We start from the raw sequence: 56387 nt of genomic DNA on the forward strand, positions 1-56387 counted from the left end.
CTCGAGCGCCCAGTCGACGGTCCGGAACGCCCAGTCGAGGCGCGGCTCAGGCCGCGAGCCGGGGTAGGCGCACCCAGAAGCGTGCGCCCTGGCCGGGTGTCGACTCGACGCCGACGCGGCCGCCGTGAGCACCGACGAGAGCTGCCACGATCGAGAGGCCCAGTCCGCTGCCGCCGCCTTCGCCGCGGTAGCGCGAAGAGTCGCCGCGGTAGAAGCGCTCGAAGACGTGCTCGAGTTCGCCGGCTTCGAGGCCCTGACCGGTGTCGGCGACGCTGATCACCACATCGTCGACGGGCGCGCCGTTACTGCGCGTGCCGGAGCGGTCGACGGCGACTCCGACGGTGATCGACGCGTCCTTGGGAGTGTGCACCACCGCGTTGTTCACCAGATTGCGGATCACCTGCATCAGGCGCGGCGAGTCGCCCATGACCATCGGCGGCTCGTCGGACTCGCCGATCTCGAGCCGGATACTCCGCTCGGGTGCCGCGACGCGGGCCGACTGCACAGCGTCGGCGGCGAGCGACAACACGTCAACCGGCTCGGAGTTCAGCGGCCGGTGTGCGTCGAGACGCGCGAGCACCAGCAGATCCTCGACGAGCAGCGCCATTCGGCCCGCCTCGTCGTCGATGCGTCGAAGTGCGTCTCCGGTGTCGTGGAGCGCGCCGCTGCGCGACAACTCGGCGAACCCCTTGATCGAGGTCAGCGGTGTGCGTAGTTCGTGGGAGGCGTCGGCGACGAAACGTCGCATCTTCTCCTCGGATGCGCGCGCCTGTTCTTCGGAGGCTCTGGCCTGCTGCTCGGATGCGGCGGTCTTGGCGAACGCGTGCTGAATCTGGCCGAGCATGGTGTTCAGCGACGACGACAGGCTGCCGACCTCGGTGTTCGGCGCGGCGGACGGTACACGCATGTTGAGGTTGCCCGCCGCGATCGCATGCGCGGTCTCCTCGACGCGACGCAACGGCCGCAGCGAGGAGCGGACGAGTAGATAGCTCAGCACCCCGATGACGAGGACGATCGCCGCACCGATCCCGAACTCGAGCCACTGCAGACGCGAGATGGTCTTGTTCACATCCGTCAGCGGGAGCGCGACGATCGACTGACCCTCCGGACTCGACCGCTTGATCACCCGCCACTGCGGTCCGTTGCCGTCCGCGGAGTTGACCGTCACCGGCCCGTAGTCGCCTTGGGGCAGCCCGGAGATCGCGGGCTGGTCGTCGAAGTCATTGCTGGAGATCACCGTCCCGTTCGACAGCGTGGTCTCCACGAAGTAGGCCGACGGCGGCCTGCGCGGCCCCGGCGGAGGACCGGGCAGGTCGCTGACGTGTGTGCGCGGCTTGGCCCAGGTGTCGACGGCCGAGACGAGGAGGGAGTCGGTGCGCGACATCAGATCGCTCTTCATCGCCGACGTCACGGCGATCCCGGACACCAGCAGGCCGATGGCCATCAGCAGAACGGTCAGCGCAACCAACGAGATGCGCAGCGGTACACCGCGTTTCGCACGGCTGACGACCGCGCCGGACAGTCCGCCCACAGATTCGGCGTTCCGCGGAGCAGAGCGTGCCGCTGCAGAGTGCGGATGCGTTGCCACCATCAGGTACGCGGCTCTCGCATCACATATCCGACGCCGCGCAGCGTATGGATGAGCGGCTTCTCGCCGAAGTCGAGTTTGCGACGCAGGTACGAGACATACGATTCGACGACGTTCACCTCGCCACCGAAGTCGTAGTTCCACACGTGGTCGAGAATACGAGGCTTCGACAGCACCGTGCCCGCGTTCACCATGAAGTAGCGGAGCAACGTGAACTCCGTCGGCGACAGCGACACCAGCTTGCCCGCCTTCCAGACCTCGTGCGTCTCGTCGTCGAGTTCGATGTCGGCGAAGGTGACCCGCGACGCCTCTTTCGCCTGCGCGTCGAATCCACTGCGGCGCAACAGTACCTGCAAACGTGCGACGACTTCTTCAAGGCTGAACGGCTTGGTGACGTAGTCGTCTCCACCGATCGTCAGGCCGTTGATCTTGTCCTCGACGCTGTCGCGCGCCGACAGGAACAGCGCGGGGGCGTCGACGCCGTCGGCACGCAACCGGCGCAGCAGGCCGAATCCGTCCATGCCGGGCATCATCACGTCGAGAATGAGCACGTCGGGTTTGTAGGTTCGGCACCTGTCGATGGCCTCGGGGCCACCGGCGGCGACCTCGACGTCGTACCCCTGGAATTTCAACGACACCGAGAGCAGCTCGCGGATGTTGGTCTCGTCATCGACGACGAGCACTCGCGGCCCGGTTCCGGTGCCTTTGCTGATCAACTGGTGTGTTCCCTGACCCATCTCGTTCACAGATACACCTTCTCCCAGGATTCTGCCATCGGTCTGGAGACCAGCTGGCAGCTCCCTGTGAGCGATGACCTGCGCGTTCAGGCGCATTCACCCCGTGCCCGGACGGCAAGCGGCCTGAGTCTTCTACGCCTCGCCGTAGAGGCGCACGATATCGGCCGAGCCGGCCCACCCCGAGTAGGTCGGACGTTGCGGCCAGCCGTCTGGCACGTCCTGCCACTCCTCCTGCCTGCCCCACGGCAGGATGTCGAGGAGCGAAAAGCTGTGACCGAGTTGCTCGGTGCCGCGACCGGCGGTGTGCCAGGTACGGAAGACCCGTTGCCCGTCGCGGAGGAAGACATTGATGGCGAAGCCTTCACCAGGTGCTGCGTCGACCTCGGTGCCGAAAGTCGTGCCCGCCGCCGAGTACCAGTCCATCTGGTTGCCGACCCGCCGCTTGTAGTCCAGCGCCTCGTCGATCGGCCCATTGGTGACGATCACGAAACGCGCATCGTAGTTGTCCAGGAAGTCCAGCCGGGTGAACTGCGAGGTGTACCCGGTGCAACCGCCGCATTGAAAGGTGGCGCCGTCGGTCCACATGTGGTTGTAGACGATCAACTGTGAGCGACCGTCGAAGATGTCGGAGAGCGCGATCGGCCCATCCGGACCGGTGAGCGTGTGATCGGTGACCTCGACCATCGGCATTCGACGACGCTGCGCCGCGATCGCATCGAGTTCGCGAGTTGCCGCCTTCTCACGGGCGCGCAGGTCGTCGAGCTCGCGACGCCAGGTATCGGCGTCGACGACGGGTGGGAGTGCTTCAGACATGGGTTCCCCAGTTCTCGAATTTCAGCCGAGTTCGGCCGAGCAGAAGTCCGGTCACAGAGACCGACCACCGCAGCCGGGAAAACTCATCGTCACGCCCCCACATGAACCCGTATGCCCACGGGGTACGTACACAACTGTGACGTCAGCGGGGCGCCGCGACAATTATTGTCGTGGCCTCGCGCTGACGACCGGATTGTGTACGTAGTTCGTCGCGCTCGGGCCTCCTCGCTGCATTCACACCCCGGCATTCACACCCCTGCGGACTCCATCGCCTCGATGCCGAGAAGGAGCGCCGACAACCCGAAGTCGCGAGCGGCATCGGCGTTTTCGGCCGCCCCGGTCGCTTGGCCCGCGGCCGTACCGATACGGGATGCCAGCGGATATCGTTCCTCGACACTGAGTTTCGCGAGCTGCGCGCCCTCCCGCTCCCACCACTGCTCGGGGGTCTCTTCTCGCCTCTCCGCGATCGCATGATGCAGCGAACGAGCCGACGCCCGAACGAAGTTCAGTACCAGTTGCAGCGCAGCATCTTTCGCCGCGTCGCTCAGCTCGAGCGATTCGACGGCGCCCAGTTCACGCTCGTACTTGCCGAGGGTTCCCGGTCCGAGAATCGCGCGTTCGGACTCGACATCGACCAGCCACGGGTGGCGGTCGAAGAGGTTCAGATTGTCGGCCGCGACCTGTCGTAGTCGCGACTGCCATGTTCCGGTCAACTCAGAATGCGTCATGTCGGCGCGACACTGGTCGACCATGAGCTCGACGAGCTGCTCGCGATTGTCGACGTAGGAGTACAGCGACATCACCGGTGCTCCCAGCTCCTGCGCGACGTCGCGAAGGGTGAATCGCGACCCGATCCGGTCGGCAACCACGATCGCCGAGTCCACGACAGCGTCCGCCGTGAACCGCGGCGGCCTCCCCTGCCGCGCAGGCAACGGGACCACCTTGCGCCAGAGCAGTTCGATGGTGCTCACCAGTGCCCATCACGGCCACCGCGATCTCCCTGAATGTGCCCGACCCACAGGCGTCGGCCGACTTCTTGTCCCGCCACGTCGGCTACACCGTCGCCATGCAGGCAGATGGCTTCATCTCACTCGCCGCCCCCGACGACGCACCCGCGGGCACACCGAACGTCGTCTTTCTCCAGACCGGTCTGAGGACCTTCAAGCCCGCCCATCGCGCAGGAAGCGCGGGAGATGGACTGCTCCTGGCATTCGTGGTCGACGACGTCGACGGCGTGTTCAGCACCGTCCGCGATGCGGGCGCGCAGGTGGTGACCGAACCCGAGACCGAACCCTGGGGCGAGCGCTACTTCCAGACCGAGGACCCGAACGGCATCATCGTGCAGTTCGTCGAGTGGGTGTAGTTCGAGAGCACCCACCCCGTCGTGGTCAGCGGCCCGCAGTTTTCATCGAGGCGCCCCACGCATGAACGGCGCCGGGTATGCGGGCCGCGGGTTCACGTGACCGAGCCATTCGGCCAGTGTGTCCGCCCGCGATGTCAAAGCTCGCGTCGCGGCGCGCGGAAGCCGCTCGAAGGGGTGGATCTGCACCGATCCGTCCGGCCGGCGCGACCAACCTCCGACGATCCGACCGTCCCACCACGCGGTTTGCCCGCCGTTGCCATTGGAATCGAAGACGTGCGCGCCGTGCTCACCGAGATAGAAGGCGCGCTGCTTGTGACCCATCGTCGTCGGGTCGAGCTCGGGGAGCAGCACCGCCTGCGGCTCGACTGCGCCAACTTGTTCGGTGTCGTCGGCGTGCACGTAGCCGACCGATCCGTCGTCGAGCTTGACCTCGACGACGTCGAGCTGCGTAAGCGCTTGACGCACAGCGGTTTTGGTACTGCCGAGCCACCAGACGAGGTCGGTTTCGGTGCCGGGACCGAAGGCCCGCAGCCACCGGTCGATCATTTTGACGTGGCCGGTCGCGACGGCGGGTGGATCGAGGGGTTCTTCGAGCCACTGCTCCATCCCGACCCACAGCGGTTTGGACCGATGCCAGGGAGCGTCATTGGGGCCGCGGACGATGTCGCCTGCCGCGCTCATCATGTTCAGCACTCGCGGTGCCATGGGAATCGTTCCGCCCCACGACTTTCCCGTACCGACAGTCACGCGACCCTCGAGTTCTGGTAGTGCGTCGCGCAGTTGGGCAGTGCTGCGCGGAACGCCGTCGGACTCCAACCGCGCCACCGCCGCCCGCGCCGAGTCAATCCAGCCGTCAGGGTCGGGAAAGTCGCTGCTGCGCCGCAGGTCTCGCAGCATGTTGGTACGCTCCGACGCCGCGACGCGCGGGCCGACAGCGCCGACGGCGTCGCGCAGGGTCTCTCTCGGCAACACGAACATGGTGCGGCGCATGGCAAGTTGTCGAACCAGGCTGCGGTCGTCGTAGAGCGCGGCGTCGAGGTCGGCGGGCACGAAGTCGGGCATCCGCGCCCACGTCGACAGGTAGACCGTCGACCAGGTGGTTGCGTGTAGCCCGACCATCGACTCGGCAACGTCGACGGGCGTCGCGGCCGCGGAGTCGTCGGCGAGTCGGTGCCTGCGCATCAGGCGCGCGCGACGCTCGGCGTCGGAGATGTGTGGCTGGAGCGCAGAGCTCATCGAGCCGCGATCACGCGGGAAGTGCAGCGACAGCGTCGATTTCGACGACCTGCTCGTCGTACGGCAGCACCGTGACGCCGACCATCATGGCCGGCGGAACCGACTCGCCGAGTTCTGCGACGACGGCCTCCCACGCGACGGCGAGGTCGGCTTGCAGATGCTCGGCGACATAGATCGTCAGCTTGGCGAGATCGGCAGGTGTCGCGCCGCGCTCGGCCAGCAGTGCCGACAGGTTCTGCAGGCACCGACGCGTCTGCCCGACAACGTCGTTGGCCGCGACGACGACCCCCTCTTCGTCGAGCGGCGAGATTCCCGCGGTGAACAGCAGCGGCCCCGCGCTCACCGTAGCGCTGTAGGGGAATCCGCCGTCGTGCAGAACCGACGAGCCGTTGAGCGTGATTCGGGTCATGCTCCGATCGTATGCCCCTCGCTGATCGAGCGCCCCTACCGCTGATCGAGCGCTCCCCACCGCTGATCGAGCTACCCCCGCTGATCGAGCCCCCACCGCTGATCGAGCTACCACCGCTGATCGAGCTTGTCGAGATCACCCCGCGCTGATCGAGCCCCCACCGCTGATCGAGCCTGTCGAGATCACTCCCGGCGAGACCTCAGCTCTTCAGCCGCGCGTCGAGCCAGTCGATCGTCTGCATCCCGAAGAGGTCGGTGCCCCAGCCGTACATGTTGGTCAAGAAGTGCAGCATGCTGCAGTCCGTCGGCTGGTAGTCGACGCGGGTGCCGCCTGCGCGGTAGGTCGCGGCGAGTTTGCGCGAATCCGCGGCGGGCACCAGCGACATCGGCGAGTCGTCCTTGGCGCAGGAGGCGATCAGCACCGGCGACTTCGGCGACTGCGTGCCGAGCATGTTGTCGCGGTAGACGTGCTGGAACTCAGGGATGTCGGCGGGGCTCTTGCCACCCTTGAACAGTGTGCGCAGCGGCACGAACGGCGTGCCGAAGTATGCGGGCGTCTGACACTGCGTGCGGAACACGTCGGCGAGCGCCTTGCCTGCGGGCGTCAGCTTGTCGTCGATCTTCATCTCCGGATACCGCGGCTCGAGTCCGAGCAGCGTCGCGAACGCGAAGCCCGAACCGACCGAGCCGTCGGACGTGCGGATGAAGTTTCGCTGGTTGACCACCATGCCCTCGAGCACGGTGCCCTTGATGTTCAACTCGGGCGCGTAGGCCGCGGCCTTCTCGGCACCGAACGCTGCACCGACTCCGCCGCCAGCGATCCCGAAGATCGCCTTGGGGGCGTTCTTCGACAGTCCCGCCGGTCGGTGGGCGAGTGCTGCGCGCATGCCGTCGAGCAGAGCGTTTCCGCCGAACTTGCCCGCGAAGACGCCGTGCGGCTTGGGATCACCGTCGTTACCGACGTCGCTGATCATCACCGCGTAACCCTTGCCGAACATCTGCGCGAGCGGTCCGAGCGCCGACCACGACGCACCGTCGAGCGGATCGGCTCCGGTCCACATCGACGACGGGTGGCAGTACGCACCGACGCTGTCGTTGGCGAACTGATAGCCGACGAGCGGCCGGGTGGCGTTGTCGCGGCCGTCGACCGGCACCATCAGGATTCCCGTGCTGATCTCGGGTTCGTCGTGCAGTCCGCGCGTGACATACATCAGCTTGTAGGCGTCGAGCTTGCCCGGACGGAATCCGGTGAACTGGACGTCGACCTTCTTGGCCTTGAGCACGGTGCCCGGTTTCTCGTCGCCACGCAGACGCGGCTCGGCGTAGAACGGGTCGCCGGAGGTGAGTGGCTTGATCACCTCGTCGGGACTTGCCAGCCTGCCGTTGGTGAACGTGCCGACGACGTAGCCGTTGAAGACTTCGCCGAGTCCCGGTGTGCGATTGGGTGGTGCGGCGTGGGCGGCGGGTGCCGACAGCACCGCTGCCGCGAGCGCAGCGACGGCGAGGACTACTCCGAGCGCTCCGCGTCGTCGGTTGTGGCGCACCGTCTTTGGTGTGTAACTCACTGATAGGTCACCTTCGTCGTCTCCAGGGCGGACTGCAGCATGGGCGCGATGTTCCACATCGGGCGGTGGCTTTCCAGTTGCTGATCGTAGGGCTTGCGCAGCGTCGCTTCGAGCTCCGGCCAGTGGTTGTTGACCTGATCCTTGTACTTGGGCAACAGCTGATCGGTGATGTAGGCCCAGCGCTCGGGGTACACCGACCAGTTCCAATCCGGTAGCGGCACAGTCAGTGTCGCGCGCCGTCCATCCGGAGCGGTGCCGTGGACCTCGATGGAACGGAACGAGCGGGGCGGGATGACCCCGGCCACCGACGGCGAGCCCGCAACCGTGCTCGCATAGGTCATCGCCTCGCCGACATCGCCCTTGTAGGCGCGGGTCGCGTCCCACTGGTCCTTGATGACCTCACCCTGCTCACGCCGCAGCAGACGCGCGTTGCCTGCCGCGATCGCGTCGGGCTGTTTGGAGGCGATCTGCGCCCAGGCGTTCATGATCTCACCGTTGAACAGTCCTGCGCGGTTCATCTCCTCGAGTGCGGGCAGCCCGCCGACCACATAGGCACGGTGCATGGGCATGAGATCGGAGAAGATGTTCTTCTGCATCACCAGGATGTCGCCCTGGATCTTGCGCAGATCGTCGGCCGAGATGGTGGCTCCGACGCGTGCCAGTGCGCGCAGACCGCGCGGAAGCTTGTCGACGAATACCGGCCCGAGGGTCGTATTGGTCTGTCCGACAATCGCATTGGCAATAGGCTGCAGGCGGGCGAAGTCGTAGATGTTGGTCGCGAGCTCGAAGTCGAGGAGTCCACCGCCGAAGTCGGCGCCGACGAGCCCGCCCATGCCTGCCCACTGCAGTTCGCGGTGCGACAGTTGCAGATTCTCGTAGAAGCGGTACGAACGAACCAGATTCTGTCGATTGGCGCTCACACCCGCTCGCGGGTTCCACGACGCGAGATCGATGCCCGCGGCCTTCGTGGTGTCGGCGAGCCAGTACTGGAAGAGCAGCGCGCGATACGACGACGGCGCGATCGAACGACCGCGCGCTTCGTCGAGTAGCGAGCGGAGCACCGTCGGATCGGTGGGCAACGCCGGATTCACGCCACCCGGTCCGTTCGACGCGTCACGATTGACCAGCGGCAGATTGAGGACACTGTCGAGACGATCACTCGCCGATGCCTGCGGCGTCCCCGCGACCACTCCGACGAACCCGAGCGTGACAACCACCGCTGCGAGCAGAGATGTCCCCAAGAATCTGCGCATTGTTCCCCTCCACGTCATCCACTTCTTACTTGCGGGTAAGAAGAGTCTGAGACGTAAGGTTAATGCCGTCTCATTCGAGAACGCAAATCGGGTACATTCCGATAACGATTACTCAGCGGAACCCGAGGACCTCGTCGCCCCAGGCTTCACGCAGTGGCCCGTCGAGATCGTCGACGACGCTGTCGTGAGCGTCGATGACAAGCGTTGCCCGACGGTCCGTGGTGAACGTCGGCCACGTGCTCGCAGTCGAGTCGAGACCGGAGTTCGGGTCGCCGTCGCGGATGAACGAACCCCACCGCGCCTGCATGTCCGCGGCGATTCGCTCGCCGATCCGTCGACCTCCGAGCCAGAACTGGAAGCCTGCCTTGCCGCTTGGAAAGTAGCCGAACAGGTATGGCACCTCGGTGGCATGCGACGCGCGAATCCCTATGACGCGCAACAGCCGTGTGGACCAATCGAATCGATAGAGATGGACGGGAGCGACTCCCGCGTGGCCCTCCGCCGCCCACACCGTCGGCATCCGAAACGCCATGTCGCGCGCGACGTCGAGGCCCATGGACTTGGCTTTGGTACCCGGATATGCGGCCGCGACGCGCTCGGCCGTGGGGATCGAGACCTCCGGGTACTCCGTCGCGATCGCGGTGAACATCTGCATGATCGCGGGCTCGGCGATGGGCATCAGTGGCGATTTCATGAACTTGAAGAGCGCGGCCTCGTCGCGATTGGTGCCGATGAGAAGTGGGATCGGCAGTGACTCACCGTCGCGGTACACGTCGATCGGATGTCGCGGCACGAGATCGCCATCGACCACCGGAGAGAAGGGGATGGTGCCCGGATGTGCGGCGGGCACCCCGGTGAACGCCTTCATCGTGGCGGCGACAACCTTGTCGGTGTCCAACGCCGCAAAACTGTCGATGTCGCCACAGGTGCCTCCGACCGCACCAGTCAGCCTCTCGGCGACGTACGCGGCTCGCGCTCTGTCGTAGACCGAGGTCACCGGAGAGCTCTGCGCGACGGCCCGGTGGAAGAGTCCTCGTGCGAGCGGCATCGTCAACAGCGTCGTCACGATGCCGCCACCCGCCGACTCGCCCGCGACCGTGACGTTGTCCGGATCGCCGCCGAACGCGTCGATGGTGTCGGCCACCCAGCGCAGCGCGGTGAGGACGTCGCTGAGTGCCGCGTTGGTTTCGTATCGTCCACCGGCGGCGCTGTCGGAGACCCCTCCTGCACCAGAACCGCCCGCACCGAGGTCGGCGAAGCCGAGCGCGCCGAGTCGGTAGTTCAGTGTCACGACCACGATGTTCTGCGTCGACGCGAGGTGGGCGCCGTCGTAGATGGGCTGTGTGCCTGCACCGAAAACGTATGCGCCACCGTGAATCCACACCATGACCGGCAGCCGCCGGCCATTTCCCGCCGCGCCCGACGGCGCCCAGACATTGAGGAACAGGCAGTCCTCACTCTTGATCGCGTCGGGTGACATCGGGACGCCTGGATTCACTTCCTGCGGCGCCACAGCCCCGAACGCGGTCGCGTCGACGATTCCCGACCCCGGCTCGAGTGGCCGCGCGCGACGCCACCGGAGATCGCCCGTCGGCGGTGTGGCGTACCGGATGCCACGTCAGACGTCGACGTTGCCGGACGTCTGACCCCGATAGACCGTCCGGTCCGCCACTGCATCGACTGCGCTGTTCACGCCGCAATGATAGGGGCGATCAGTGGTTCGGCCTGCTGGTTTGTGCCAAGGGATCATCCGACCCCACACTTACGCGGGACGTCGGATCAGGGGCCCCGATGTGGGGGATCAGGCGTCGCGAATTCAACCGGAACGGGTGGAGCCCCCTGTCGGGATTGAACCGACGACCGCTCGCTTACAAGGCGAGTGCTCTACCACTGAGCTAAGGAGGCATGCGTGCGTGAGTATATCGGGCGCGCTGTCCGCCGCCTCACCGGGACGAGGCAGGCGACGATCGACACGATCGAACCGGGCAGCATCATGGTGGCGCCGCGCCGCCCGATCGACCGGTTCGACGTCGGCGCGATCACCGAGGTGCTCGACCTCGCGACCAAGATCGGTGCCGTGCTGCTCGACTCGGGAACCGGAGCGATAGACACCTCCTCGCAGATCCGGTTCGTCGCAAGCATCTACGGCGTCGAGGATGTCGACGTCGACGTCACGTACAACACGATCGTCGTCGTCGCTCGACGCGGCGCAACCCTTCCCCCGATCACGACGATGCAGACGGTGCACTACCGATCGCTCGACTTCACACGCCTCGCGGCGGTCGACCGGTTGGTGCGTCGCATCAGGGACTCGGCGATCACGCCGTCGACGGCGCACCGGATCGTCGACCAGATCATCGCCGCCAAACACCCCTACCCCTACTGGGTCTCGACCTTCGCCTGGGGCCTGATGGCGTCGGGCATCTCGGTGCTCCTCGGCGGTGACGTCGTCGTTGCCGTCCTCGCCTGGCTCACCACCGTTGTCACCGTCTCCTTCAACCGCCGACTCAACAGGATCGGCACGCCGATCTTCTTCCAGCAGGTCGCGGGCGGATTCATCGCCGTCGTCCCTGCCGCGCTCGTGTACGAACTCGGCGAGAAGACCGGGTGGCAAAGCCTGTCGATCACGCCGTCGCAGGTCATCGCCGCGGGGATCGTCGTGCTGTTGAGTGGACTCTCGCTGGTCGGTTCGGTGCAGGACGCCATCACCGGTGCGCCGATCACCGGTGTCGCCCGCTTCTTCGAACTGCTGCTCATGACCGGAGGCATCATCGCGGGCGTCGGTATCGGATTGCGCTTGATGAGCTCTGTCGGCATCTATCTACCGACCATCACCACCTCGACGGAGTTCGCTCCGGTCGACGTCCCCATTCGCGTCGCGGCGGGCGCCGTCGCCGCTTTCGCGTTCGCGTTGGCGAGCTACGCCGAGCGTCGAGCCCTGCCGATCGCGTTCCTCGGTGGCCTGATCGGTGCGGGCGTCGCCTCCATCACGGTCTTCCTGCCGGTCGGCGACGTGATCGCCGGCGGTCTCGCCGCCACCTGCGTCGGCCTGGTCGGCGGCCTGCTCGCTCGACGCGCTCTCGTCCCGCCTCTGGTCGTCGCCATCGCGGGCATCACCCCGCTGCTACCCGGTCTGGCGGTCTACCGCGCGCTCTACGGCGTGCTCAACGACCAGACCCTGACCGGACTGACCTGGATGGCGGCAGCGCTCGGTGTCGGCTGCGCGCTGGCCGCGGGCGTCACGCTCGGCGAGTTCGTCGCGCGCACACTACGCCGCCCGCGGCTGCCGGTGGCACCCGACTGGGCGCGTCGTCGCCGCGAGGCACGCGCCGCACGACGACGCTGGTGAGGTATTGGGATCTGGTGAGGTCTTGTGAGTACTGGCCGTCGTCAGCGGGTAAGATCGGGTGTTGCGCATGACACAACCTCGCGCAACAGCAAGCCGAGAGGACGAAATGCCCCCCAAGACCACTGACATCGCCGACGAAGAGCTGGAGCCGGTGGCCGACGAGACCGCCAGTTCCGCACGACGCGTTGTGGCCGCGTATGCCACCGACGCCGACGAGTGCCGGATGTTGCTTGCCATGTTGGGGATCGCTCCGGGCGAGAACGCCTGAGTCGTGAACCCGGGATCCGAAGAGGTATCCGACTGTTCCGACACCGACGCATCCGCAACGTCCGGCGTGCACAACTCGGAGGCCACCTTCGGCGCACGCCCACCCCAGCCAGGCGGACTCCCTGATCTCCAATCCCGCCCGTCCGGCGCAGGCGGCGACCCCGGCGGTTCTGAATTCGTCGTCGTAGCCAACCGACTGCCCGTCGACAAGGTGGTCGACTCCGACGGCAACGTCACCTGGAAACGCAGTCCCGGCGGTCTGGTGACGGCACTCGAGCCGATCTTGCGCAAGCACAAGGGCGCGTGGGTTGGATGGTCAGGTGCTGCCGAATCGGACTCCGAGGAAGCCGAAGTCGACGGCATCAGCATCCGCTCGGTCCCCCTCTCGGCCGAGGAGATCGCCGAGTACTACGAGGGTTTCTCCAACGCCACACTCTGGCCGCTCTACCACGACGTGATCGTCAAACCCGAGTACCACCGCGAGTGGTGGAACGCCTACGTCGAGATCAACCGTCGATTCGCGGAAGCGACGTCGAAAGCCGCTGCGCACGGGGCGATCGTGTGGGTGCAGGACTACCAGCTCCAGCTCGTCCCGAAGATGCTGCGCATGCTGCGCCCCGATCTCCGCATCGGCTTCTTCTTGCACATCCCGTTCCCCCCGGTCGAACTGTTCATGCAGTTGCCGTGGCGCACCGAGATCATCGAGGGCCTCCTCGGGGCCGACCTCATCGGGTTCCACCTGCCCGGTGGCGCTCAGAACTTTCTGTACCTCGCCCGACGCCTCGCAGGCCAAGCCACGAGCAAGGGCACGGTGGGCGTGCGGTCGCGCTTCGGAGTGGTGCAGGTCGGGTTCCGGACCGTTCGCGTCGGCGCTTTCCCGATCTCGATCGACTCCGGCGAGCTCGACACCCAGTCGAAGTCCAAGGACATCCGATCCCGCGCCCGTGAGATCCGCAAGGAACTCGGCAATCCCAAGACCATCCTGCTCGGCGTCGACCGACTCGACTACACCAAGGGCATCGACGTGCGTCTACGCGCACTGTCGGAACTGCTCGACGAGGGTCGCATCGACCCACACGACATCGTCATGATCCAACTCGCGACCCCGAGCCGCGAACGCGTCGAGAGTTACGTCCGTATGCGAGCGGGGATCGAGCAGCTCGTCGGAAACATCAACGGACAGTACGGCGAAGTGGGCCATCCGGTGGTGGAGTATCTGAATCGATCGGTGCCCCGCAACGACCTGCTCGCCTACTACGTGGTGGCAGACGTCATGCTCGTGACGCCGTTGCGCGACGGGATGAACCTCGTCGCCAAGGAGTACGTCGCGTGCCGCAGCGACCTGGGCGGCGCGCTGGTCCTGAGTGAATTCACCGGTGCCGCAGCAGAATTGCGCACCGCTTATCAGGCCAACCCATACGACCTCGACGGCGTGAAAGACGCCATCGTCGCAGCGGTCGAGCAGACACAGGCCGAGGGCAAGCGTCGCATGCGGGCACTACGCAGGCAGGTACTCACCCACGACGTCGAGAAATGGGCGAAGAGCTTCCTCGACACCCTCACGTCGACGACGGAGACGACGTCGTCGGCCAACCGTGGAGTCCAACTCGTCTCCAGCGGCGGCTCCGACGACACCGATCGTGGGGACGAGAATTCGTGAGCGACACGGGAATTCCCGACGACCTGCGTGATGCGGTAGCACACACGGTCACCGTGTCCCGACTGCTGGTGTCGAGCGACTACGACGGCTGCATCGCGCCCATCGTGTCACGTCCACAGGACGCCAAACCCAACGAGGCGTCAATCTCGGCAATCCGCGCCGCGGGTGCACTACGTGACACCGAGGCCGCGGTCATCTCGGGCCGCTCGCTTCACGACCTTCGTGCGCTGTCGGGTCTCGACGACGACGCGGTGACCCTCGTCGGCAGCCACGGCACCGAGTTCACCACGGGGTTCGGCGAGCAGGTCACCGACGACGAGCGCGCCCTCCTCGATCGAATCGTCAAGGCGTTCAACGAGATCGCCGACACCCATCCAGGCACGACGGTCGAGGTGAAGCCGATCAGCGCCGCGCTGCACGTGCGCAATGCGGAACCCGACGTCGCCGACGATGCTCTTGCGCAGGCACGGTCGGGGCCCGCGTCATGGCCGGGGGTTCAGGTCACCGAGGGCAAGATGGTCATCGAACTCGCGGTCATCGAGACGAGCAAAGGTCACGCGCTCGACATACTCGAGACCCAGTTCGGTTCGGACGCAACGGTCTACATCGGCGACGACGTCACAGACGAGAAGGCGTTCGCGCACCTCACCGGCGAGAATGACATCAGCGTCAAGGTGGGCGACGGCACCACCGGCGCCCGCTACCGGATCGCCGACACCGACGACGTCGCAGCACTTCTCGAGCTCGTCGTCGAGTTGCGCAAGCAAGCCCTCTAGGCTCGGCTCACGCCGGCGCGGCGACCTGGTCGACCAGCGGGTCGTCGTGCGCGGAGCGTTTGTCGGTTTCGCGGATCACCTTGTGGACAAAGCCGAGCTTGCGGACAACCGGGTGCGGGATGACGAACGGGTACAGCGGACGCGCGCCCATCGCCTGATTGACGCGATTGAACATGGTGCCCAACCACTTCCAGTCGTAGAGAAGACGTTCGATGGGTTGGTCGGCGTAGGACTGCAGCGGGATGATGTCGCGGTCCATCGCGAAACGCACCTGGTCGTTGTCGAGCCGAACGCCCGATTCCCGTGCGGTGTCGATGGTTCCGGTGATGTGCAGGTAGTGGGCGAAGCATTCCGCGAAGTCTTCCCACGGGTGCATCGTCGCGTACTCGGAGATGTAGGAGTCGGCCCAGTCGGCAGGCGCGCCGAACTTGTAGTGACGATCGATGGCGTCGCTGTAGCTCGCACGTTCATCGCCAAAGAGTTCACGGCACTTCTCGAGGTATCGGTCGGCGCCGTCGCCGTTCTCGACGAGAATGCTCTCGTAGTAGTGGCCAACCTCGTGCCGGAAGTGTCCGAGCATCGTGCGGTACGCCTCACCCAGATCGACGCGCAGCCGCTCGCGATAGGCGTCCAGGGTCTCGGAGAGGTCGATGGTGACGACGCCGTTCGCGTGTCCGATCGTCACCGGCCTACCGAGCGTCTGGCTCGACAGCAAGTCGAAAGCCAGCCCGCCGTCGGTGCGCCAGAACGGTTCGACGGGCAGGCCGAGGTCGACGAGTTGATAGACCAGCATGCGCAGATCCGACAGCGCAGACGGCAGCTTCTCGCGACCGATCGGGTCGTCGGCGTCGGGGATCTTGCGCAGCAGCGAATCGGGGAAGCACCGACCGCGCATGCCCGCGTCCTCCTCGGAGAACTCGGCAGGGGTCATCCAGTTGCAACCGCTGTCCCAATTGATGCAGCGCACCCAGCGTTCGCCGTCGATGTCGACGCCGTCGTCCGAGGCGACGACCAGCGATCGACTCGGCAGGTGGATACCGACCGTCGTGCCACAGTTGGGGCATTGCTGTCCGAGAAAGCCCGACAGCGCATTACAGATGGGACATGTCAGTGCATGCATCGGTTCATCGTATGCTGATGCGCTCTTTGCCATCGTCAATGGGCAGCTCACCACGGACCGTCGCCATGACCTGGTAGTTGTCCAGCGAGATCGAGCCGTTGTGGTTGTCGAGGAAAGCGGTGTCGGCGGCGTCGCGACCGGTGGCAATGCGCACGAGGCTCTGTCGCGGTGACAGCTTTGTCGCATCGACAACGACCCACTGCCCCTCGATCAGCGCCTCGGCGACAGCATGGAAGTCCATCGGGTCGCATCCGGGCGCGTACACGGCGACCAATCGAGCGGGAATGTTCAACGCACGCAACAACGCGACGACGAGGTGCGCATAGTCGCGGCAGACGCCCGCACCCGCGAGCAGGGTGTCGACGGCGCCGTCGATCGGGTCGCTCGCGCCGGGGATGTAGTCGAGGCGGTCTTCGACGAATGCGGTCACGTGGTCGAGGAGTTCACCCGCGGGGAGCGAGGCGTCGAACTGTCCGGCGGCGAACCCGAAGAACTTGTCACACTCGGCATATCGGCTGGGACGCAGGTACATCGAGCGGTCCGTCGGAGCGACCGCCACCGGGTCTGCGGGCGCGGTCACGGCCGCGGTGTAGTTGACGGCGACGACACCCGACTCCACGTTCAGCCGGTGAATGCGCCCGCCGTGCGGATCAATGATCTCTTCCGGGGTGATCTCGTCGCCGTTGACCGCGACGACGAGCTTCTCGTCGAGTTCGAGACCGGGCATCCTCGCCACCGCGATCTGCATCTCGAGTTCGGTCGGTGCGGTCACGGAGATGGACATGGTCGCGGAGACGTCACGCGGCAGCGTCAGGGGGGAGCTCGACATATCGCTCACTCTAAGGGCGAATTGCCCGCCACGTGTAATCGAAGGTCACACCTGCGCTGCGGCCTTCCGGGCCGCTCTCCGCCTGCGGGCCGTTCGACGCCGGAATTGCCACGTGCTCAGGCCGGTGAGGAACAGCAACAGTGGCGCCATGCCGAGGACGAACCAGAACACCCGCCACCACGCGTTCACGGAAACGCCATAGTGCAACGTCGGCTGCGCCCAGTCGTCGATGATGGCGTTGGACACCTGTGCAGGTCGTAGTCGCGTGCGAAGCGCCCCTTGCCGATTCGCACCCGAAAGCGGCTGCGCAGACGGCGAAGCCCAGGCCACCAGATGATCACTCCGGAGATCGCGAGGAACACCAGGAGCAGCCCCGTGAGCGCCAGAATGACTGCACCCCAGGTCATTCCGGATACATACCAGTTCGCCTACGCGAGCGAGGCGACCGGATCTGCGTAGATCACGCTGAGCGCCACCACGATTGCCGCACCCTCGGGCACCGTGACCCCGAACAGGGACGGCGTGAGTTCCATCGGCCAGCCGGTTTGCGACGCGGCGTCGAAAGCCGCCTGCACCGGCGCGAGGCCGTGTGGATGCGCGGCGAAGGCGTCTCCTGCGACGACGACCGAATCCGGGTTGAGCGCATCACGGAACGTCGCGACAACCTCACCGAGGATGCGTGCGCGTTCGTCGACGATCGGCGATGCGTCCGGTGAGATCCCCAGTCGCTTGGCCGCACGCAACGTCGGCTCGCTGCCGATGACGTCGGACAGTGTCGCGCCACTCCCGGGACACAGCACCGGGGCGTCGACCCGCACATGCGCGATGCTGCCCGCGCCGCGTGCCGGGATGTGGACACGACCGTTGAGCGTCATGGCCATGCCGGTGGTTTCGCGCGCATAGAAGAACAGGCCCGACGCGGCGTCGATGATCGTCTGGCCGAGCAACAGTTCGGCCGCGGCCATGGCCTCGACGTGTTCGCAGACCGAGACCGGCACACCCAGTGCGTCTGCCAGCGCTGGTCCGAGTTGCGCGCGATGCCACCCGAGGATCGGATGGTCGACCGTGCCCGACGCCGCGTCGACCGAACCGCCGACCGCCGCGCCACCCCAGAGCAGGCGTCGCCCCGAGAATCGGTCGGCGAGTTCGCGGAGTTGCCCGCAGAGTTCGGCGAGCGCGGCGTCGGCGTCGCCGCGCGGGGTCAGCACCGCATGGCTGTAGAGAGGTCGCCCACCCAGATCCACGATGGTTAAAAGGGTGCGGCGTGCGCCGATGTGCATGCCGGCCGCGCACAGCGTGTCGCGGTCGAGGGTCAGCGGATTCTTGGGCCGTCCGATGCTGCCCGGGCTGACGAGGTCTGGCCTCTCGGTGACCAAACCCTGACCCGCGAGTGCCGTGACCTGGCGGTTGATGGTTGCCGGGGACAGCCCCGTGACGTCGGCAAGCCGATCGCGGGTGATGGGCGCGCCGACCCGGATCGCGTGCAGCACGGCTGCAGCAGGCGTCGAGCCGATCTGCAGTGTCGCCGGGACGACTCCACGCAACATGCGCTGAATGTAGCAGCGCGGTCGTGGTCGGACGTGGCAGCCCACGCAGCGACATCGGTCGAGGTACTCGGACTCGATAAAGTGAAGCCCATGACCACACCCTCCGACGCTCCGACCGGCCAGACCTCGCCCGACGCCGACACCACCGCAGCGCACATCGAGAACGCGAAGGTCGCCGTGGTGACCGGAGCGAGCTCAGGTATCGGCGAAGCCATCGCGCGCACCCTCGCAGCGCAGGGCTACCACGTGGTGGTCGGTGCGCGGCGCGTCGATCGCATCACCGAGCTCGCGGCCGAAATCGGCGGCACCGGAAGGCAACTCGACATCACAGACGACGAGTCGGTCGCCCGATTCGTCGACGGCCTCGACCGCGTCGACCTCCTCGTCAACAACGCGGGAGGCGCCAAGGGACTCGACCCGGTCGCGTCGGCGAACCTCGACGACTGGCGCTGGATGTGGGAGACCAACGTTCTCGGCACGCTGCGGGTCACCAAAGCCCTGCTGCCCGCACTGGAGGCGTCGGGCGACGGTCTGATCGTCACGATCACCTCTACAGCAGCGCTCGAGGTCTACGACAACGGCGCCGGCTACACCTCGGCGAAGCACGCCGAGGGCGTGCTGCACCGCACGCTGCGTTTCGAGTTGCTGGGCAAGCCGATCCGATTCACCGAGATCTGCCCGGGGATGGTCGAAACCGACTTCTCGCTGGTGCGTTTCGGCGGCGACAAGGAGCGCGCCGACGCCGTCTACTCGGGAGTGACCCCACTGACCGCCGACGACATCGCCGAGGTCGTCGGATTCGTCGCCTCTCGACCGCCGCACGTCGACCTCGACCAGATCGTCATCCGGCCGCGCGATCAGGCATCGGCGCGGCGCAACGTTCGCACCGGGTAGGGCGGGGACCGTTTGGTTGGGCCTTAGTTGGGCGCGCCTACGGACGTGGGGGCGCCCTTGGGTGTCGCGGGAGCCGACGCCGTGCGTGGCTCACCCTTGATGGCCGACATCGACTTCCACGTCGGCCAGTCGTAGGTCCAGTCGAAGATGTCGCCGTCGGCTTCCGACAGGTCGATCCGTGTGCCGGTCACCTCGACCGGATCGCCGAAGATCGCGGTGTTGAAATACTGCTGCGCGTTCTCGAGCGAAAGGTTGATACACCCGTTGGTGACGTTCGACGCCCCTTGCACGCCAACGGTTTCCGGGTTGGCGTGAATGAACTCGCCGTTGTTGGAGATGCGGACGGCCCAACGCTCGTGGACGTTGAAGTACCCCGCGGCCGGATTGCTCATGTAGAAGTCTTCGTGCTTTTCGCTGACCACGTGGATGCCCGAGCGCGTGACGTTGCGGTCGACGTCGCCCTGCCCGTAACTGCACGGCAGCGTCATGAGGGTCGCGCCGTCGCGCACGACGACGATCTGGTGACTCCCTGCGTCGGCCTTGACGACCTGCGACCGTCCGACCACGTAGTCGCTGGTGACGTCGGCCGCGCCGTAGGCACCGTCGCCGTGGTCGAGGCCGTACAGTTTGGCCGACATGTGGATCTTGGTGCCGGGAGCCATGTACTCCTTGGAACGCCAGTGCACGCGCGAGCCGTTGTCCTCGCCGAGCCAGGCCCACGCGCCCTCGGTGGGCGGCTCGGTCGTCAGTGTGAGTGCTTTCTCGACAGCTTCTTTGTTGTCGACGGTGCCGTCGAACTTCAGGATGAGCGGCGCGGCAATGCCCACTTCCTGACCGTCTGCGATGTTGACGACGACGTTGAGCTGCGTCTTCGGGTCCAGAGTGGTGAACTTGCCCTCAACCGGAGTGCTCATCCGGTCGTATCCGGTCGCACTGCCCTGCCACGTGTAGGTGGTGCCGTATCCGAGCGGCTCGGTGACGGTGAAGGTCGTGCGGTCGTCGGACATGGTGCCCGGAATGGCCTTGCCGGACGGGTTGAGGAGCTTGACGTCGGGGTTGAGGACCCCATCAATGGCCTTGACCTCGACCTTTGCGGTCGGGTTCGGCGCAGCCTCGTCGGTCAGCGACGGCGTGTACTCGACGCGGGCCGTCGGCTTCTTGGGACCGCTCGCCGCTTGGGTGTCGTTCGACTTGCCGCACGCCGCGAGCACAACTGCCGCAACGGTCGCCAAACCACCGGTGGCGAGCACCGTGCGGCGACTGGGCATTACATTCTCGGACATCGAATACACAATAGCGATCGCATATGAGGGAGCGCCGTCGAAGACCTGTGAGGAACCTTCGACTCACTTCCCTCCGGCACCTTTTTTCGTCGACCACGCCTGACGCACAGGCCCGAGGTGGGCACGCTCACCGTCGTGGTCGAAGATCGACAAGATCTCGACGGCACCGTCGCGTGCTCGGATCGCGTGCGGGATCATCGTTGCGAATTCGGCCGCCTGACCTGCGGGAACCAAGATCACACGGTCGCCGAGCCACAGCTCTACGGTCCCCGAGAGCACGGTGAACCACTCGCGCCCGGGATGCACCCCGAGGTTCTTGGGGTCGACGGGCGCTCCCGGGACGATCCTCATCTTGGCGACCGACACCCCGCCCGGCGTGTCCGAACCGGACAGCGGCCACACGGTCACGCCTTCACTGTCGTGCGGCTGCGGCCGGATCACCACGTCCTCGTCCGACGCAGGCTCGACGAGTTGGTCAACGGACGTGCCGAGTGCGCGCGCGATGGCCACGATCTGGTCAAGGGCGACGCGTCGACCCCCGGTCTCGATCCTGCTCAACGTGGACGGACTCATCTCGCAGCGCGACGCCAGCGAGTCGAGCGTCCAGCCTTTCGCGAGTCGGAGGCCGCGGATGCGCTGTCGGACCACCTCGTCGAGTTCTTGCTCCATACGCAAGATGATATGCCTCAAACGCACAGGCTGGCTAACCTCGAAGCCATGGGACACGATTCACACCCGCACCGGCACGGCCACGGACACCAGCACGAGCATGGACATCAACACGAGCACCAGGGCGAGGACATGGTCGAGATGCTCGAACTCGACGCCGCCGTCATGGGCACATACCTCGACACGGCAACCGACCGAATCCGCGCGGCACTCGGGCGTGAGCCGTCGGTGATCGTCGATATCGGCGCAGGCACGGGCGTCGGGGTTCGCGCCCTCGCACGCGCATTTCCGACCGCAGAGATCATCGGCGTCGACGCCTCTCCCGAGATGACCGCCCACATCGACGCGGCGGGCCACCCGACCGTGCGTACCGCGATCGCCGACCTCGACAACGGCTGGCCGGCTGCGCTCCCCGACGCCGACGTCCTCTGGGCGTCGTCGTCGTTGCATCACATCGCCGATCCCGACGCCTTCCTCCGCACCGCGGCTGCGCATCTGCGGCCGGGCGGAGTACTCGCCATCATCGAGATGACCTCTCCCCCACTGTTTCTGCCGAACGACGATCCGCTCGAAGAACGCATCGTCGCGGCGATGAGCAGCCACGAGATGAACCCGTTCGCGGATTGGACACAGGCGTTTTCACGGGCGGATCTCGACGTCGTCGAGGGCGTCGACCTCTCTGTGGAGATCTCCGAGATCACTCCGACGGTCCTCCGGTACGGCGCGTCGTGGCTGTCGCGGATACGAGTGGGCCTCGCCGACGATCTGACCGTCGACGACCTCGCCGCCATCGATGCACTGGTGGACGCCGAGTCGCCGTCGTCGCTCGCCCGGCGCACCGACCTGAACGTACGCAGCGGCCGCAGGATGTGGATCACCAAGCCGCACAGCACAACCGACACAACTCTCTGAGAACGGAGACACTTTCATGCCACAGACATCGACTGTCACGTATGACGCGCTCGTGATCGGCGGTGGCGCAGCAGGTTTGGCTGCCGCCGTCGCGTTGGCCAGGTCCTTACGCTCGGTCGCGGTCGTCGACGCGGGCAAGCCCCGCAACGCGCCCGCCGCGGGAGCACACAACCTCCTCGGCCGCGAAGGAGTCTCGCCGTCGCAGCTCGTCGCCATCGGTCGCGAAGAAGCGCAATCCTATGGCGCACAGATCATCTCGGGAGAGGTACAGTCGGTCACGCGCACAGAATTCGACACCGCGGAGTCCTACGGAGACACCACCTTCGACGCAGCTCTGGTCGACGGAACGACACTGCGCGCCCGCCGGTTGCTGCTGGCATCCGGACTCGTCGACGAACTACCCGACATCGCGGGTATCGAATCACTCTGGGGCACAGACGTGTTGCACTGTCCCTTCTGCCACGGGTACGAGGTACGTGGAAAGCGCATCGGAATCCTCGGTACGGGACCGGCCACGCCGCATCAGACACTGCTGTTCAGGCAGCTGAGTCCGCACATCACGGTGATCGATCACGGCATGCCGCAGCTGTCCGACGACGACCGCGCGATGTTCGACGCACTCGGCGTCGAGCACGCCGCAGGTCCGGTGGCCCGGCTGGACACAAATGCGTCGGGGAATCTACGCGCCGCGGTCTTGGCCGACGGCAGCGAAGTGGAACTCGACGCGCTGGTCGTCGCACCGCGTTTCGTCGCGAGAACCGCACTGTACGAGTCGTTGGGCGGCGAACCGACCACGACTCCGGCGGGTGTGTTCATTCCGACCGAGATGGGCGGTCGGACCCCACTCGCGGGCGTGTGGGCCGCGGGGAACTGCGCAGATCCGATGGCCATGGTCGGCGCAGCGGCTGCAGCGGGCACGCAGGCCGGCGCGATGATCAACGCCGACCTCGCCATGACCGATGCGCGCAGGGCGGTACGCAGCGCAGCCGCGTAGTCGTCGATCGTGTGGGCGTCGTCGAAGATTGGAGGCAGCGCGCCCTCGACTGACCGGAGAATGTGTGTCGAACCGAAGGATGTGTGTGCTGCAGCGCCCGCATCCTTCGATACGGCACACATTCACTCACGACAGCGCCGCGGGCTCCAGAACGCTACTCGGGGAAGCCGTCGAGCACCACGCGGCTGCCGGACAGTCCGAGCCTGCTCGCCCCGGCCTCGATGAGTTCTGCCGCGAAGTCGGCGGTGCGGATGCCACCGCTGGCCTTCACCCCGACAGTCTGGCCGACGGTGTCACGCATGATGCGCACGGCCTCGATCGACGCGCCGCCCGCCGGATGGAAACCCGTCGACGTCTTGACGAATCCTGCGCCTGCCGCCACTGCGCGACGACACACTTCGGCGAGAGTCTCGTGACCCGCAACGTCGAGGAGTACGGCAGATTCGACGATCACCTTGAGCACCGCGGCGTCGCCGATCGCCTCGTGCACGGTCAGCACGTCGACGAATACCTCTTCGAAGTTGCCCGCCAGCGCTGCTCCGACGTCGATGACCATATCGACCTCGTCAGCACCGGAGTCGACGGCCAGCCGCGCCTCCGCAGCTTTGACCAGCGAGTGGTGCTTCCCCGACGGAAAGCCCGCCACGACGCACGACTTCTGAGCGCCCGTCGCGATCGGCAACATCGACGGTGAGAGGCAGACGGCGTAGACGCCGAGGTCGGCGGCCTCGGCGATCGCCGCTTCGGCGTCGGCGCGCGTGGCTTCTGGTTTGAGGAGTGTGTGGTCGACGATCGCGGCGACGTCGGAGCGCGTCAGGTCGGTGTTGGTCACATAGGCGAGCTTGGCACACTGAGTGGTGTGACCCTCACAGACGCCTCCAGCCCAGACGCCTCGAGCCGACGGTATGTGCTGACCCTCGGATGTCCGGACCGGACCGGTATCGTCGCGCGGATCTCGACGTTCCTCGCCGACGTCGGCGGTTGGATCACCGAGGCCGCCTATCACTCCGACCCCGACACCGGCTGGTTCTTCACACGCCAGGCCGTCCGCGCCGACTCGGTCTCGGCAGACGTCGACGATCTTCGCGAGCGGTTCGCCGCGGCCATCGCCGATTTCGGACCGGACACCGTCTGGCGACTCACCGACAGCGGGGTGCAGAAGTCGGTGGTGCTGCTCGTCAGCAAGGAGGGGCACTGCCTCACCGATCTGCTCGGTCGCGCCGACCGCGGCGAACTACCCGCCCGCGTCAAGGCCGTCGTCGGCAATCATCGTGACCTCGAGGGACTCACGACGCGGTTCGGCGTGCCGTTCCACTACGTGCCCTTTCCCGCGGGCGACAAGCAGGGTGCCTTCGAGAAGGTGGCATCGATCGTCGACGACCTCGACCCCGATGCCGTCGTCCTGGCCCGTTTCATGCAGATCGTGCCGCCGCAGCTGTGCGATCGGTGGGCCGGCAAGGCCATCAACATCCACCACAGCTTCCTGCCGAGCTTCGTCGGAGCGCGCCCCTACCATCAGGCCTTCGCCCGCGGCGTGAAACTCATCGGCGCGACGTGCCACTACGTCACCGCCGACCTCGACGCCGGGCCGATCATCGAGCAGGACGTCACCCGTATCGATCACGGCGACTCGGTGAACGACATGGTGCGTCAGGGCCGCGACATCGAAACGCTCGTGCTGTCACGCGGACTCCGCTGGCATCTCGAGGATCGCGTGCTGGTTCACGGACGAAAGACCGTGGTGTTCAACTAGTTTCGCGCACAGTCGGCGGGATAGAGCGCCCGGTCGACGGTCAGAAGTCGAAGCCGCCGAAGTCGAAGCCCCCGTCACCGCCACCGTCGAAACCGCTGCCGCCGTCGAAACCATCGCCGCCACCGAAGTCGTCGCCGCCGTCACCACCGAAGTCGTCGCCGCCTCCGTCGATGCCTGCCATGTCGGAGCCGTCGCCCGCGCCGTTCTCGAATGCGGCTGCGTCGTAAGGCACTCCGTGCATGCCCGAGAACAACGTCGAGAAGAGCAGCATGGAGCCGACGCCCCATGCACCTGCGACCAGTGCGGGCTTCCACCACGGTTCGGAGTACCACCCGGCGGGTACAGGGCGTCCGGCAACCCGGCCGCCCGGATAGTAGTTCGGGGTCCGCGACGACGGAGCGGGCGACGCCTCGACCTGGCGTCCGTCGAACTCGACGGTGCGGTCCTCGGTGACGGCGCCCGCGCTGCGCTGACCGTCGAGCTCAGGGATTGCCGGGCCGGGGTCCATGTTCATCGCGGTGCGCGCCGCACGGATGTAGTAGAGGCCTTCGATCGCGGTCTGCTTCGCGAGGCGGGCCTGTGCGGGTGAGTTGGCCTGATCGATCTGCGAGCCCGCCGCCGTGTAGCGCTCCCCGGCATCGGCGAGTGCCTGCTTCGACGCAGGTGAGTCGCCGACCAGCATGTACACCTGGCCGCCGAGACGTTCGATGACCTGTCGGGCGTCGGCCTTGGCGTCGTCGAGGCTGCGGGCCTTGCTCGCGCCCGAACGCTGCTGCGACACCACCACCACCCCAACCACGAGGACGACGACGATGATGATCAAGAGCAGCGCGGTCATGTTCTCCTCCAACACGGGGGCGGGTGGGTGTCGCGGCGAAAAATCGGACATCCCCCTTCGAGGGTACCGATGCCGCACGAGTCCGGCCTGCGACGACGTTGTGGAACTACCCCTGCGGCCAGGGATTGGTCCCAGATCGGTCGGGCGAGGTCAGAGGACGTTGCAGCCATTCGTGTTGTCGTTGGCACCCGTGGCGGAGTTGGTCAGCGTGAGGTTGTCGCCGTCGACGGCAAAGTCGACGCCGTCGTTGGTCACCTTGAGGTTCTTGACGTTCACCTGATCGAAGAACGGGCCGAACATCGTCTTGGACACGCCGTCGACGATCTGCTGGGCATAGTCGGAAGGGATGCCGAAGACGAAGGCGTTGGCCTTGACGACCTCGAACTTGATGTGACCGTTCTCGGTCGTGGGTTTGATCGTCGCGCTCACCGGGATCGGGATGAATCCCAGGTTGAACGACGTACTGACGTCGACGGTACCGTCTGCCTCGTTACCCGTGATGGACTCGATGTTCGCGCCGGAGACGATCCCACCGGCACCACTCTGATCGGTTCCGGTGCCACTCCCGCCGGTACCGGTACCGCCTGTACCGCCTGTGCCCGTGCCGCTGCCGCCCGTCTCCTGCTTACCGAGTTCGACGACGCGAGAGAACGGGACGTAGCCGCTGCCGTCGAGCGAGCCGACGGTGGTCTTGTCACTCTCGGCGTCGATCCGGTCGGCACGGATGTGCAACCGGGTCGCGCCAGAATCGTTCGCGGTGTCGACCTGCACCCAGGGGATCTCACTTCCCGTGGCCTGCAGCAGCATGGGCTTCTTACTGAGCGAGACGGTCGTAGGCACCCCGGTGAGGCTGCTGAACTGCTGCTCGAGACAGTCCGTCACCCGCTTACGCAGGATCAGCTCCGACGCCACCGCGCCGATGACGAGTACCAGGACCAGCGCAGCCGCAGTGATGCCGATGATCTTGGCGGTGCGACGCCGACGCACAGGTGAGGTGAGGACCGGCTCGCCCGCGGGATCGGCCGGATCGATGACAGTCGTCGCCGTACCCTGCTCGAATGACCGGGTTCCACCGTCGGTCGCCGAGTACGCCCGCGGCCCGGGCTCGGTCGGCGCCGCCGCGAACTGCTCGGTCGGGGCGTGATCGGCAGGAGCGTGATCGCTTGGCGCGTGATCGGTCGATGAGACCCCAGCGTGCGACGACGACGAAGTCGAGTCGGCCACCGGCGCCCATTCGCTGTCGGGGGTTGCCGACGCGTCGGCGTCGCCTGGCCGCGCCTGGGGTTCTTTCTCGTTGTCGGTCATGGTCAGAGCACCTTCGGTCCGTGGTCGTCGATCCGTGGCGCACAAGCTCGGTGGTGAGTGCTTGGGCCGAGATCGGTCAGATGGATTTCCGGTTGGCGAGGACGGCGATGCGCGTCCGTGCCGTCTCCACCGCCGCTAGGTCGATGTCGTGAGCCCGGACACATTCTCCGGACCCGTACGCGGCGACCACCGTACCCAAGGGATCTGTGATTTGGCTGTGGCCTACACCGGTTGGTGTACTGCCCCGCGCAAGGTCCGGATCCTCGGGTTCTGCCTGCCCGACCGCAACCACATAGCACGACGAATCGAGTGCCCTCGCCGTCGCGAGCACTTTCCATTGCGCAACCTTTCCCGGCCCCGCACCCCATGACGCAGGCACGGCAATGATCTGCGCCCCGCGATCGGCAAGGGTCGTGAACAGATCGGGAAATCGGATGTCGTAGCAGGTGGCGACGCCGACCGCGGTGCCCGCGACGTCGACGATCACCGGTTTGTCGCCTGCGGCAACGGTCTTGGACTCGAGAAACCCGAATGCGTCGTAGAGGTGGATCTTGTCGTACGACTCCCGGCGACCATCGGGATGCGCGATCAGCAGGGTGTTGAACACCCGACCGTCGTCGGCGGGGGTGAACATGCCCGCGATGATCACGATCTGCCGGTCGACGGCGATCTGCGAGACCCGCGTGGCCCACGGTCCGTCGAGCGGTTCGGCGATCGAGCCCAGCGGAACCCCGAAGCGGCACATGGTCGCCTCCGGGAACACGACGAGGTCGGCTCCGTCGCCTGCAGCCTGTGCCGCGGCGTCGGCAACGATGACGAGATTGGCGCTCGGATCATCGCTGGAGTTGATCTGTGCCATTGCGATGCGCATGTGGCAAGCGTAGTTGCCCGACCCCGACCGTCGAGACGGTCTCGGCTACTCCGTCGGCGTAACGACGGACCACGGAACCGTCAATACATTGTCTACGCTGCGCCTGCGGGTGGGCTCGACCGGAACACCCGCCTCGGACAACAGTCGCAGGGTTTCGCGCCACCGAGCGCGCGGGCCGAAGGCGGCGTGCGGAGCCGCGACGTCCCAGCACCGATCAGCAGCCACGAGCAGGTCGTGCACGGGCTCGCCGGGCACATTGCGGTGGATGAGCACCTTGGGTAACCGCTCGGCGACCTCCGACGGTCGGCTCGTGTAAGCGGGAGCCCAGCTCAGGGTGAGGCTGCGGGGTCCGTCAGCGTCGAGCAACACCCACGTGCAGCGTCGACCGAGTTCATCGCAGGTGCCCTCGACGATCACGCCGTTCGGTCCGAGCCGGTCCATCAATCGACGCCAGGCGGGCCAGACCTCGTCCTCGTCATACTGCCGGAGCACGTTGAACGCACGGATGAGCTGCGGTCGCAATCCCGCGAGTTCGAACCCACCGAGACCGAATCGCACACCGTCACGAGGTTCGACGACGCGCTCGGGATCGATCTCGAGTCCGACCATCTCCAGATCGGGCGCCACCGCTCGCAACCGCTGCGCCATCTCGACCGTGGTGTCGGGTCGCGCGCCGTAACCGAGGTCGACGACGAGCGGTGCGTTCACCTCGCCGAGCGCGGTGAGCACCGACGCATCGGAGGCCATCCAACGATCGACGCGGCGGAGCCGGTTGATGTTCGTCGTGCCGCGAGTGATCCGCCCGGTCGGTTTGCCGGAGCCGCGCTTGTCGGAGCCGGCTCCGCGCTCAGGCAAGGCGCTAGAGGTTCTTCGTGATCCAGTCGGCGGCGTACTCGGCCTCGGCGCGGAACAGGTCGACGAGGTTGACCAGCATCAACTGCTCGAGCTTGCCGTTGACGAACGGGATGTACACCTTGACCTCGGTCGTCTTGCGGATCGTGCAGCCCGTCTCCGTGGGAAACAGCTCCTGCCAGCCGTTGAGGCTGCCGGGACCCGCGGGAATCGACGCGTTGTAATCGCCCTTGGTGTTGTCGGGGTCGAACGGACCGAACGACTCCTCGCGGGTGATGACCATGTCCTTCATCAGCACGGTCTGCGCCAGTGCCGGGAGCTGATCGCGTCCGATGGTCTGCTTGAGGACAACACTCATGCCGGTCTCGTCGGATCGGAAATCCTCGACCTCGCAGTGCGGCGAGATCATCTGGAACCCCGCCATCATGTCGTCCCAGTACTGCTTTGTGCTCTGCGCTTCGTAGAGCTTCTCCACGGGATGCGAGTAGCGCGCTGAGTAACTGAGCCGTCGTGCCATGCGTTTCAGGCTAACCGAGCAGGGTACGGCCATCAAAAACCGGCACCGGCGCCTACCCGCGCCGTAGCGCGTCCTCTCGCCACCAGCTCAGTGGTTGGACTGCTCCCAGGTGACGGTCTCGTCGTGCTCGGCGTCGAGCAGCTTGATCAGTTCGTCGATGACGGCCTTCTCGATCTTGCCGCCGACGAACGGGATCGAGACATTCGCGCTGCCGCTGTACTGCATCGACGCTGGATCGCCCGTCACCGACACCGTGGCCTCGACCGTCGCGGGCGCGCCGGTGACCGACGCGGTCATGGTCCCGCTGATGGTCTCACCGTTACGCGTGAACACGTTGCGACGCGGGATCTCCAGGTCGCCGGGGCGAACCTTGGTGATCATCGACGGCAGTTTGTCCTCGGGGATGCCCTGCTTCATCTCGACGGCCACGGTGTCGCCGTCGAGGGAGAACGACTCGAGCACGCCGTGACTCGAGTTGATGATCTGGAGCAGATCACGCCAATACTGCTCGTTGGTGATGATCTCCCAGTACCGCGCGGTGGAGAACGTGTAGGTCACGGTGTGATTCAGCGTGCTCGCCATGGGTGAGGACATTACCCGAGCGAGCGCGCACCATCGGTCCCGACAGCGCGCGCTCGGTTACCGTTACACCGTGATCGACAACCCCTCCGCCCTGCAATCCGCGCCGCTCGCCGATCTGACCACTCTGCGGGTCGGCGGACCGGCACACGCGATCGTGCACTGCCCGGACACCCGCAGCGTCGTCGAGGAGATCACCGCACTCGACGCCGAGTCGGAACGGGTCCTCGTCATCGGCGGAGGATCGAATCTGTTGATCTCCGACGATGGGTTCGATGGCACCGCCGTCGTGATCGAGAGCGGACACATCAACTTCGGCACCGGCCGCGAATCGGGTCGCGCGCACGTGACCGCCGACGCCGGGGTGGCGTGGGACTCGCTCGTCGCAGCAACGATCGATGCGGGATTCGGTGGGCTGGAATGCCTTTCGGGAATCCCGGGCGCCGCAGGCGCCACGCCGGTGCAGAACGTCGGCGCATACGGGGTCGAGGTCGCTGACATCTTGCGCAGCGTGCAGGTACTCGACAGGCGAGCACGAACGCTGCGCTGGGTGTCCCCCGGCGAACTCGGACTGGGCTATCGGACGAGCAACCTGAAGTACCGCGACGATTTCGTCGTCGTCGCAGTCTCGTTCTGGCTCAACGACGATCGCCTCAGTCAGCCTCTGCGATACCGCGACCTCGCCGACCGACTCGACGTCGCACGCGATTCACGTGTCGACGCCTCTCGCGTCCGCGAGACGGTACTGGGGCTGCGCCGCAGCAAGGGCATGGTGCTCGACGCCGACGACCACGACACCTGGAGTGCCGGTTCGTTTTTCACCAATCCGATCATCGGGTCCGGCGACGCACCCGCAGTCATGGAACGCATCCGCGACCGCGTCGGCGCCGACATCTCCATGCCCGCGTTCCCCGTCGCCGACGGCGTCAAACTCTCGGCGGGCTGGCTCATCGAACGGGCGGGATACGCCAAGGGCTATCCCGGCCCTGCCTCACCCGCACGACTGTCGACCAAACACACACTGGCAGTGACCAATCGGGGCGGGGCGACCGCCGACGAACTCCTCGACCTCGCACGCGACGTACGCACCGGCGTGTACGAGGCGTTCGGCGTCACGCTGCACCCCGAGCCGGTGCTGGTGAACTGCTCACTCTGACCGACTATCGCGGCCGACTGGATCGTGTACGCCGTGTGCACCCGGCCGCGCCACCACGAGACTGGCGAGTTCGTGGCCGGAGATTGAGCGCGGCGGCGGTCGCCCTGAGCCTCCCGTTGGTCAGCGCGCCTCAGAACTGAGCGGCCTGCACCTGGGTGCGCGACACCTCGCCGACGACGTCGTCGAGCAGCTCGTTGACGCGCTGCGCGGCCTCGATCGTCGACATGTGCCCGACGCCGTCGAAGATGATTTCGTCACGCAGAGAACCGTTGCGGCGCAGGATGTCTGCCATCTCGTCGGCGTGTCGGCGAGGGGTGAGCCGATCGTCGGTGCCCACGATCACGGTCGTCGGAACGCTCAGCGCATCGAGTCCGGCCGCGACGTCGAGGCGGCCCATCGCCGCACCCCACCGACCGCGCGCACGAGGCGAACACGCCATGATCATCGTGTCGACGAACTCCACATGCGACGCGCGTGCCTCTGAGCCGAGCGCCACGTATTGGGATATGCGAGAAGTGAACTGGCCGTGCGGCAATGGTGTCGACGCACTGGTGACGATTCGACTGACCGCGGGCACGAACGGCCTGCTGTAACGCGGCAACCCCTCGGGGATGAGCATGTGGTTCTGCACAACGCCGCGCGCCGCCGTGGACGCGAGCACCACCGCCGACACCGTCGTCGACACCTTCTCGGGGTGCTGCTTGGCCCACGACATGATGGTCATGCCACCCATGCTGTGGCCGATGAGAATCGCCTTGCGACCGGGCGGGACAACGGCGCCGAGCACGGCGTCGAGGTCGTGGCCGAGGGTGTCGACAGTCGGCCTGCGTCGTCCGAGCTCGCTGAGCCCGTGCCCGCGCTGGTCGTAGGCGACGACGGTACGCTCACCCGCGAAGTGGTTGATCTGCGGATTCCAGTAGTGGGTGTTGCAGGTCCACCCGTGTACCGCGACGATCACGTCACCGGTGTCGGCGGCTGCAGGATCGGGACCGTACAACTCGACGTTCAGCTTGGTCCCGTCGATGCTCGCCACGCTGCGCTGCACGCGAGGTGCCGTCGGGTCGGCCAGCAGGTCATCGGGTCCATCGTCGACGGCCGGAGCCGACGACATCACCCCGCGCGCGATCCCCGCGAGGTTGGTGCCCGCACCGACCGCCACCGAACCGAGCCCGAGCGCCGCGGCGCCGAGCGCCCAGTTCCGAGTCTTCATACGTCTCCACTCCACCCCGTGTGGTGCTCTCTACTCGCGAATGACATCTTCTGATGTAACACTACCCGTTGTCAGATTCGACGGCGATGCCTCATAGGTCGACTCCTCGGCGACCGCCTCCCCACCCGCGGCTGCCTCCCCGTCCGCAACCGCGTCCCCGCCCGCGGTTGCGTCTGGTCCGCCTGATGCGGCGTCGAAGTAGGTCGACGCCTCGCCGATGGCCTTCGAGATCTCGTCGTCGAGGGCTTTGCGAAATGTGGTCTCGACGATGTCGTGAGCCATCGGTCGGACCGTCTGGATGAGTTCGGCCATCTTGCTGACATTGGCCTCACCGAGTTCTGGCAGCTTCTCGTCGAAGTACTTGTCGGTGATGATCGAGACGAAACTGCGCGCCGCGTCTTCGAGGTCGTCCTGCACTCTAACGAACCGATCGAGCAGGACGTCGATGTCGACACCGCTCTTGACCAGCACCTCGGCACCCTCGAGAACCTCGGGGTTCTTGATCGCGTAGTGGGCGCCGTCCTTGACGAGCAGGCCGAGTTTCTGGCCGAGCGCGATCGATTTGTCCGAGGCATTGAGCGTCTTGCGCAGTTCGGTGATCGTGATCGTCGCGGCGCGTTTGAAGTTCCGGAAGCGGCCGCCCTTGGGTTCGCCGCGCAGCACGTGCTCGACCTTCATCCCGTAGTGGGCGGCGTGCAGCAGTTCGCTGATCGTCGCGAAGGTGTAGCCACGCTCGAGCATGCGGGAGATCAGGTTGAGACGGACCAGATGCTCTTCGGAGTACCAGCCGGTGCGGCCGCGGATCGTCGGAGGCGGGAGCAATCCGCGGTCCTGATAGACGCGGATGTTGCGAACACTGACTCCCGACGCGTCCGCGAGCTCGTTGATCCGATACTCAGCCATGAATCAGAGTGTATTCGCCACCCATCGGGGATCCCGCCACTCCCTGCGGCGGATCGACTCGCCGGGTTTCAGCAGCACCCGACCCACAAAACTAGCGCCCGACCTTACGGAACCAGGACTTCCCCTGAATCGAGTCGACGCGGGGCCGCACGTCGACGATGTACACCAGAACCGCGACGACGCCGATCAGATAGAACAGCGAGGGCGCCTGGAAGAACCAGATGAACACCGTCGACGCGGCGAGGATCGCGACCCAGATGACCTTCGTCTGCTTATCGACGGCCCGGAAGGCGTCGGAGCGTTGGATCGACGCGTGGATCAGCGACACGATCGCCGCAACACCGGCGACGATGGTCAGCACCCACAGGATCAGGTTTTGGCCCGCAGCCATGAAGCTCACAAAGTTCACGAATCACACTCTAGTCGTGGTTGCCCGCGGTCGGGTCGGCGTCGTTCTCGCAGTTCTCGCGCTGGAACGACTCGTAGATCTCCAGCAGCATCTGCTTCTGCCGTTCGCTGATCGACGTGTCGATCAGCAGCGCGTCACGCACGGGACTCGCCGGGCGCTCCTCGAGGATGCCCGCTCGCACGTAGAGCACCTCGGCGGACACCCGCAGCCCCTTTGCGATCTGGGCCAAAACGTCGGCCGACGGTTTACGCAGCCCTCGCTCGATCTGGCTCAGGTACGGGTTCGACACGCCGGCGCGGTCGGCGAGCTGACGAAGCGAGACCTCGGCAGCCACACGCTGCGAGCGGATGAAGGAGCCGATGTCCTGCGCGGCCGTGGCCACCACGTCCTGCGCGGCATTGGCGACCGTCTCCACCGGGTTGCTCGACCCCTCGTCGCCTGTCGCCTCGTCAACCGTCGCCTCGACGATCTCGCGCGCGTCGTCGGACCCGGTGTTCGCGTCGTCGTCCGACGGGATTGGTTTGCTCTGCACTGCTTCTCACTCCCGATACTCGCTGCCCCATGCCAGTATCGGGGTGCGTGCTAGCTCGTGCAAGCAGTGACGTCAGCCGAAGATCAGCACCGACACCGTGTAGATCGCGAGCCCGGCCAACGAACCGACCACGGTTCCGTTGATCCTGATGAACTGCAGATCGCGCCCCACCTGCAGTTCGATCTTCCGGCTGGTGTCGTCGGCATCCCAGCTGCGCACGGTTTCGGTGATCACGGAGATGATCTCGCGGGAGTAGTTCGTCGCGACGTGGTTGGCCACCCGCGCGACCCAGCCGTTCATCTTCTCCTGCAGCGGACGGTCGTCGCGGATACGCGTTCCGAGTCGGATGACGGCGTCGGTCAGGGTGTTGCGCAGCGTGCTGTTGGGATCTTCGAGCATCTGCTCGATGACGGCCTTGCCGGTGTTCCATGCGGTCGACGCCGCGTCAGCGACCTCGGCACTCCCGACGAGGTCGTGCTTGATGCCCTCGAAGCGCTCGATCATCGCGGGATCGTGCTGGAGGTCGTGGGAGAACTGCTCGACGAACTGGTGCATCGACCGCCGCATCTCGTGCTCGGGGTCGGTCTTGACCTTGTAGGTGAAGTCGACGAGTTCGCGATAGATCTTGTCGCCGACGAGGTTGGTCACGAATTTCGGCTTCCACGACGGCCCCACATCCTGATCGACGACTCGCTCGATGAGGTCCTGGCTGCCGACCGCCCAGTCGTAGGCACGGTCACACAGCAATTGGAAGACCGGGTCGAGCCGGTCCTCGTCGACGAGCTGCTCGAGGATGCGGCCGATCGGCGGCGCCCACTCGGGTTCGGCCGCCCACTTCAGCACGGCCTGGATGAACTGCTCGATGTCTTCGTCGCCGAGCATCTCCGAGGCCAACTTGATCGCGCGGGCGGCCTCATCGGAGATGCGCGGAGCGTTCGCGGGGTCGGCCAGCCACGTCGACACCCGACGGGGCATGTCGAGTTGTTCAGCACGTTCGACGACCACGGCCGGCGTCATGAAGTTCTCTTCGATGAACTCGCCGAGCTGATCTCCGATCTCGTCCTTCTTCTTCCGGATCAGAGCCGTGTGCGGCACCGGGATGCCCAGCGGATGCTTGAACAAGGCGGTCACAGCGAACCAGTCGGCGAGCCCGCCGACCATTCCCGCTTCCGACGCCGCGCGCACGTACCCCACCCACGCCGCCACGTTGGCACCGTCGTGATGCTCGAGGTAGCGCATGCAGAGGTAGACGATCGCAGCCACCACGAGGAAGCCGGTCGAGACCACTTTCATCTTGCGGAGGTCACGGCGCCGGCGCTGGTCACCCGGTCCGTCGGCGGCGCCGAATCCCGGCGACGACCCCTTCGCCCGCGCGGGCGTCTGCCCCGGTTGGCCGGAAACGTCCGGAATCACTGTCGACACTCAATAAGTTCTACCCTCTGCCGGGGATTAGGCTGGCCGGGTGATACCCAACCGCCCAAGCCCTGCGGCCGCGGCACGTACTGCGCTTTCGGCTGCTGCACACGTGACGCGCGGGGTCGAACAGGCGCTGCTCGGCGCGGTCACCGACGACACGGTCAAACCCGACGGGCGCAGGCAGCGGTGGGAGAAGCACAAACAGGATCGTCGGAGTGAGTTGACCGATGGCACGATCGACGCCGTGCGCGCGCTCGGAGCCGACGCCGGGATGGACGAGATCGCCACACACATCGGTGTCTCGAAGACCGTCCTCTACCGGTACTTCAGCGACAAGAACGACCTCGGAACCGCAGTGACCGTGCGCTTCTTCGAGACAACGCTGCTCCCCAGGTTGGCCGAGGCCATCTCCGACGACGCCGACGAGTACACGCTGACCAGAACGGTGATCGGCGTGTATGTGCGGGCAGTGGCCGACGACCCGGCGCTGTACCGGTTCGCACTGACCAACTCACCGACGTCATCGGTCGGGACTGTCGAATCGGAGCGACTCGTCGCCCAGTTGCTGACGGCGGCGATCGTCCTGCGGATGGAAGAGCGCTCCGCAGACACCTCCGGGGCCAAGGTGTGGTCCCACGTACTCGTGGGCGGCATCCAGCGCGCTGTCGACTGGTGGATGACCGACCGCGACGTCTCCGTCGACGAGCTGATCGACTACCTGACGATGATGGTGTGGAGTTCGGTCATCGGGATCGCCGGGGTCGACGGGTCCCGCGAGCAGTTCATCTCCGACCCTCCCCCGCTGACACAACCGACGAGACCGGAGGAGGCTCACGTCGATGGGTGAGAACGACAAGAACGCGGGATGGACGCGACCCGCGACCGAGGCACTGCGGGCCACGACACTCGGGCCGATCGCCGAGTTCGACGCCGGGTCCACCCCCGGCTTCGAGGGCGATCACGGGTACGGCACCCAGTTGCTCGCCGAACGCGGCGAGGTGCTCGCCGATCTACAGGAGTTGTTGTACGCCAACGGCCGATCCGGTGATCACCGCTCGGTGCTACTCGTGCTGCAGGGTATGGACACTGCGGGCAAGGGCGGGATCGTCCGACACGTCGGCGGTCTCGTCGATCCACAGGGCTTGTCGATCAAGGGTTTCGGTAAGCCCACACCAGAAGAGCTCGAGCACGATTTCCTGTGGCGCATCCGCAAGGCCGTGCCTCCCGCTGGGCATATCGGCATCTTCGATCGTTCGCACTACGAGGACGTACTTCCCGTGCGGGTACACAATCTCGTGCCGCAATCCGAATGGGAAGGACGCTACGAGACCATCAACGAGTTCGAGGATGATCTCGTCCAGACCGGAACGACCATCGTGAAGTGTGCACTGGTCGTCTCCAAAGGCGAACAGCGTAAACGCCTTGCCGAGCGACTCGACCGACCGGACAAGTACTGGAAGTTCAATCCGGACGACATCGACGAGCGACCGTTCTGGAACGACTATCTCGACGCCTACCAGGCGATCTTCGATCGCTGCGACTCCGACACGGCGCCCTGGTATCTCATTCCCGCGAACAAGAAGTGGTTTTCGCGCCTCGCGGTGTGTGAACTACTGATCTCCGCACTCGAAAGACTCGACCTCGAGTGGCCAAAGGCCGACTTCGACATCGACGCCCAGAAGAAGAGGCTCGCGGCCTCCGACTGAGTTCGCGGTGGGCAGCCGATCAGGTCGACGGGTCGCGGCGTCGGAGCACCGTGTGCGCCACGAGTCCGACGACGAGCGCCCAGAACGCTCCCCCGATGCCCCAGAACGAGATCCCCGCAGCAGCGGTGACGAACGTGAGCGCGGCGGGAATTCGGTACTCCTCCTGCGCCAGCGCACCGACGAGCGCCGAGGCGAAGGTACCGAGCAATGCCAGTCCCGCAACCGTTTCGAGCAGACCGTGCGGCGCGATCGCCGTGATCGTGACCAACACGCCCGACAGCGCAGCGAGGATGAGATACGACACGCCCGCGGAGACTCCCGCGATCCACCGTCGGGAACGATCCGGTCCGGCCTCATCGCCCGCGGCGAGCGCTGCCGACAACGCGGCCAGATTGATCGCGTGACCACCGAACGGCGCGCCGACGACCGTGCCCGTGCCCGTGACGAACATCGAAGCCCGCCAAGGGGTTTGGTAGCCGAACGACTTCAAGACCGCGACGCCCGGCACATTCTGCGAGGCCATCGTGACCACGTAAAGCGGGATCGTGATGCCGACGACCGCCGAGGCGTCGAAATGCGGTGTGGTCCAGGCGATCTGCGGCCACCATTCGGTGTGGGCCGCGGAGTCGACGCCGCGCACCGCGAGGTAGATCCCGATCACGACGAGCGCGGTCATCAGAGCGAGCGGCAACGCCCAGCGCGACAACCAGCGAGTGGCACATAGCCACACCACGAGAATCGGAATGGTCAGCAACGGTTGCACCGCAAGGGATTTGATCGGCGCAAGACACAGCGTCAGCAGCACGCCTGCGAGCATCGCCTGTGCGACAGGCGTCGGAATTCTTGCTATGAGATCACCGAGCGCGGGGATCAATCCTGTGGCGACGACGAGAACTCCGACGACGAGAAACGCGCCGACAGCGGCCGGCCAGCCCGCGTGGTAACTCGCACCCATCGCCGCGAGCAGGGCCGCGCCGGGCGTCGACCATGCCAGAGTGATCGGCATCCGATAGCGCAGGCACAGCACGATGATGCCGAGCGCGAATGTCGCCGTGAGCGCCAACAGACCCGACGCCGCCTGTGTCGACGACGCCCCGACGGCGCGAAGCCCGGACACGACGACCACAAACGACGAGGTGAAACCGACGAGCGCGGTGACGACGCCCGCGACGATCGGCTCGGTGTTCGACGCCTGCTGCTGTGCGGTCACGACGCCAGCATAGCGGTATCGTTCTGTAAACAGAACACTCGGTGCGACACCGCACCGCGACCGACCAATGACGCGGAAAGGCAGGCACGTGGTCGAGGGAGTTGTGAGCGACTCGGAGCGTGACGATCGGCGAAGAGACGTCGGTGAGCGGATCTCGGCGCTACGGACCGAACGCGGACTCAGCCTGTCCGCGCTGGCCCGCGCCGCCGGGATCGGCAAGGGTTCGCTGTCCGAACTCGAAGCGGGACAACGCAACCCGACCCTCGACACGCTCTACGCCGTGGCGGGCCCCCTCGGCGTGCCACTGACGGCCCTCCTCGGCGAGGCGTCGGGAACCGAGGGCGACGGCACGCACCTCACCGCACGGCTGCTCCACGTCGAACATCACGACGACGGTTCGACGACGGAGGTCTTCTGGCTCCACGTCTCTTCCGGAGGGGTACGACGCTCCCCGTCGCACGGCGCCGGCGTCGTCGAACATGTCCGAGTGGTCCGCGGAAACCTCGTCGCCGGGCCCGAGGGCGACGAAAGGGCCGCGGCCGCAGGCGAATCCCTGCAATGGATCAGCGACCGACCGCACACCTACCGCACCGACGACGACGTCCTCGCCGTACTCACCATCGACTCACCTGCCTAGCTTCGGTCGTCGGCGCGACCCCGTTGCGTTCGCGCGAACCCAACCCAGGTCGCGGGAACGGAACGACGTCGCGAAAAATCGAGGGAACCGCGCACGGGTCCGCTGCGTCAAAAGACGCATGCTCCCCGAACTCGACTTCCCGACCGATCGCCACGGACTAGTCCGCCGCAAGGCCGCTCTGCGCAATAACATCTCCGACGGCCAGCTCGCAGCCGCGATCTCGGCCGGAATTCTCATCCGGTTGGCCGACGGGGTCTTCGCCGTCTCCAGCGACGAGCTCACCGACGGCGACGACGGGGGCGATCGCCTGTATCGCCTGCGGACCATCGCGGTCGCGACGTCGTCGAAGAGCACCGGACCGAGAGTGCTGAGCCACTGGTCCGCGGCCGCGCTGCACGGTCTCCCGACACTGAAACCCGACCACGAGCTGGTGCACTTCGCGAACGGCGGCACGAGCGGCGGATTCGTACGCGGGCGACGCCACGTTCATTCCGCATTCGTGGCGCCCGAGCAGACGATGTCGATCGACGACCTGGCGTTGACAACCCTGGAGCGGACAGCCGTCGACATCGCACTGAGCGGGACCTTCGCCCAGGGGGTGGTCGTGTTCGACGCCGCGCTCCGCCTCGGCGCCGACCGCGACGCGATGCGCAAATTACTCAACGGTCGACGTCGTCGAGGCGTCCGCGGCGCACGACAGGCGCTCTCCGTCGCCGACGGCCGTTCGGAAAGCGTCGGTGAGTCGTGGAGCAGAGCACAGATCATCGAGGCCGAGTTACCCATGCCTCGTCTCCAGCACACGTTCCACGTCAACGGACGCGACTACCGCACCGACTTCGATTGGGCGGCGACTCTGATCGGCGAGTTCGACGGGATCAACAAGTACGGTATGCGTCCCGGCGAGACTGCACGCGAGGCGCTGATCCGAGAAAAGAAGCGCGAAGCCGATCTCGCACTCCTCCACGCGACCCTCGTGCGCTGGACATGGGGAATGCTCGAGCGCGACGAGATGGTGCCACTGGTGCGCACCAGGCTTCTCGATCTCGGGCTGATGGCCGCATGACCCCCACAACGCACATTCCCGCGAACCAAGTCCGTTGCCGCGACCGAAATGTCGGTCGCGGCAACGAATCGAGTTCGCGGGAATGCGAGTAGATGTGGCCAGAAACTAGCTGGTGCTCTTCTTGGCCGGGGTCGACTTCTTGGCCGGGGTCGACTTTGCCGGAGCGGTGCTGGTGCGCTTGGCGGCAATCTTCTTGGCGGGCGAGGCATTCGCGGTGCGCGCCTTGCCCTCGACCTTGCCTGCGGCACCGTCGATCTTCGACGCTGCGGTCGCGCTACGAGCCTTGGCGGTCTTGCCGGCCTCGGTGACCGCCGCGCTTGCCTCGTCGAGCTTCTCGTTCACCTCGAGAGCAGCTTCCTCGACCTTGTCGTTGAGATCGTCGACGGCGTCGTCGAGGGCATCGCCGAGGGCATCGCCGGCTTCGCCGACGCGGGTACTGACCAGCGTGGCGAGCTTGGAAGCCTGCTCACCGACGGCGCGAGTCTGATGCGAGACCACACCGAGTGCGTCCTCGGTCAGATCGACGGCGTCGTTGTAGGTCTTCTCCGCGCGGGTCAGACCCTCCTGCACGATCGGCTGCTGCCACAGACGGCCGACAGCCTCTTCGCCGCGCTCGGCGAGCGAGGTGTAGACGCTCGTGGCGAACTCGACGTAGCCGTCGGCGAGCTTGCGCAGCTCCTCCGGCGACAGCTTGGTGCGCAGGTCGTCGATGGTCGACTCGATGGTGCCCGGAAGTTCCTCGGGCAGAGCGTTCAGACGGCCGCGGGTCTCCTCGAAGCGGGTCTGGGCGGTCTCGCCTGCAGCCTCGGTGCGCTCCTTGATCTGCGTGACGGCGTCGCTGACCTGCTTGAGTGCAAGGTCGCCCGCGCCAACCACGGCATAGAACGGGCTGGGCAGATTGCGTTCGGTGGTGGTCATGGCGATCTCCTTAGTCAATTGGTCACCAAAAAATGTTGCAGCACAAGGCATATCGAGGAGGCAACCACATTGTCGCTTCTGGTCTCGATAGGTGCCGCACCAGCACTTGTAGTGGTTCCATAAGCCAGTATGCCACGTTTGCTAGCTATTGCAAGCAATCTGCTAGCACTATTTGCGGAATCGCTGTGATACCGCCCACACTCAGAATCACGCCTGCGGATCGTCGGCGTATCGATAAAAGCCGCGGCCCGACTTCTTGCCGAGGTGCCCGGCCTCCACCATGCGCAGGAGCAGCGGAGTCGGTGCGTACAGCGCCTCTTTCGATTCCGCATACATGCGGTCGGCGATCGCTGTGACGGTGTCCAATCCGACCATATCCGCAAGCCGCAGCGGACCCTTCGGATGCGCGCAGCCGAGCACCATGCCTCGGTCGACGTCCTCGACGTCGGCGAATCCGTTCTCCACCAATCGAATTGCCGACAGCAGGTACGGCACCAACATCGCGTTCACCACGAACCCGGACCGATCGGCAGACGCAATGACCTGCTTGCCGAGCACGGCGTTGGCGAAAGCCTCTGCGCGCGTGACGATGTCGGCATCGGTATGCAACGTCGACACCAACTCGACGAGCGGCAGTACCGGCACCGGGTTGAAGAAGTGCAGACCGATCACCCGCGCCGGATTCTGGGTGGCCATGCCCAGCGTGATGATCGGAATCGACGACGTGTTGGACGCCAGAACAGCGCCGGGATCGCACACTATCTTGTCGAGGGCCGCGAAGATCTCGGTCTTGACGCCCTCGTCCTCGACGACCGCCTCGCAGACCACCTGCCGATCGGCGAAATCGTCGAGTTCGGTGGTGAATCGCAGTCGCATCGACGCCTGTTCGCGTTCCCGCTCGGTGAGCTTGCCGCTCGACACTCCCCGCTCGAGCGAACGCAATATCCGCGACCGACCGCCGGCGACGAGTTCGCGCGAAGGTTCGTAGACCAGTACGTCGGCATCAGAGCGAGCGCACACCTCGGCGATCCCCGCACCCATCTGGCCCGCACCGACCACACCGACACGCCACGCCTCAGACACACTCGCTCCGCTCAGATTTCGTTTGGTGACAACAGATCTCGCGGGCACATGGGTAACTCGCCGGGAACGCCCACGAGTGCCGAATATGCCAACAGGCGGCCCGCAACGTAAGTCGCGGGCCGCCTGTCGATTCGCAAAAGCTCCGGAGAGGCGGACGAGTCCGCAACGTAAAGCTGCGGGCCGCCTGGGCTGGAGCAGACCTCGAAGAGGCGGACTAGTTCCTAGTGGAACTGGCCTTCCTCGGTGGAGCCCTTCAGAGCAGCGGTCGAGGTGTTGGGGTCGACCGTGGTGGCGATGCGGTCGAAGTAGCCCGCACCGACCTCGCGCTGGTGCTTGGTGGCGGTGTAGCCACGAGCCTCAGCAGCGAACTCGCGCTCCTGCAGGTCGACGTAAGCGGTCATCTGCTCACGGGCGTAGCCGTAGGCCAGATCGAACATCGAGTAGTTGAGGGCGTGGAAGCCGGCGAGGGTGATGAACTGGAACTTGAAGCCCATCGCGCCGAGCTCGTTCTGGAACTTCGCGATGGTCGCGTCGTCCAGGTGCTGCTTCCAGTTGAAGGAAGGCGAGCAGTTGTAGGCCAGGAGCTGGTCGGGGAACTCGCTCTTGACGGCCTCGGCGAACTGGCGAGCCAGCTCCAGGTCGGGCTTGCCGGTCTCCATCCAGATGAGGTCGGCGTAGGGAGCGTATGCCTTGGCACGCGCGATGCAGGGCTCGATGCCCTTCTTCACGTTGTAGAAGCCCTCGGTGGTGCGCTCACCGGTCACGAACGGCTTGTCGCGCTCGTCGACATCGGAGGTGATGAGGGTTGCGGCCTCGGCGTCGGTACGAGCGACGACGACGGTCGGGGTGTTGGCAACGTCGGCAGCGAGGCGAGCCGAGGTCAGGGTGCGGATGTGCTGCTGGGTGGGGATGAGCACCTTGCCACCGAGGTGGCCGCACTTCTTCTCCGAGGCGAGCTGATCCTCCCAGTGGGTGCCAGCGGCGCCGGCCTTGATCATGGCCTTCTGCAGCTCGTAGACGTTGAGGGCGCCACCGAAGCCGGCTTCGCCGTCGGCCACGATCGGCACGACCCAGTTGTCGACCGAGTTGTCACCCTCGACGCGGGCGATCTCGTCGGCGCGCAGCATCGCGTTGTTGATGCGCTGCACGACGGCCGGCACCGAGTTGGCCGGGTAGAGCGACTGGTCGGGGTAGGTGTGGCCGGAGAGGTTCGCGTCACCGGCGACCTGCCAACCCGAGAGGTAGATGGCCTTGAGGCCCGCGCGCACCTGCTGCACGGCCTGGTTACCGGTCAGCGCGCCGAGCGCGTTGATGTAGTTGTCGCTGTTGACGCCTTCCCACAGGATCTCGGCGCCACGACGAGCGAGGGTGTGCTCCTCGACGACGGTGCCCTGGAGCTCGGCAACCTGCTCGGCAGTGTATTCGCGCGTGATGCCCTTCCACCGCGGGTTGGTGTCCCAGTCCTGCTGGATTTCCGCGGCGGTGCGGGGCTTTCCGACGTTGCTCATTAGCCACTTCGCTTTCGTTGTGCTGCTCGTCCCGATCTCCCGAGACGAATGCTTGTCCGGCTCACAGAGACCGGGGCCTATCTGGACCCGGCCGAAGCTGCCAAGGAATTGCACCCAGGCCGGATGATGTCAGGCCTCCGAGCGCGCGTCGCGTCCGCAAATGTGATGACCACCACAGGATGGGGTCGGAGTTTGCGAACTCTTCGGCACTTCCCGGAAACGCCTGACTCAAGGGTGCCACACCGAAAACACGCAGGTCCAATCCCCTTTGACTGCAAAAATGCGCCAACCATGTGGCGAAGATTTGCAAATTTTGCAAATCTGGAGATGTGAAGAGTCGTCAGCGGAGCGTTAAAAAGTACGCGCGTACTGCGTTTTCTCCGTGCGCTCCGCCGACGGTCGGCATGCGCAGGAGCATCAACCCGATGCCCGCTGGAAAGACTCCCGACACCTCACATGTGGCGTGTTTCACACCGTGGTTCCAGGTACACCCGGCCACGGCCGCTCCTCGTCACCGCGCGGTCGGTCATCTCGCGGCCGCTTTCAGCGCTGTGCCGAACAGATCGACGAACGCGGACGACGACATCGGCTCCACCGCGTCGGCAGGTGGATTCTGCGCCCGGCCGCCCGGACCGTTCACCGTGAGACTGACCGTGAACACCGAGCCTCCAGGGCGCTTCACGAGCGCATATCCGACATATCCGACCTGCTTTCGCACCGTCGAATCCGGCAGCGTCGTCGACACATCCGATCGCGAGAGAAAGGCGCGTTCGACGCTGAGTCCGCCGGGACTGTTCGCGACCTCCGGCGGGTCGGGCAGCGTCGTCGACTCGGTGGTGACCGTCGCACCCGCAAGACTTCCCGCCGCAACAGTGGTCTCAGTCCTACGGCACTGCCCGGTCCTCGTGCGGATGTCGTCGTCGATGTCGCGTCGAACAGTGGATACCAGCTCGACGAGCCCGACGTCGGCCGCGCTCGCGGCGAGCACCGCAGAGTTCGACGCGCTGACCTTCTCGGTGAACGCCGTGTCCGCGGTGGCGCGGCACTCCTGTGGCATCACGGTGTCGGCGTGTGCCGCGACCAGTTGCGCACGGTCGGAGTCCACGAGGTCGGAGACGGTCAGTTGCGTCGTCGCGAAACCCGACGGCAACTGCGCCGGCCGCAGCAACAGATCGGCGGGAGCGACGGCCGTGGCGGTCGAGACCGCGTCATCGTCGCCGCATCCGGCGAGTGTTGCAGCAACACAGGCGAGCAGCGTCGCTGCCACCCACCGTCGAACCCACCGCGCACGCACGGGGTCACCGTACCCTGAGCGGGTCCGACGACATGGCGACCTATGGACTGCGGTGAGCTATGAACAGCAGTGAGCTATGAACGGCGGTGACCTATGAACAACAGGGCCTATGTCGGATCGCGCTTACGTCAGCTTCGCTCCGAACGCGGGCTGTCGCAGGTGGCGTTGGCCCAGACGCTGCGCATCTCCGCGTCGTATCTCAACCAGATCGAACACGACGCCCGCCCGCTCACCGCATCGGTGCTGGCGCGGATCACCGAGGCATTCGGAGTCGACGGCGGGTTCTTCGACTCCCAAGACGACGTGCGACTCGTCGCGGAACTGCGTGAGGCGCTGCTCGACGACGACATCGAGGCCGCCCCGACGACCGCCGACCCCCAGGAGATCGCGGCGATGGTCTCGGCCCACCCCGACATGGCGCAGGCGATGGTGAATCTGCATCGCCGGTATCGGATCGCGATCGATCAGCTCGCCGCGGCGACCGACGAGCGCAGCGACCGCGCCATGCGCGGATCGATCACCGCACCCCACGAAGAGGTGCGCGACTATTTCTACCAGCGCCGCAACTACATTCACGCACTCGATGTCGCGGCAGAAGAGCTCAACGCACGCATGCGGATGCACTCGGGCGACGTCCGACGGGAGATCGCCGACCGGCTCGAACGCGTCCACGGGGTGACGATCGCCCCGCGCGTCGACCTTGGCGACTACCTCCTGCACCGATTCGACCCCGCGACACGACGTCTCGAGGTCTCGGCCGCGCTGTCGGCCGGCCAGCGCGCATTCAAACTCGCCGCAGAACTCGCGCTCGTCGAATTCGACGATCTACTCACCGAATTGGTCGAGGAGGCGAACTTCACCAACGATGAGGCCCAGGCGCTCGCGAAGACCGGACTGGCCAACTACTTCGCGGCCGCAGTCCTGTTGCCCTACACGCAGTTCCACGGCGCGGCAGAGGATTTCCGCTACGACATCGAACGCCTCTCGGCGTTCTACGCGGTCTCCTACGAGACCATCTGCCACCGACTCTCGACGCTGCAGCGCCCGAACCTCCGTGGCGTACCGTGGTCGTTCGTCCGCGTCGACCGTGCGGGAAACATGTCGAAACGCCAGTCCGCCACAGGATTTCACTTCTCGTCGAGCGGCGGCACATGCCCACTGTGGAATGTCTACGAGACGTTCGCCTACCCCGGAAAGATCATCACGCAAATCGCCGAAATGCCCGACGGCCGTGACTATTTCTGGGTCGCCCGCACGGTGGAGAGGCGGGCCGTGCGATACGGCCAGCCGGGCAAGACGTTCGCGCTCGGACTCGGCTGCGAGCTGCGACACGCTGCTCGAGTCATCTACTCGGACGGACTCGAAATCGGCCCTCAGGCGCGAATCACGCCGATTGGTGCGGGATGTCGTGTGTGCGAACGACAACATTGTGCGCAGCGCGCATTCCCACCACTCGGCTCGAGCCTACGTGTCGACTCCCATCGCAGCAGCGTGTCGCCCTACATGTCGCTCTGACACAGTCGACGCAGTCGCTTTGACGCAGTCACACTTTCTCGACAACTCTTCTTGTCGCACAAGCGGACCCCGGTCCGAGGGTTACAGATCCATCACAGGTCATACGTCGTAGCCATTTGTGGATCAATCGATCAGGATGCGCCCTATGGTGGGCGCGGGAGAGGGGAAGCAGCCGTCGGGGGTGCTTCCCCTCTCCCGGTCTGGAGGCACGACGCCATACGTTCAACACGGCGACATTCACCACGGCGAAACTTTGCTGTCGCCGCCTTCGTGCTGGCGTGTGTTGTCGTCCCGAGTGCACCGGGCATCACTGCCGCGGACCCGCCGAACATGATGGGCATCCCCCAGCAGGTCCCCGATGCCATCGACCACGTGGTACCCGCACCGCCCTTTCCGCATCTGTCGAGAATTCCGTTGCGCGCACAGTCACCCGGATTATCTTGGCGGACACAGGAATTGCGCGAGGCCACGCTCCCTACCCCGACCGGGGATCCCATGTTCGACCGCTGGCCGTCGAACCTCGGTTCCCTTCGCCCCGGCACCGTCATCGCCACGCGCGACGTGACCGCATCGGCCGCGCCGGTGGTCACCGCGCCGATTGCGTCGGCAACGCTCATCAAGTTCCGCAGTACGGACGCAGTCGGCACACCAAGCTTCGGTACCGCGACGCTGATCACCCCTACCGCTTCCGCACCTGTGCGCGGACCCAGGCCGATCCTCGTGAACAACCTTCCCATCGATTCACTCGGGACCGCGTGCAACCCGGGTTACACCCTCGCTCACGGCTTTTCGATCGCAAGTGGCGTGACAGACCTACTGCCTCCGACGACGCAGCTCGCGCTTGCGCACGGGTATGGCGTGCTGATCCCCGACCACCAGGGGCCGCGGATGGCATACGCAGAGCCCGTCGTCGCGGGTCACGTCGTGCTCGACTCCATCCGCGCAGCGTCGAACCTGGAGCCGAAGATGTTTGGACACAGCGCAATTGCGATGAGCGGATACTCCGGCGGCTCGATCGCCACGGCCGGTGCGGCGAAGCTCCTGGCCGGGTACGCGCCTGAACTCGCCCCGCGCGTCGTCGGGGCAGCACTGGGCGGCGTGCCTGCCGACTTCCGGATGCTCGTCGGCAGTATGAACGCCAACCTCGCGACGGGACTGTTCCATGCCGCGACGTTCGGCATCGCCCGTGAGCGGCCCGAGATCCTCACCATGGCCAACAATCCGGCTCAGTGGATTGCGTCGTCGCCGTTGAAGAACGTGTGCGTGATACCCGAGGCCCTCGCGGGCGCGACATTCATGCCGATGCAGCTCATGGCAAACGTCGGTGATCCGTTCCACTCGCCCGTCGCAGAACACGTCTACCGCGTGACACAGATGTCCGACACCCGATCGGTGGTTCCGCTCTACATCTACAACGGCGCCCAGGAGTGGTGGATACCGGCCGCCGGGGCGCGCAGCCTGTTCGTCGAACAGTGTCGACTCGGCGCGAACGCTCAGTACCGTGAGGTGCTCGGCGAGCACCTGACCGCTGCCGTGATCGGCTTTCCGGACGCGATGAGTTGGCTCGACGCGCGACTACGCGGCTCACCTGCACGCGGCGGCTGCCCACGTCGGTGACTGTTCAAGCGCTGATCGGTTCGGGCAGTGACGTGTTGAGGCGGCGATGGGTTCAGTAGACGAGCACGCGCACGTTCTCGGCGACGCACGCGGGTTTCTCGACGCCGTCGATCTGCACCGTGCTGCGCACCACCATGGTGACCCCGGCGGGGCTGTCGTCGATCGAGACGATCTCGGCGTTGGCCCGGATTCGCGATCCGACCTTGACCGGGCTGGGGAAGCGGACCCTGTTCAGTCCGTAGTTGATCACCAGCTTGGGCCCGTTCACGGTGAAGATGTCGCCCGCCAGCAGTGGGAGCAGCGACAGCGTCAGGTAGCCATGCGCGACCGTCGCACCGAACGGCCCGTCATTCGCGCGCTCGGGGTCGACGTGAATCCACTGGTGATCACCGGTCGCATCGGCAAACGCGTCGATGCGCTCCTGGGTGACCTCCAACCAGTCGCCGTACCCCAGATCCTCGCCGATCGCCGCTGTCAGCTCTGAGATGCTGTTGAACGTCCGTGGTGTGATGTCCGTCATGAATTCCGTAGTCTACCGTTGCGATCATGACGACCAGTGAAGGTGACGTGGCAACCGGTCCGCGTGTTGCGCCCGGAACATTGAGCGACCTCGGACTCATCAACTGGGTGTTCGCGAGGGGCGCGGCACGCGTCATCGGGGTGCGCGACGCTCACGTCTTCTCCACTCTGGGGCGCACGCGCGGGCTCTTCCGCGCATGGCTCTACTACTCGAGCAGGCTGATGCCGTTCGGCTCACTCTCGCGGCGCGAGTCCGAGATGGTGATCATCCGCGTCGCGCACCTGCGCGGCAGCGACTACGAACTCGACCACCATCGCCGCCTCGGCAAACGCGCAGGCATCGACGACGCCGAGCTCGCACGGATCATCGCCGGACCCGACGCCGGCTGGGGTGACCGGGAGAAGTGGATGCTGCAGTCCGTCGACGAATTGATCGCCGACAAGGACATCAGCGAGACCACCTGGACGTCGTTGCGTCGTCATCTCGACGAACGCCGGGCCATCGCCTTCGTCTTGCTCGCGCTGCAGTACGACTCGTTGGCCACCACGCTGCACACCTTGCGGGTTCAGCGCGACGAACGCGTGTGAGGTTCCCACGATGACTTCGCTGGCCCAGCGGGCCATGAACAATCCACTGTTCAGCGAAGTCTATGAACGACTGTGGCGACCGGCGTTCACCCGACTGTTCAGTTTCGGCGGGTCCTCGACCGAGGTCGCCGATCGCGCACTGGTTGCGCATCTGGCTCGACCCGGTGAGCGCAGCATCCTCGACGTCGCGTGCGGCCCGGGCAACTACACGCGGCGGCTGTCAGCGGCGCTCACCGGCGACGGCCGTTGCGTCGGCATCGACTTCTCGCCGACGATGCTGGCCAAGGCCGCGGCCACCAACAGCGACGAACGAGTCGCCTACATTCGCGCCGACGCACATTCGATTCCGTTCGGCGACAACACCTTTGATTCCGTCGTGTGCCTGGCAGCGCTGTATCTGATTCCCGACCCGCTGCCGGTGATCGACGAGCTCGTACGGGTCGCCACACCAGGTGGCGAGGTGGCCGTATTCACTTCGGTCGTCACCAACCTGACCGGACTGCCGGGCGTCCGAACCGTCACCGCGCTCACCGGGTATCGGATCTTCGGCCGCGCCGAGATCGTCGATCGCCTGCGGGCGGCCGGAGCGGTCGACGTCGAGCAGACCATCACCGGGCAGGGGCAGTTCATCCTCGCCCGGCTACCGGCCGACGAAGACCGCCCCTGAATGTGTGTTGAATCGAAGGATGTGTGCGCTGCAGCACCCACATCCTTCGATACGACACATATTTAGACGCCCAGCTTCGCGCGCCGTCGACCTCTGACGCTCAGATCGCCTGCGGCGCGCGGGCTTCGGCAGCGCGCACCAGCGGCGCCACTCCCTCCGCGAACCAGTACGCCTCCTCGATGTGCGGCTGACCGGACAGGATGAAATGGTCGACGCCGAGCGCGCGGTACTGACCGATGAGGTCGGCCACCTCGGCGTGGCTGCCCACAAAAGCGGTGCCGGCACCGGGCCGCACCAGTCCGTAACCCGCCCACAAACCGGGGTATACCTCGAGATTCGCGAGGTCGGCGTTCAACGACAGTTGTCGACGCTGACCCTCCGACTCGGACTGCAGAAGCCGTTCTCGCGCAAGGGCAATCACGTTCGGGTCCATGCGGTCGACCAGCTTGCGGGCTTCCGCCCACGCCTCTTCGCGCGTGTCGCGGGTGATCACATGCGCACGGATGCCGAATGAGAGTGTCCGGCCGTACTTCGCGGCCCGGGCACGCACGTCGTCGATCAGTGCGGCTACCTTGTCCGGCGGTTCCCTCCACGTGAGGTACGTGTCGACGTGTGCGGCAGCAACCTCCCGCGCGGCGTCGCTTGCGCCACCGAAGAACACGGCAGGCGCTGGTTGCGGGGGCCGTGCCACGGTGGCCCCGGTGACGTCCAAATACTCGCCGACGAAGTCGTACGGTGTGCCCGACCACGCCCCGCGCACAATCTGTAGGAACTCCGCGGTACGGGCGTACCGTTCCTCCTTGCTGAGGCGATCACCGAAGCGCTCCTGCTCTTCCCTGTCGCCGCCGGTCACGATGTTCAATGCCAATCGCCCACCGGACAGTTCGGCAAACGTCGCGGCCTGCTGGGCGGCCAACGTCGGCGTGATCAATCCCGGCCGGAACGCGACGAGGAACTTCAGCCGAGTGGTCTCCTGAATGAGCGCCGCGGTGGTCACCCACGCATCCAGACACCAGGTTCCGGTCGGGGTGAGCACCGACTCGAATCCCAACTTCTCGGCGGTCTTGGCGACGAGAGTCAGGTACTCGAGATCGGGGGCACGGTGTGCCGACGCGGTGCCGAGGACACCGGACGACTGCAGCGCACCGAACACCTCTCGACCGTCGCCCGACGTCGGCAGAAACCAGTGGAATGACGCACTCATCGGGCAGGCTCCTCAACAGCTGTCGCATTGGTGTCTCGGCTTCCGACGCCGAGGTGGCCGAGCACTCGTTCACGCAGTTCGACGACGCGCTGATCATCCCGATGGCGGGGACGCTCGACGTCGACCGCGACGTCGTACGCGATGGCGCCGTCCTCGAGGACGAGCACTCGGTCGGCAAGCACCACGGCCTCCTCGACGTCGTGAGTGACGAGCAGCGCGGCGAATCCGTGTGTGCTCCACAGCCTTGTGAGCAGTGTGTGCGCTTCGATCCGGGTGAGCGCATCGAGTGCACCGAATGGTTCGTCGAGCAGTAGTACTTCTGGATTGCGCACCAATGCGCGAGCAAGCGACGCACGCTGGGCTTCTCCACCGGAGAGCGTCAGCGGCCAGGCGTCGACGCGATGCGATAGTCCGACCTCGTCGAGCGCCGTCACCGCCCGCGCTGCGGCATTGCCGCCGGAGAGGTTGAGCGACACGTTCTTTCGGACGCTGCGCCACGGCAGCAGCCTCGGCTCCTGGAATGCCACCGCGCGCGATCCGTCGACCTCGAGTCGGCCACCGTGCTGGTCGTCGAGCCCGGCGATGATCCGCAGCAACGTCGACTTGCCCGAGCCCGACCTGCCGACGAGTGCCACGATCTCGCCGCTGTGCAGTGTCAGATCGATGCCGTGCAGCACCTCGACGTTGCCGAAGGAACGTGTGATCCCCTGTGCACGAACAACTGTCTCGCCGCTCATCGACTCACCCTCCATCGGAGCAGCCATGCCTCGAGGCCGCGGACAATCGAATCACTGAACAGACCCAGCAATGCGTAGATCACCAGTCCGAGGACGATGATGTCGTTGCGGAAGTAGGTGCGCGCATTCATGACCAGGTAGCCGAGCCCGGCGTCGGCGTTGATCTGCTCCGCAACGATCAGCGACAGCCACGCGACACCGAGGGACAGACGAAACCCGGTGAGGGCGCTGGGCGTCGCTCCGGGAAGAATCACGGTGCGTGCCAATCCGATTCGCCCGAGACCCACCGAGCGACCCGCCTCGATCAGTTTCGCATCGACGCCGTGGATACCCGACACCAGATTGAGGTACAGCGGGAACAGTACGCCGAGCGCCACCATGTAGACCTTGGGCTCCTCGCCGATACCGAACCACACGACGAACAACGGGATCAGCCCGAGGAACGGCACAGTGCGGAGCATCTGCAGTGGCGGGTCGATGGCCAGATCCGCGATCCGGAAGAAGCCGACGAGCAGACCGAGCGCGACTGCCAACACCACGCCGAGCGCCAGGCCGATGCCGACACGCTGCAGCGAAACACCCAGCGCCGCTTGCAGTTCGCCTGTGCCCCACAGTTCACGCGCCGCCGCCCACACCTGTGTCGGCGGAGACAGCTTGCTGGCCGGAATGACACCGTTGGTCGATAGCACCTGCCAGGCGATCAGCAGGACGAGCGGTGAGATGAGGCGCAGCCACGGACCGACCGACAGGCGCGTGCGCCGTCGGGTCGACGCGCGACGACTGCCTGCGTCGGCGTCACCCCGGATCGCGGTGGCCGAGCCCGCGACTGCCCCCGTCATCAGTTCGTGCCCGCGAGTGCGCCGTTGAACTGGTTGTCGAAGTAGTCGGCGGCCTTGGGCTTGTTGGGGATCACCTTGGCGTTGGCGAACAGGTCGATGAGATGCTGATGCTTGGCGATCTGCTCATCACCGATCGGGACCAGAGAACCGGACGACGTCGAGAACGTCGCTCGTGCAACGGGTTCGGGGAGCTTGGTGAGTTTGCTGTAGATCGGAATCCACTGGTCCTCATGGGTCACCGACCACTTGTTCGCTCGCGCGAGACGGCCGACGAGATCGCTGATCGCCTTCTGCTTCGCCAAGTCGCCGAGCGACGCCGAGGAGGCGAGGTAGTACGCCTGCTGGGTCACCAAGCCTTCGCCGTCGGAGACGACCTTGGCGCCGTGCTGCGAGATCGCCACTTGCGCAAACGGATTCCAGACCGCCCAGGCGTCGACCTGGCCGTTGGTAAAGGCCGAGAGGCCCTCGGTGGGCGTGAGGTAGGTCTGCTGGATGTCACTGGGCTTGAGGCCCGCCTTGTCGAGGAGCGCGAGCACGAGTCCGTTGGAGCTCGATCCCTTGGTGAAAGCGACCTTCTTGCCTTTGAGGTCGGCGATCGACGTCACCGACGAGCCGCTCGGAGCCAACAGGAAGTCGCCGGGCTTCTCGCGTGACTGGACCGCCACGATCTTCAGGGGCGCACCGCTGGCCTGCGCGAAAACCGGTGGCACATCGCCGGTTCCACCGATGTCGACCTTGCCGGCCGCTGCGGCTTCGAGCAGTGGCGGACCCGACTCGAACGAAGCCCAGTCGATGTCGTAGGGCAGGTCTTTCAGCTCACCGGATGCTTCGAGGAGCGACTGGGTCTGCTTGACCTGATCGCCGACGGTGAGGGTGATGCGTTGCGCCGATGCCGACTGGCCGCCGCTACCCGAATCATCGGACGAGCATGCGCTCACAGACAGCGACAGCGCAGCCACGAGCCCGACGGCCAATGCGCCCCAACGTTTCCTCGACACGGTACTTCCTTTCCAGACCACCCCCGCGGGTGTCGATGTTGGGAAGAATTGTCGGCGCCGACGTGGCGATCACACCAATCGCCGCCACCGCCGCACTCCGCTGGCGAACGTATCGGCCCAGCTCAACTGCGCCGCAAATACTTCCACTCACCGGGACTGAAATGCACGCGTCGATCAGCGCAGCTCGACGCCGATCACAGCTCCCGATAGTCGCGGACCGACATTCGGTGCCCCCGACGCGGCGCCCAGGTGCCGTGGAGTTCGGCCATGCGCACGATTCGATAGCGTTGGCCCGCATAGGGTTCCAGCAGCTCCAGCATCCCGGCGTCGTCGACCTTCTCCCCGATCAGCGTATGGCCGATGAGAGCCGGGATGTGGTAGTCGCCGACCGGGACGACGTCGGTGTCGCCGACGGCTCGCGCTCGGGTTTCCGCGACAGTCCACGGGCCGACTCCGCGGAGCACCTCCAGCTTGTCGTGGTGACGTTCGACGTCCAGTGCCGTCGCACCTCTGATGGTGCGCATCCGCACGGGCTCTGCACCACTGCGATGCCACTCCCACACCGGAATCCGCGCCCAGTCGGCCCGCGGGGGTGGCACGCGCATGTCGCGCGGAACCGGTCCCGGAGCGGGTTCGCCGAACCGCCTGAGTATGTGCCGCCACGCCCGCCACGCCTCGGTCCCGACGACCTTCTGCTCGAGGATCGCCGGCGCTAGCGCCTCCCACACGCGGCCGCTGCTGCCGATACGCAATCCGGTCGACGCCGCGACCAATCGAGCGACGGCAGCGTCTTTCGGCACCAGTGCGGCCGGGTCGTCTGAGGCGCCGAGCATGTCCGGCATCTGCTCGAGTAGCCACGCGGCGCCGGGACCCCAGGCACGCCCGCGGATCGTCGAACCGTCGGTGGCGACGGCCAGCGTGCCCGGTCCGTCCGGAGTGTGTACCGCGCGCCAGATGGAACCGTCGGCTCCGTATCGGAAAGCCGGGTCGCCGCTGCCACGCCGGTGCAGCCCGAGCGTCGCGCGGATGTCGACCGGCTCCAGCGGTGTCCACGAACGTGTGGCCTCACCCCTGCTCATCACCTTCTCCTCGCCTACGCCTCCTCGACTGTAGTCGTCGTGTCCGACATCGCTCGGGTAGCACACTGCTCGCATCGGGGGCGTGCGACCCGATTCGGATGGGACGTAAGCCTCACGATCGACGTCGCTGACCAGCGCACACTCGGATCATGAGGTACTCGGAACCCATCACAGTCGGCATCGACGGTTCGTCGAACGCATTGGCAGCGGCGCGCTGGGCAGCGCACACAGCATCTATCCATCAGACGACCCTCGACATCGTGTTCGCAGTCGAGGCGGCATCACCCCCACTGATCGAATACGCCGTACCCGAGACATTCTTCGACGCTGCACGTCTGGGCGCCAAGGCCGCGCTCAATGCTGCGACGGAGGTCGCCCTCGAAGAGGACCCCGATCTCGCGCCGCGCACACACATCGTCACCGGTTCGCCGCGTGGCGAGTTGCTCGCGCGCTCGCGGGCGTCGTCGATCATCGCTGTCGGCGCGTCCGGAACCGGCCGTCTCACAGCGGCTTTCATCGGGTCCACCGCATCGGCGCTGACATCGCACTCGGTATGCCCCCTCGCGGTGATCCGCGAGAACAACGACGACGTCGGACCCAACGGTCGGGTCACCGTCGGCGTCGACGGTTCTCCCGAGTCACTGGAGGCACTCGATTGGGCAGCGCACGAGGCCACCGATCGAGCTGCTGAACTTGTCGTACTCTCGGCTTGGGACGCAACGGGTTTCGACCACACGCGCCAAGCGTTCACCACAGCGGCACACCAGATCGAGGGCACACTCGCCGTACCTGTCGAAGCGATCAAACGACGCCTACCCCGCTTGCGCGTGACCACGCAGATCGTCGACGACGCTCCGGTTGCCGCACTCACGAAGGCGTCGGCCGACTCGGACGTCGTCGTCGTCGGCAGTCGGGGGCGCGGCGGATTCACCGGGCTTCTACTGGGGTCGACGAGCCAACGGGTTCTGCATTCGGCCCAGTGCCCGCTGATCATCGTGCCGTGATCTCAGTGCCGTGATTCCCCTACTCTGAAGCCTCGTCGCCGAATACACGCGAGCCGGGACCGACATCGTCGTCGGTCCCGGCTCGCGTGTATTCCGTTGTGCTGCAGACTCTTCTACAGGTTGATCATGTGCCCGATCGCGCCGTGGCTACACGACGCAACGCGCGGCTCACAGGTTGATCATGTGCCCGATCGCGCCGTGGAACGTTTCTTGCATTGCTTCGCTCATGGTCGGGTGGGTGTGGACGTTACGGGCCAGTTCCTTGGCCGTCAGGTCCCACTTCTGCGCGAGCGTGAGTTCGGGCAGCATCTCGGAGACGTTGTCGCCCACGAGGTGTGCGCCGAGAAGCTCGTCGGTGTCGGCGTTGGTGAGGAGCTTGACGAAGCCCGCGGTCTCGCCCATGCCGCGCGCGACGTTCTGCCAGCCGCAGGTCGCCTCGTTCGGACTGACCGAGCAGCAGGCCAAGGACGCCGGTTTCAACGTCAAGGCCACCACGTTCCCTTTCAGCGCGAACGGCAAGGCGCGCGGCATGGGCGAGACCGCGGGCTTCGTCAAGCTCCTCACCAACGCCGACACCGACGAGCTTCTCGGCGCACA

General features: G+C 65.9%; 59 protein-coding genes, 1 tRNA gene and 2 pseudogenes. 21 read left to right on the forward strand and 41 right to left on the reverse strand.

Annotation, left to right across the window (positions count from 1 at the left end):
• Positions 1-46: 46 nt before the first annotated feature.
• The 4 genes from A5766_RS02305 to A5766_RS02320 all read right to left on the reverse strand — a co-directional run bounded on the left by A5766_RS02305 (position 47) and on the right by A5766_RS02320 (position 4109).
• Positions 47-1591 carry a sensor histidine kinase gene (locus tag A5766_RS02305; protein WP_156527334.1) on the reverse strand — a complete coding sequence of 515 codons (1545 nt, stop codon included), beginning with the start codon at positions 1589-1591 and terminating at the stop codon, positions 47-49.
• Positions 1591-2325, reverse strand: coding sequence for a response regulator transcription factor (locus A5766_RS02310; protein WP_064903281.1), 735 nt, complete (start codon positions 2323-2325; stop codon positions 1591-1593). The genes A5766_RS02305 and A5766_RS02310 overlap by 1 nt, the downstream gene beginning before the upstream one ends.
• Positions 2326-2457: 132 nt before the next feature.
• Entirely contained in the window at positions 2458-3138 is a 681-nt protein-coding gene (locus A5766_RS02315; protein ID WP_064903235.1) for a DUF899 domain-containing protein, read from the reverse strand.
• A gap of 248 nt (positions 3139-3386) precedes the next feature.
• Positions 3387-4109: a TetR/AcrR family transcriptional regulator gene (locus tag A5766_RS02320; protein ID WP_064903237.1), complete on the reverse strand. Its 723-nt coding sequence runs from the start codon at positions 4107-4109 to the stop codon at positions 3387-3389.
• A 2-nt stretch (positions 4110-4111) separates the two neighbouring features.
• On the opposite strand from A5766_RS02320, the gene A5766_RS02325 reads away from it, so the two are divergent.
• The gene (locus A5766_RS02325) at positions 4112-4501 is read left to right on the forward strand and encodes a VOC family protein (protein ID WP_064903240.1); all 390 of its coding nucleotides are present in this window, start codon (positions 4112-4114) and stop codon (positions 4499-4501) included.
• A gap of 42 nt (positions 4502-4543) precedes the next feature.
• Here the strand turns inward: A5766_RS02325 and A5766_RS02330 are convergent, their stop codons facing one another.
• Both A5766_RS02330 and A5766_RS02335 read right to left on the reverse strand, forming a co-directional pair.
• The gene (locus tag A5766_RS02330) at positions 4544-5737 is read right to left on the reverse strand and encodes a winged helix DNA-binding domain-containing protein (protein WP_005207414.1); all 1194 of its coding nucleotides are present in this window, start codon (positions 5735-5737) and stop codon (positions 4544-4546) included.
• 10 nt (positions 5738-5747) lie between these two features.
• The gene (locus A5766_RS02335; protein ID WP_005207413.1) at positions 5748-6146 is read right to left on the reverse strand and encodes a RidA family protein; all 399 of its coding nucleotides are present in this window, start codon (positions 6144-6146) and stop codon (positions 5748-5750) included.
• An 11-nt stretch (positions 6147-6157) separates the two neighbouring features.
• Here A5766_RS02335 and A5766_RS24225 point away from each other — a divergent pair, with 11 nt between their 5' ends.
• On the forward strand, positions 6158-6295 hold the full coding sequence (locus A5766_RS24225; RefSeq protein WP_156527335.1) for a hypothetical protein: 138 nt from the start codon (positions 6158-6160) through the stop codon (positions 6293-6295).
• A 50-nt stretch (positions 6296-6345) separates the two neighbouring features.
• Here the strand turns inward: A5766_RS24225 and A5766_RS02340 are convergent, their stop codons facing one another.
• From A5766_RS02340 to A5766_RS02355, 4 genes are all read right to left on the reverse strand, one after another.
• On the reverse strand, positions 6346-7710 hold the full coding sequence (locus A5766_RS02340) for a lipase family protein (RefSeq protein ID WP_005209357.1): 1365 nt from the start codon (positions 7708-7710) through the stop codon (positions 6346-6348).
• Positions 7707-8963: a hypothetical protein gene (locus tag A5766_RS02345; RefSeq protein WP_064903242.1), complete on the reverse strand. Its 1257-nt coding sequence runs from the start codon at positions 8961-8963 to the stop codon at positions 7707-7709. The genes A5766_RS02340 and A5766_RS02345 overlap by 4 nt, the downstream gene beginning before the upstream one ends.
• A gap of 112 nt (positions 8964-9075) precedes the next feature.
• A complete protein-coding gene (locus A5766_RS02350) occupies positions 9076-10575 on the reverse strand; it encodes a carboxylesterase/lipase family protein (protein WP_082965420.1) in 1500 nt (499 codons plus the stop codon).
• 218 nt (positions 10576-10793) lie between these two features.
• Positions 10794-10868 (reverse strand) — tRNA-Thr (locus A5766_RS02355).
• Positions 10869-10872: 4 nt separating this feature from the next.
• Between A5766_RS02355 and A5766_RS02360 the strand changes: the two genes are divergently transcribed.
• The 4 genes from A5766_RS02360 (at position 10873) to otsB (ending at position 15015) form a co-directional block, all read left to right on the forward strand.
• Positions 10873-12312, forward strand: coding sequence for a threonine/serine ThrE exporter family protein (locus A5766_RS02360; protein WP_064903244.1), 1440 nt, complete (start codon positions 10873-10875; stop codon positions 12310-12312).
• A 67-nt stretch (positions 12313-12379) separates the two neighbouring features.
• Complete coding sequence (locus A5766_RS24585) at positions 12380-12580, forward strand: hypothetical protein (protein WP_231894523.1); 201 nt, start codon at positions 12380-12382, stop codon at positions 12578-12580.
• A gap of 66 nt (positions 12581-12646) precedes the next feature.
• The gene (locus A5766_RS02365; protein ID WP_442902945.1) at positions 12647-14239 is read left to right on the forward strand and encodes an alpha,alpha-trehalose-phosphate synthase (UDP-forming); all 1593 of its coding nucleotides are present in this window, start codon (positions 12647-12649) and stop codon (positions 14237-14239) included.
• Complete coding sequence (gene otsB / locus A5766_RS02370; RefSeq protein WP_064903246.1) at positions 14236-15015, forward strand: trehalose-phosphatase; 780 nt, start codon at positions 14236-14238, stop codon at positions 15013-15015. Before A5766_RS02365 ends, otsB begins: the two co-directional genes overlap by 4 nt.
• 7 nt (positions 15016-15022) lie before the next feature.
• Here otsB and A5766_RS02375 read toward each other — a convergent pair whose 3' ends face one another.
• Genes A5766_RS02375 through A5766_RS02390 form a run of 5 tightly spaced genes read right to left on the reverse strand, consistent with a single transcriptional unit; the run spans position 15023 to position 18511 of the window.
• The gene (locus A5766_RS02375) at positions 15023-16135 is read right to left on the reverse strand and encodes a zinc-binding metallopeptidase family protein (RefSeq protein WP_064903248.1); all 1113 of its coding nucleotides are present in this window, start codon (positions 16133-16135) and stop codon (positions 15023-15025) included.
• Between the two features lie 4 nt (positions 16136-16139).
• Positions 16140-16964 carry a transglutaminase-like domain-containing protein gene (locus A5766_RS02380; RefSeq protein ID WP_197501272.1) on the reverse strand — a complete coding sequence of 275 codons (825 nt, stop codon included), beginning with the start codon at positions 16962-16964 and terminating at the stop codon, positions 16140-16142.
• Positions 16965-17009: 45 nt separating this feature from the next.
• Positions 17010-17210, reverse strand: a complete 201-nt coding sequence (locus A5766_RS24840) for a hypothetical protein (RefSeq protein ID WP_064903250.1) — start codon at positions 17208-17210, stop codon at positions 17010-17012.
• Complete coding sequence (locus A5766_RS24845; protein ID WP_231894516.1) at positions 17150-17371, reverse strand: PepSY domain-containing protein; 222 nt, start codon at positions 17369-17371, stop codon at positions 17150-17152. Before A5766_RS24845 ends, A5766_RS24840 begins: the two co-directional genes overlap by 61 nt.
• Before the next feature lie 21 nt (positions 17372-17392).
• Positions 17393-18511, reverse strand: a complete 1119-nt coding sequence (locus A5766_RS02390; protein ID WP_064903253.1) for an ROK family transcriptional regulator — start codon at positions 18509-18511, stop codon at positions 17393-17395.
• Between the two features lie 90 nt (positions 18512-18601).
• On the opposite strand from A5766_RS02390, the gene A5766_RS02395 reads away from it, so the two are divergent.
• Positions 18602-19405 (forward strand): SDR family NAD(P)-dependent oxidoreductase, encoded by an 804-nt coding sequence (locus tag A5766_RS02395; protein WP_064903288.1) that lies wholly within the window; start codon positions 18602-18604, stop codon positions 19403-19405.
• A 23-nt stretch (positions 19406-19428) separates the two neighbouring features.
• On the opposite strand, the gene A5766_RS02400 is transcribed toward A5766_RS02395, so the two are convergent.
• Together A5766_RS02400 and A5766_RS02405 are read right to left on the reverse strand one after the other, a co-directional pair.
• A complete protein-coding gene (locus A5766_RS02400; RefSeq protein ID WP_156527338.1) occupies positions 19429-20673 on the reverse strand; it encodes a L,D-transpeptidase in 1245 nt (414 codons plus the stop codon).
• A gap of 78 nt (positions 20674-20751) precedes the next feature.
• On the reverse strand, positions 20752-21357 hold the full coding sequence (locus A5766_RS02405) for a helix-turn-helix domain-containing protein (RefSeq protein WP_064903255.1): 606 nt from the start codon (positions 21355-21357) through the stop codon (positions 20752-20754).
• Positions 21358-21405: 48 nt separating this feature from the next.
• Here A5766_RS02405 and A5766_RS02410 point away from each other — a divergent pair, with 48 nt between their 5' ends.
• A complete protein-coding gene (locus A5766_RS02410; protein ID WP_231894517.1) occupies positions 21406-22269 on the forward strand; it encodes a class I SAM-dependent methyltransferase in 864 nt (287 codons plus the stop codon).
• A 16-nt stretch (positions 22270-22285) separates the two neighbouring features.
• Entirely contained in the window at positions 22286-23263 is a 978-nt protein-coding gene (locus tag A5766_RS02415) for an NAD(P)/FAD-dependent oxidoreductase (protein ID WP_064903259.1), read from the forward strand.
• A 154-nt stretch (positions 23264-23417) separates the two neighbouring features.
• Here the strand turns inward: A5766_RS02415 and deoC are convergent, their stop codons facing one another.
• Complete coding sequence (gene deoC / locus A5766_RS02420) at positions 23418-24095, reverse strand: deoxyribose-phosphate aldolase (protein ID WP_064903261.1); 678 nt, start codon at positions 24093-24095, stop codon at positions 23418-23420.
• 27 nt (positions 24096-24122) lie between these two features.
• Between deoC and purU the strand changes: the two genes are divergently transcribed.
• Entirely contained in the window at positions 24123-25016 is an 894-nt protein-coding gene (gene purU / locus A5766_RS02425; protein ID WP_064863299.1) for a formyltetrahydrofolate deformylase, read from the forward strand.
• A gap of 40 nt (positions 25017-25056) precedes the next feature.
• On the opposite strand, the gene A5766_RS02430 is transcribed toward purU, so the two are convergent.
• The 6 genes from A5766_RS02430 to A5766_RS02455 all read right to left on the reverse strand — a co-directional run bounded on the left by A5766_RS02430 (position 25057) and on the right by A5766_RS02455 (position 29981).
• Positions 25057-25854, reverse strand: a complete 798-nt coding sequence (locus tag A5766_RS02430; protein ID WP_064863300.1) for a hypothetical protein — start codon at positions 25852-25854, stop codon at positions 25057-25059.
• Between the two features lie 150 nt (positions 25855-26004).
• Positions 26005-27159 carry an LmeA family phospholipid-binding protein gene (locus A5766_RS24590; RefSeq protein WP_064863280.1) on the reverse strand — a complete coding sequence of 385 codons (1155 nt, stop codon included), beginning with the start codon at positions 27157-27159 and terminating at the stop codon, positions 26005-26007.
• Positions 27160-27235: 76 nt separating this feature from the next.
• Entirely contained in the window at positions 27236-28030 is a 795-nt protein-coding gene (locus A5766_RS02440; protein WP_064903263.1) for a carbon-nitrogen hydrolase family protein, read from the reverse strand.
• 45 nt (positions 28031-28075) lie between these two features.
• On the reverse strand, positions 28076-28777 hold the full coding sequence (locus A5766_RS02445) for a class I SAM-dependent methyltransferase (protein ID WP_231894521.1): 702 nt from the start codon (positions 28775-28777) through the stop codon (positions 28076-28078).
• 112 nt (positions 28778-28889) lie between these two features.
• Positions 28890-29399 (reverse strand): DUF2505 domain-containing protein, encoded by a 510-nt coding sequence (locus A5766_RS02450; RefSeq protein WP_005209386.1) that lies wholly within the window; start codon positions 29397-29399, stop codon positions 28890-28892.
• 87 nt (positions 29400-29486) lie between these two features.
• On the reverse strand, positions 29487-29981 hold the full coding sequence (locus tag A5766_RS02455) for a DUF2505 domain-containing protein (RefSeq protein WP_064863281.1): 495 nt from the start codon (positions 29979-29981) through the stop codon (positions 29487-29489).
• A 70-nt stretch (positions 29982-30051) separates the two neighbouring features.
• Here A5766_RS02455 and A5766_RS02460 point away from each other — a divergent pair, with 70 nt between their 5' ends.
• Positions 30052-31134 (forward strand): UDP-N-acetylmuramate dehydrogenase, encoded by a 1083-nt coding sequence (locus A5766_RS02460; RefSeq protein WP_197501274.1) that lies wholly within the window; start codon positions 30052-30054, stop codon positions 31132-31134.
• 130 nt (positions 31135-31264) lie between these two features.
• Here A5766_RS02460 and A5766_RS02465 read toward each other — a convergent pair whose 3' ends face one another.
• From A5766_RS02465 to A5766_RS02485, 5 genes are all read right to left on the reverse strand, one after another.
• Positions 31265-32344, reverse strand: coding sequence for an alpha/beta fold hydrolase (locus A5766_RS02465; RefSeq protein WP_064903265.1), 1080 nt, complete (start codon positions 32342-32344; stop codon positions 31265-31267).
• A gap of 30 nt (positions 32345-32374) precedes the next feature.
• Positions 32375-33247: a MerR family transcriptional regulator gene (locus A5766_RS02470; RefSeq protein ID WP_064863283.1), complete on the reverse strand. Its 873-nt coding sequence runs from the start codon at positions 33245-33247 to the stop codon at positions 32375-32377.
• A 91-nt stretch (positions 33248-33338) separates the two neighbouring features.
• Positions 33339-33656, reverse strand: a complete 318-nt coding sequence (locus tag A5766_RS02475; RefSeq protein ID WP_005209405.1) for a DUF2516 family protein — start codon at positions 33654-33656, stop codon at positions 33339-33341.
• A 10-nt stretch (positions 33657-33666) separates the two neighbouring features.
• Positions 33667-34188 (reverse strand): helix-turn-helix domain-containing protein, encoded by a 522-nt coding sequence (locus A5766_RS02480; protein WP_064863284.1) that lies wholly within the window; start codon positions 34186-34188, stop codon positions 33667-33669.
• Positions 34189-34260: 72 nt separating this feature from the next.
• Positions 34261-35601 (reverse strand): DUF445 domain-containing protein, encoded by a 1341-nt coding sequence (locus A5766_RS02485; RefSeq protein WP_156527339.1) that lies wholly within the window; start codon positions 35599-35601, stop codon positions 34261-34263.
• A gap of 52 nt (positions 35602-35653) precedes the next feature.
• Here A5766_RS02485 and A5766_RS02490 point away from each other — a divergent pair, with 52 nt between their 5' ends.
• Both A5766_RS02490 and A5766_RS02495 read left to right on the forward strand, forming a co-directional pair.
• The gene (locus A5766_RS02490; RefSeq protein ID WP_231894522.1) at positions 35654-36451 is read left to right on the forward strand and encodes a TetR/AcrR family transcriptional regulator; all 798 of its coding nucleotides are present in this window, start codon (positions 35654-35656) and stop codon (positions 36449-36451) included.
• Complete coding sequence (locus A5766_RS02495; protein ID WP_064863286.1) at positions 36444-37310, forward strand: PPK2 family polyphosphate kinase; 867 nt, start codon at positions 36444-36446, stop codon at positions 37308-37310. Before A5766_RS02490 ends, A5766_RS02495 begins: the two co-directional genes overlap by 8 nt.
• A gap of 19 nt (positions 37311-37329) precedes the next feature.
• On the opposite strand, the gene A5766_RS02500 is transcribed toward A5766_RS02495, so the two are convergent.
• Complete coding sequence (locus tag A5766_RS02500; protein WP_064903267.1) at positions 37330-38520, reverse strand: benzoate/H(+) symporter BenE family transporter; 1191 nt, start codon at positions 38518-38520, stop codon at positions 37330-37332.
• Positions 38521-38587: 67 nt separating this feature from the next.
• Here A5766_RS02500 and A5766_RS02505 point away from each other — a divergent pair, with 67 nt between their 5' ends.
• Both A5766_RS02505 and A5766_RS02510 read left to right on the forward strand, forming a co-directional pair.
• The gene (locus A5766_RS02505) at positions 38588-39157 is read left to right on the forward strand and encodes an XRE family transcriptional regulator (protein ID WP_197501276.1); all 570 of its coding nucleotides are present in this window, start codon (positions 38588-38590) and stop codon (positions 39155-39157) included.
• A gap of 118 nt (positions 39158-39275) precedes the next feature.
• Positions 39276-40220: a type IV toxin-antitoxin system AbiEi family antitoxin domain-containing protein gene (locus A5766_RS02510; protein ID WP_064863288.1), complete on the forward strand. Its 945-nt coding sequence runs from the start codon at positions 39276-39278 to the stop codon at positions 40218-40220.
• A gap of 105 nt (positions 40221-40325) precedes the next feature.
• On the opposite strand, the gene A5766_RS02515 is transcribed toward A5766_RS02510, so the two are convergent.
• From A5766_RS02515 to A5766_RS02530, 4 genes are all read right to left on the reverse strand, one after another.
• Positions 40326-41138, reverse strand: a complete 813-nt coding sequence (locus A5766_RS02515) for a hypothetical protein (RefSeq protein WP_064903268.1) — start codon at positions 41136-41138, stop codon at positions 40326-40328.
• A 207-nt stretch (positions 41139-41345) separates the two neighbouring features.
• Positions 41346-42221: a 3-hydroxybutyryl-CoA dehydrogenase gene (locus A5766_RS02520; RefSeq protein WP_197501277.1), complete on the reverse strand. Its 876-nt coding sequence runs from the start codon at positions 42219-42221 to the stop codon at positions 41346-41348.
• A gap of 221 nt (positions 42222-42442) precedes the next feature.
• Entirely contained in the window at positions 42443-43729 is a 1287-nt protein-coding gene (gene aceA, locus A5766_RS02525) for an isocitrate lyase (RefSeq protein ID WP_005209419.1), read from the reverse strand.
• Between the two features lie 526 nt (positions 43730-44255).
• Positions 44256-45023, reverse strand: a complete 768-nt coding sequence (locus A5766_RS02530) for a hypothetical protein (RefSeq protein ID WP_039857057.1) — start codon at positions 45021-45023, stop codon at positions 44256-44258.
• Positions 45024-45116: 93 nt separating this feature from the next.
• Between A5766_RS02530 and ramB the strand changes: the two genes are divergently transcribed.
• Positions 45117-46538, forward strand: a complete 1422-nt coding sequence (gene ramB, locus A5766_RS02535) for an acetate metabolism transcriptional regulator RamB (RefSeq protein ID WP_005209421.1) — start codon at positions 45117-45119, stop codon at positions 46536-46538.
• Between the two features lie 330 nt (positions 46539-46868).
• Positions 46869-48155: a lipase family protein gene (locus A5766_RS02540; RefSeq protein WP_064863305.1), complete on the forward strand. Its 1287-nt coding sequence runs from the start codon at positions 46869-46871 to the stop codon at positions 48153-48155.
• 52 nt (positions 48156-48207) lie between these two features.
• Here A5766_RS02540 and A5766_RS02545 read toward each other — a convergent pair whose 3' ends face one another.
• Positions 48208-48675, reverse strand: coding sequence for a MaoC family dehydratase (locus A5766_RS02545; protein ID WP_005209425.1), 468 nt, complete (start codon positions 48673-48675; stop codon positions 48208-48210).
• Between the two features lie 26 nt (positions 48676-48701).
• On the opposite strand from A5766_RS02545, the gene A5766_RS02550 reads away from it, so the two are divergent.
• Complete coding sequence (locus tag A5766_RS02550) at positions 48702-49262, forward strand: carboxymuconolactone decarboxylase family protein (protein WP_039857059.1); 561 nt, start codon at positions 48702-48704, stop codon at positions 49260-49262.
• Positions 49263-49272: 10 nt separating this feature from the next.
• Positions 49273-49929, forward strand: coding sequence for a class I SAM-dependent methyltransferase (locus A5766_RS02555; protein WP_005209428.1), 657 nt, complete (start codon positions 49273-49275; stop codon positions 49927-49929).
• A 100-nt stretch (positions 49930-50029) separates the two neighbouring features.
• Here A5766_RS02555 and A5766_RS02560 read toward each other — a convergent pair whose 3' ends face one another.
• From A5766_RS02560 to A5766_RS02580, 5 genes are all read right to left on the reverse strand, one after another.
• Positions 50030-51133, reverse strand: coding sequence for an LLM class flavin-dependent oxidoreductase (locus A5766_RS02560; RefSeq protein WP_005209430.1), 1104 nt, complete (start codon positions 51131-51133; stop codon positions 50030-50032).
• On the reverse strand, positions 51130-51870 hold the full coding sequence (locus tag A5766_RS02565) for an ABC transporter ATP-binding protein (RefSeq protein WP_005209432.1): 741 nt from the start codon (positions 51868-51870) through the stop codon (positions 51130-51132). The genes A5766_RS02560 and A5766_RS02565 overlap by 4 nt, the downstream gene beginning before the upstream one ends.
• Positions 51867-52709, reverse strand: a complete 843-nt coding sequence (locus A5766_RS02570; protein ID WP_005209434.1) for an ABC transporter permease — start codon at positions 52707-52709, stop codon at positions 51867-51869. The genes A5766_RS02565 and A5766_RS02570 overlap by 4 nt, the downstream gene beginning before the upstream one ends.
• A complete protein-coding gene (locus A5766_RS02575; RefSeq protein ID WP_005209436.1) occupies positions 52709-53707 on the reverse strand; it encodes an ABC transporter substrate-binding protein in 999 nt (332 codons plus the stop codon). The genes A5766_RS02570 and A5766_RS02575 overlap by 1 nt, the downstream gene beginning before the upstream one ends.
• A gap of 194 nt (positions 53708-53901) precedes the next feature.
• Positions 53902-54786, reverse strand: coding sequence for a DNA-3-methyladenine glycosylase family protein (locus A5766_RS02580; protein ID WP_005209438.1), 885 nt, complete (start codon positions 54784-54786; stop codon positions 53902-53904).
• 149 nt (positions 54787-54935) lie between these two features.
• Between A5766_RS02580 and A5766_RS02585 the strand changes: the two genes are divergently transcribed.
• Positions 54936-55790, forward strand: coding sequence for a universal stress protein (locus A5766_RS02585; RefSeq protein ID WP_005209440.1), 855 nt, complete (start codon positions 54936-54938; stop codon positions 55788-55790).
• Positions 55791-55958: 168 nt separating this feature from the next.
• Here A5766_RS02585 and A5766_RS02590 read toward each other — a convergent pair.
• Positions 55959-56201: pseudogene (locus A5766_RS02590) on the reverse strand (dihydrolipoyl dehydrogenase); the annotation flags it as partial.
• Between A5766_RS02590 and A5766_RS02595 the strand changes: the two are divergent.
• Positions 56191-56387 (forward strand): annotated as a pseudogene (locus A5766_RS02595) (dihydrolipoyl dehydrogenase); the annotation flags it as partial. The pseudogenes A5766_RS02590 and A5766_RS02595 overlap by 11 nt on opposite strands.

Origin of the sequence: Gordonia sp. 852002-51296_SCH5728562-b (assembly GCF_001665475.1) — a bacterium.
In the GTDB taxonomy this organism is placed as follows: domain Bacteria; phylum Actinomycetota; class Actinomycetes; order Mycobacteriales; family Mycobacteriaceae; genus Gordonia; species Gordonia sputi.

Coding starts and splice junctions, on each gene's coding strand:
- A5766_RS02305 (WP_156527334.1), bottom strand. CDS start 1,591: ATGGTGGCAACGCATCCGCACTCTGCAGCGGCACGCTCTGCTCCGCGG.
- A5766_RS02310 (WP_064903281.1), bottom strand. CDS start 2,325: ATGGGTCAGGGAACACACCAGTTGATCAGCAAAGGCACCGGAACCGGG.
- A5766_RS02315 (WP_064903235.1), bottom strand. CDS start 3,138: ATGTCTGAAGCACTCCCACCCGTCGTCGACGCCGATACCTGGCGTCGC.
- A5766_RS02330 (WP_005207414.1), bottom strand. CDS start 5,737: ATGAGCTCTGCGCTCCAGCCACACATCTCCGACGCCGAGCGTCGCGCG.
- A5766_RS02335 (WP_005207413.1), bottom strand. CDS start 6,146: ATGACCCGAATCACGCTCAACGGCTCGTCGGTTCTGCACGACGGCGGA.
- A5766_RS24225 (WP_156527335.1), top strand. CDS start 6,158: ATGCCCCTCGCTGATCGAGCGCCCCTACCGCTGATCGAGCGCTCCCCA.
- A5766_RS02345 (WP_064903242.1), bottom strand. CDS start 8,963: ATGCGCAGATTCTTGGGGACATCTCTGCTCGCAGCGGTGGTTGTCACG.
- A5766_RS24585 (WP_231894523.1), top strand. CDS start 12,380: ATGACACAACCTCGCGCAACAGCAAGCCGAGAGGACGAAATGCCCCCC.
- A5766_RS02375 (WP_064903248.1), bottom strand. CDS start 16,135: ATGCATGCACTGACATGTCCCATCTGTAATGCGCTGTCGGGCTTTCTC.
- A5766_RS02380 (WP_197501272.1), bottom strand. CDS start 16,964: ATGTCGAGCTCCCCCCTGACGCTGCCGCGTGACGTCTCCGCGACCATG.
- A5766_RS24845 (WP_231894516.1), bottom strand. CDS start 17,371: ATGACCTGGGGTGCAGTCATTCTGGCGCTCACGGGGCTGCTCCTGGTG.
- A5766_RS02390 (WP_064903253.1), bottom strand. CDS start 18,511: ATGTTGCGTGGAGTCGTCCCGGCGACACTGCAGATCGGCTCGACGCCT.
- A5766_RS02395 (WP_064903288.1), top strand. CDS start 18,602: ATGACCACACCCTCCGACGCTCCGACCGGCCAGACCTCGCCCGACGCC.
- A5766_RS02400 (WP_156527338.1), bottom strand. CDS start 20,673: ATGCCCAGTCGCCGCACGGTGCTCGCCACCGGTGGTTTGGCGACCGTT.
- A5766_RS02405 (WP_064903255.1), bottom strand. CDS start 21,357: ATGGAGCAAGAACTCGACGAGGTGGTCCGACAGCGCATCCGCGGCCTC.
- A5766_RS02410 (WP_231894517.1), top strand. CDS start 21,406: ATGGGACACGATTCACACCCGCACCGGCACGGCCACGGACACCAGCAC.
- A5766_RS02415 (WP_064903259.1), top strand. CDS start 22,286: ATGCCACAGACATCGACTGTCACGTATGACGCGCTCGTGATCGGCGGT.
- A5766_RS02430 (WP_064863300.1), bottom strand. CDS start 25,854: ATGACCGCGCTGCTCTTGATCATCATCGTCGTCGTCCTCGTGGTTGGG.
- A5766_RS24590 (WP_064863280.1), bottom strand. CDS start 27,159: ATGACCGACAACGAGAAAGAACCCCAGGCGCGGCCAGGCGACGCCGAC.
- A5766_RS02440 (WP_064903263.1), bottom strand. CDS start 28,030: ATGCGCATCGCAATGGCACAGATCAACTCCAGCGATGATCCGAGCGCC.
- A5766_RS02445 (WP_231894521.1), bottom strand. CDS start 28,777: ATGGCCTCCGATGCGTCGGTGCTCACCGCGCTCGGCGAGGTGAACGCA.
- A5766_RS02450 (WP_005209386.1), bottom strand. CDS start 29,399: ATGGCACGACGGCTCAGTTACTCAGCGCGCTACTCGCATCCCGTGGAG.
- A5766_RS02455 (WP_064863281.1), bottom strand. CDS start 29,981: ATGGCGAGCACGCTGAATCACACCGTGACCTACACGTTCTCCACCGCG.
- A5766_RS02465 (WP_064903265.1), bottom strand. CDS start 32,344: ATGAAGACTCGGAACTGGGCGCTCGGCGCCGCGGCGCTCGGGCTCGGT.
- A5766_RS02470 (WP_064863283.1), bottom strand. CDS start 33,247: ATGGCTGAGTATCGGATCAACGAGCTCGCGGACGCGTCGGGAGTCAGT.
- A5766_RS02495 (WP_064863286.1), top strand. CDS start 36,444: ATGGGTGAGAACGACAAGAACGCGGGATGGACGCGACCCGCGACCGAG.
- A5766_RS02505 (WP_197501276.1), top strand. CDS start 38,588: ATGACGCGGAAAGGCAGGCACGTGGTCGAGGGAGTTGTGAGCGACTCG.
- A5766_RS02510 (WP_064863288.1), top strand. CDS start 39,276: ATGCTCCCCGAACTCGACTTCCCGACCGATCGCCACGGACTAGTCCGC.
- A5766_RS02515 (WP_064903268.1), bottom strand. CDS start 41,138: ATGACCACCACCGAACGCAATCTGCCCAGCCCGTTCTATGCCGTGGTT.
- aceA (WP_005209419.1), bottom strand. CDS start 43,729: ATGAGCAACGTCGGAAAGCCCCGCACCGCCGCGGAAATCCAGCAGGAC.
- ramB (WP_005209421.1), top strand. CDS start 45,117: ATGAACAACAGGGCCTATGTCGGATCGCGCTTACGTCAGCTTCGCTCC.
- A5766_RS02540 (WP_064863305.1), top strand. CDS start 46,869: ATGATGGGCATCCCCCAGCAGGTCCCCGATGCCATCGACCACGTGGTA.
- A5766_RS02545 (WP_005209425.1), bottom strand. CDS start 48,675: ATGACGGACATCACACCACGGACGTTCAACAGCATCTCAGAGCTGACA.
- A5766_RS02550 (WP_039857059.1), top strand. CDS start 48,702: ATGACGACCAGTGAAGGTGACGTGGCAACCGGTCCGCGTGTTGCGCCC.
- A5766_RS02555 (WP_005209428.1), top strand. CDS start 49,273: ATGACTTCGCTGGCCCAGCGGGCCATGAACAATCCACTGTTCAGCGAA.
- A5766_RS02560 (WP_005209430.1), bottom strand. CDS start 51,133: ATGAGTGCGTCATTCCACTGGTTTCTGCCGACGTCGGGCGACGGTCGA.
- A5766_RS02565 (WP_005209432.1), bottom strand. CDS start 51,870: ATGAGCGGCGAGACAGTTGTTCGTGCACAGGGGATCACACGTTCCTTC.
- A5766_RS02570 (WP_005209434.1), bottom strand. CDS start 52,709: ATGACGGGGGCAGTCGCGGGCTCGGCCACCGCGATCCGGGGTGACGCC.
- A5766_RS02580 (WP_005209438.1), bottom strand. CDS start 54,786: ATGAGCAGGGGTGAGGCCACACGTTCGTGGACACCGCTGGAGCCGGTC.
- A5766_RS02585 (WP_005209440.1), top strand. CDS start 54,936: ATGAGGTACTCGGAACCCATCACAGTCGGCATCGACGGTTCGTCGAAC.